The 56,789-nt window shown below is 66.0% G+C and carries 51 protein-coding genes and 1 riboswitch (1 of these 52 running past the window's edge); of the genes, 16 read left to right on the forward strand and 35 right to left on the reverse strand.

All coding sequences use genetic code 11. From position 1 onward, the window contains the following. Window positions 1-3 precede the first annotated feature (3 nt). Entirely contained in the window at window positions 4-1,224 is a 1,221-nt protein-coding gene (locus tag AC3FLX_RS21740) for an ISL3 family transposase (protein WP_488694692.1), read from the reverse strand. Window positions 1,225-1,348: 124 nt separating this feature from the next. After that, on the reverse strand, window positions 1,349-1,831 hold the full coding sequence (locus AC3FLX_RS21745; RefSeq protein ID WP_488699390.1) for a CBS domain-containing protein: 483 nt from the start codon (window positions 1,829-1,831) through the stop codon (window positions 1,349-1,351). 223 nt (window positions 1,832-2,054) lie between these two features. Between AC3FLX_RS21745 and AC3FLX_RS21750 the strand changes: the two genes are divergently transcribed. The 3 genes from AC3FLX_RS21750 to AC3FLX_RS21760 are packed head-to-tail and all read left to right on the forward strand — an operon-like array spanning window position 2,055 to window position 4,532. Continuing rightward, window positions 2,055-3,374 (forward strand): O-acetylhomoserine aminocarboxypropyltransferase, encoded by a 1,320-nt coding sequence (locus tag AC3FLX_RS21750; RefSeq protein WP_488699391.1) that lies wholly within the window; start codon window positions 2,055-2,057, stop codon window positions 3,372-3,374. Then, entirely contained in the window at window positions 3,374-4,189 is an 816-nt protein-coding gene (locus AC3FLX_RS21755) for an alpha/beta fold hydrolase (protein WP_488699392.1), read from the forward strand. The genes AC3FLX_RS21750 and AC3FLX_RS21755 overlap by 1 nt, the downstream gene beginning before the upstream one ends. Window positions 4,190-4,214: 25 nt before the next feature. Further along, the gene (locus tag AC3FLX_RS21760) at window positions 4,215-4,532 is read left to right on the forward strand and encodes an Mpo1-like protein (RefSeq protein WP_488699393.1); all 318 of its coding nucleotides are present in this window, start codon (window positions 4,215-4,217) and stop codon (window positions 4,530-4,532) included. A gap of 26 nt (window positions 4,533-4,558) precedes the next feature. Here the strand turns inward: AC3FLX_RS21760 and AC3FLX_RS21765 are convergent, their stop codons facing one another. After that, entirely contained in the window at window positions 4,559-5,905 is a 1,347-nt protein-coding gene (locus tag AC3FLX_RS21765; protein ID WP_488699394.1) for a YihY family inner membrane protein, read from the reverse strand. A gap of 141 nt (window positions 5,906-6,046) precedes the next feature. On the opposite strand from AC3FLX_RS21765, the gene wrbA reads away from it, so the two are divergent. From wrbA to AC3FLX_RS21780, 3 genes are read left to right on the forward strand one after another with little or no spacing between them, the layout of a single operon-like run. Next, window positions 6,047-6,640, forward strand: coding sequence for an NAD(P)H:quinone oxidoreductase (wrbA, locus tag AC3FLX_RS21770; protein ID WP_488699395.1), 594 nt, complete (start codon window positions 6,047-6,049; stop codon window positions 6,638-6,640). After that, window positions 6,637-7,038, forward strand: a complete 402-nt coding sequence (locus AC3FLX_RS21775) for a DUF2069 domain-containing protein (protein WP_488699396.1) — start codon at window positions 6,637-6,639, stop codon at window positions 7,036-7,038. Before wrbA ends, AC3FLX_RS21775 begins: the two co-directional genes overlap by 4 nt. Before the next feature lie 5 nt (window positions 7,039-7,043). After that, window positions 7,044-8,477: an FAD-binding oxidoreductase gene (locus AC3FLX_RS21780; RefSeq protein WP_488699397.1), complete on the forward strand. Its 1,434-nt coding sequence runs from the start codon at window positions 7,044-7,046 to the stop codon at window positions 8,475-8,477. A gap of 33 nt (window positions 8,478-8,510) precedes the next feature. Here AC3FLX_RS21780 and AC3FLX_RS21785 read toward each other — a convergent pair whose 3' ends face one another. The 6 genes from AC3FLX_RS21785 to AC3FLX_RS21810 all read right to left on the reverse strand — a co-directional run bounded on the left by AC3FLX_RS21785 (window position 8,511) and on the right by AC3FLX_RS21810 (window position 16,010). Further along, window positions 8,511-8,855, reverse strand: coding sequence for an ArsR family transcriptional regulator (locus AC3FLX_RS21785; RefSeq protein ID WP_488699398.1), 345 nt, complete (start codon window positions 8,853-8,855; stop codon window positions 8,511-8,513). Further along, on the reverse strand, window positions 8,852-10,282 hold the full coding sequence (locus AC3FLX_RS21790; RefSeq protein ID WP_488699399.1) for an aminotransferase-like domain-containing protein: 1,431 nt from the start codon (window positions 10,280-10,282) through the stop codon (window positions 8,852-8,854). The genes AC3FLX_RS21785 and AC3FLX_RS21790 overlap by 4 nt, the downstream gene beginning before the upstream one ends. Before the next feature lie 55 nt (window positions 10,283-10,337). After that, window positions 10,338-11,165, reverse strand: a complete 828-nt coding sequence (fdhD, locus tag AC3FLX_RS21795) for a formate dehydrogenase accessory sulfurtransferase FdhD (RefSeq protein ID WP_488699400.1) — start codon at window positions 11,163-11,165, stop codon at window positions 10,338-10,340. A 28-nt stretch (window positions 11,166-11,193) separates the two neighbouring features. After that, window positions 11,194-13,500 carry an FdhF/YdeP family oxidoreductase gene (locus AC3FLX_RS21800; RefSeq protein WP_488699401.1) on the reverse strand — a complete coding sequence of 769 codons (2,307 nt, stop codon included), beginning with the start codon at window positions 13,498-13,500 and terminating at the stop codon, window positions 11,194-11,196. Between the two features lie 268 nt (window positions 13,501-13,768). Then, a complete protein-coding gene (locus tag AC3FLX_RS21805) occupies window positions 13,769-14,644 on the reverse strand; it encodes an amino acid ABC transporter substrate-binding protein (RefSeq protein WP_488699560.1) in 876 nt (291 codons plus the stop codon). Between the two features lie 70 nt (window positions 14,645-14,714). Next, complete coding sequence (locus AC3FLX_RS21810) at window positions 14,715-16,010, reverse strand: dicarboxylate/amino acid:cation symporter (RefSeq protein WP_488699402.1); 1,296 nt, start codon at window positions 16,008-16,010, stop codon at window positions 14,715-14,717. 397 nt (window positions 16,011-16,407) lie between these two features. Here AC3FLX_RS21810 and AC3FLX_RS21815 point away from each other — a divergent pair, with 397 nt between their 5' ends. Together AC3FLX_RS21815 and AC3FLX_RS21820 are read left to right on the forward strand one after the other, a co-directional pair. Further along, complete coding sequence (locus AC3FLX_RS21815; protein ID WP_488699561.1) at window positions 16,408-19,536, forward strand: efflux RND transporter permease subunit; 3,129 nt, start codon at window positions 16,408-16,410, stop codon at window positions 19,534-19,536. A 134-nt stretch (window positions 19,537-19,670) separates the two neighbouring features. Further along, window positions 19,671-20,411, forward strand: a complete 741-nt coding sequence (locus tag AC3FLX_RS21820) for an SDR family oxidoreductase (RefSeq protein ID WP_488699403.1) — start codon at window positions 19,671-19,673, stop codon at window positions 20,409-20,411. On the opposite strand, the gene AC3FLX_RS21825 is transcribed toward AC3FLX_RS21820, so the two are convergent. Beyond that, a complete protein-coding gene (locus AC3FLX_RS21825) occupies window positions 20,412-21,329 on the reverse strand; it encodes a LysR family transcriptional regulator (protein ID WP_488699404.1) in 918 nt (305 codons plus the stop codon). It lies immediately after the preceding gene. 165 nt (window positions 21,330-21,494) lie between these two features. Between AC3FLX_RS21825 and AC3FLX_RS21830 the strand changes: the two genes are divergently transcribed. Next, window positions 21,495-22,790: an MFS transporter gene (locus AC3FLX_RS21830; RefSeq protein WP_488699405.1), complete on the forward strand. Its 1,296-nt coding sequence runs from the start codon at window positions 21,495-21,497 to the stop codon at window positions 22,788-22,790. 35 nt (window positions 22,791-22,825) lie between these two features. After that, complete coding sequence (locus AC3FLX_RS21835; RefSeq protein ID WP_488699406.1) at window positions 22,826-23,572, forward strand: creatininase family protein; 747 nt, start codon at window positions 22,826-22,828, stop codon at window positions 23,570-23,572. 81 nt (window positions 23,573-23,653) lie between these two features. On the opposite strand, the gene AC3FLX_RS21840 is transcribed toward AC3FLX_RS21835, so the two are convergent. The 4 genes from AC3FLX_RS21840 to AC3FLX_RS21855 all read right to left on the reverse strand — a co-directional run bounded on the left by AC3FLX_RS21840 (window position 23,654) and on the right by AC3FLX_RS21855 (window position 27,190). Continuing rightward, window positions 23,654-24,202 (reverse strand): cytochrome b, encoded by a 549-nt coding sequence (locus AC3FLX_RS21840; RefSeq protein WP_488699407.1) that lies wholly within the window; start codon window positions 24,200-24,202, stop codon window positions 23,654-23,656. Between the two features lie 11 nt (window positions 24,203-24,213). Next, the gene (locus AC3FLX_RS21845; RefSeq protein ID WP_488699408.1) at window positions 24,214-25,293 is read right to left on the reverse strand and encodes a catalase family peroxidase; all 1,080 of its coding nucleotides are present in this window, start codon (window positions 25,291-25,293) and stop codon (window positions 24,214-24,216) included. Between the two features lie 97 nt (window positions 25,294-25,390). Continuing rightward, window positions 25,391-26,146, reverse strand: coding sequence for a bifunctional NADP-dependent 3-hydroxy acid dehydrogenase/3-hydroxypropionate dehydrogenase YdfG (gene ydfG / locus AC3FLX_RS21850; RefSeq protein ID WP_488699409.1), 756 nt, complete (start codon window positions 26,144-26,146; stop codon window positions 25,391-25,393). An 81-nt stretch (window positions 26,147-26,227) separates the two neighbouring features. Beyond that, window positions 26,228-27,190: a restriction endonuclease gene (locus AC3FLX_RS21855; protein WP_488699410.1), complete on the reverse strand. Its 963-nt coding sequence runs from the start codon at window positions 27,188-27,190 to the stop codon at window positions 26,228-26,230. 355 nt (window positions 27,191-27,545) lie between these two features. Between AC3FLX_RS21855 and AC3FLX_RS21860 the strand changes: the two genes are divergently transcribed. Next, window positions 27,546-27,905 (forward strand): CzcE family metal-binding protein, encoded by a 360-nt coding sequence (locus tag AC3FLX_RS21860; protein ID WP_488699411.1) that lies wholly within the window; start codon window positions 27,546-27,548, stop codon window positions 27,903-27,905. 10 nt (window positions 27,906-27,915) lie between these two features. On the opposite strand, the gene AC3FLX_RS21865 is transcribed toward AC3FLX_RS21860, so the two are convergent. The 3 genes from AC3FLX_RS21865 to AC3FLX_RS21875 form a co-directional block, all read right to left on the reverse strand. Beyond that, the gene (locus AC3FLX_RS21865) at window positions 27,916-28,557 is read right to left on the reverse strand and encodes a hypothetical protein (RefSeq protein WP_488699412.1); all 642 of its coding nucleotides are present in this window, start codon (window positions 28,555-28,557) and stop codon (window positions 27,916-27,918) included. Further along, window positions 28,554-29,954 carry a cytochrome-c peroxidase gene (locus AC3FLX_RS21870; protein ID WP_488699413.1) on the reverse strand — a complete coding sequence of 467 codons (1,401 nt, stop codon included), beginning with the start codon at window positions 29,952-29,954 and terminating at the stop codon, window positions 28,554-28,556. The genes AC3FLX_RS21865 and AC3FLX_RS21870 overlap by 4 nt, the downstream gene beginning before the upstream one ends. Before the next feature lie 113 nt (window positions 29,955-30,067). Beyond that, entirely contained in the window at window positions 30,068-32,266 is a 2,199-nt protein-coding gene (locus AC3FLX_RS21875; protein ID WP_488699414.1) for an alkaline phosphatase family protein, read from the reverse strand. A gap of 342 nt (window positions 32,267-32,608) precedes the next feature. On the opposite strand from AC3FLX_RS21875, the gene AC3FLX_RS21880 reads away from it, so the two are divergent. After that, window positions 32,609-33,559: a 2OG-Fe(II) oxygenase gene (locus tag AC3FLX_RS21880; RefSeq protein WP_488699415.1), complete on the forward strand. Its 951-nt coding sequence runs from the start codon at window positions 32,609-32,611 to the stop codon at window positions 33,557-33,559. Between the two features lie 7 nt (window positions 33,560-33,566). On the opposite strand, the gene AC3FLX_RS21885 is transcribed toward AC3FLX_RS21880, so the two are convergent. Further along, window positions 33,567-34,295 carry a CbtA family protein gene (locus AC3FLX_RS21885; protein ID WP_488699416.1) on the reverse strand — a complete coding sequence of 243 codons (729 nt, stop codon included), beginning with the start codon at window positions 34,293-34,295 and terminating at the stop codon, window positions 33,567-33,569. Window positions 34,296-34,307: 12 nt separating this feature from the next. Continuing rightward, window positions 34,308-34,523: a CbtB domain-containing protein gene (locus AC3FLX_RS21890; protein WP_488699417.1), complete on the reverse strand. Its 216-nt coding sequence runs from the start codon at window positions 34,521-34,523 to the stop codon at window positions 34,308-34,310. Between the two features lie 42 nt (window positions 34,524-34,565). After that, a riboswitch (adenosylcobalamin-variant (AdoCbl-variant) riboswitch) is annotated at window positions 34,566-34,644 on the reverse strand. 27 nt (window positions 34,645-34,671) lie between these two features. On the opposite strand from AC3FLX_RS21890, the gene AC3FLX_RS21895 reads away from it, so the two are divergent. Continuing rightward, window positions 34,672-35,247 carry a histidine phosphatase family protein gene (locus AC3FLX_RS21895; protein ID WP_488699418.1) on the forward strand — a complete coding sequence of 192 codons (576 nt, stop codon included), beginning with the start codon at window positions 34,672-34,674 and terminating at the stop codon, window positions 35,245-35,247. Here the strand turns inward: AC3FLX_RS21895 and AC3FLX_RS21900 are convergent. After that, window positions 35,241-35,660, reverse strand: a complete 420-nt coding sequence (locus AC3FLX_RS21900) for a hypothetical protein (RefSeq protein WP_488699419.1) — start codon at window positions 35,658-35,660, stop codon at window positions 35,241-35,243. The genes AC3FLX_RS21895 and AC3FLX_RS21900 overlap by 7 nt on opposite strands. A gap of 252 nt (window positions 35,661-35,912) precedes the next feature. Here AC3FLX_RS21900 and acnA point away from each other — a divergent pair, with 252 nt between their 5' ends. From acnA to AC3FLX_RS21915, 3 genes are read left to right on the forward strand one after another with little or no spacing between them, the layout of a single operon-like run. Beyond that, window positions 35,913-38,540, forward strand: coding sequence for an aconitate hydratase AcnA (gene acnA / locus AC3FLX_RS21905; protein WP_488699420.1), 2,628 nt, complete (start codon window positions 35,913-35,915; stop codon window positions 38,538-38,540). Window positions 38,541-38,568: 28 nt separating this feature from the next. Next, the gene (locus AC3FLX_RS21910) at window positions 38,569-39,465 is read left to right on the forward strand and encodes a GntR family transcriptional regulator (RefSeq protein WP_488699421.1); all 897 of its coding nucleotides are present in this window, start codon (window positions 38,569-38,571) and stop codon (window positions 39,463-39,465) included. Window positions 39,466-39,484: 19 nt separating this feature from the next. Beyond that, a complete protein-coding gene (locus AC3FLX_RS21915) occupies window positions 39,485-40,219 on the forward strand; it encodes an ABC transporter substrate-binding protein (protein WP_488699422.1) in 735 nt (244 codons plus the stop codon). Between the two features lie 48 nt (window positions 40,220-40,267). Here AC3FLX_RS21915 and AC3FLX_RS21920 read toward each other — a convergent pair whose 3' ends face one another. The 15 genes from AC3FLX_RS21920 to AC3FLX_RS21990 form a co-directional block, all read right to left on the reverse strand. After that, a complete protein-coding gene (locus AC3FLX_RS21920; protein ID WP_488699423.1) occupies window positions 40,268-41,533 on the reverse strand; it encodes a TIGR03862 family flavoprotein in 1,266 nt (421 codons plus the stop codon). A gap of 147 nt (window positions 41,534-41,680) precedes the next feature. Continuing rightward, entirely contained in the window at window positions 41,681-43,225 is a 1,545-nt protein-coding gene (locus AC3FLX_RS21925; protein ID WP_488699424.1) for a tripartite tricarboxylate transporter permease, read from the reverse strand. Window positions 43,226-43,230: 5 nt separating this feature from the next. Next, window positions 43,231-43,719, reverse strand: a complete 489-nt coding sequence (locus AC3FLX_RS21930; protein ID WP_488699425.1) for a tripartite tricarboxylate transporter TctB family protein — start codon at window positions 43,717-43,719, stop codon at window positions 43,231-43,233. A gap of 306 nt (window positions 43,720-44,025) precedes the next feature. Then, window positions 44,026-45,585, reverse strand: coding sequence for an HAL/PAL/TAL family ammonia-lyase (locus AC3FLX_RS21935; protein ID WP_488699426.1), 1,560 nt, complete (start codon window positions 45,583-45,585; stop codon window positions 44,026-44,028). Between the two features lie 91 nt (window positions 45,586-45,676). Next, window positions 45,677-46,906, reverse strand: coding sequence for a beta-ketoacyl-ACP synthase (locus tag AC3FLX_RS21940; RefSeq protein WP_488699427.1), 1,230 nt, complete (start codon window positions 46,904-46,906; stop codon window positions 45,677-45,679). Continuing rightward, window positions 46,903-47,634, reverse strand: a complete 732-nt coding sequence (gene fabG, locus AC3FLX_RS21945) for a 3-oxoacyl-ACP reductase FabG (RefSeq protein WP_488699428.1) — start codon at window positions 47,632-47,634, stop codon at window positions 46,903-46,905. The genes AC3FLX_RS21940 and fabG overlap by 4 nt, the downstream gene beginning before the upstream one ends. Continuing rightward, window positions 47,631-48,092 carry a hotdog family protein gene (locus tag AC3FLX_RS21950; RefSeq protein WP_488699429.1) on the reverse strand — a complete coding sequence of 154 codons (462 nt, stop codon included), beginning with the start codon at window positions 48,090-48,092 and terminating at the stop codon, window positions 47,631-47,633. Before AC3FLX_RS21950 ends, fabG begins: the two co-directional genes overlap by 4 nt. A 2-nt stretch (window positions 48,093-48,094) precedes the next feature. Then, window positions 48,095-49,294, reverse strand: coding sequence for a beta-ketoacyl-ACP synthase (locus AC3FLX_RS21955; RefSeq protein WP_488699430.1), 1,200 nt, complete (start codon window positions 49,292-49,294; stop codon window positions 48,095-48,097). Continuing rightward, entirely contained in the window at window positions 49,291-49,881 is a 591-nt protein-coding gene (locus tag AC3FLX_RS21960) for a DUF3261 domain-containing protein (RefSeq protein WP_488699431.1), read from the reverse strand. Before AC3FLX_RS21960 ends, AC3FLX_RS21955 begins: the two co-directional genes overlap by 4 nt. Beyond that, window positions 49,869-51,098, reverse strand: a complete 1,230-nt coding sequence (locus AC3FLX_RS21965) for an NAD(P)/FAD-dependent oxidoreductase (RefSeq protein ID WP_488699432.1) — start codon at window positions 51,096-51,098, stop codon at window positions 49,869-49,871. Before AC3FLX_RS21965 ends, AC3FLX_RS21960 begins: the two co-directional genes overlap by 13 nt. Window positions 51,099-51,159: 61 nt before the next feature. Continuing rightward, the gene (locus tag AC3FLX_RS21970; RefSeq protein ID WP_488699433.1) at window positions 51,160-53,505 is read right to left on the reverse strand and encodes an MMPL family transporter; all 2,346 of its coding nucleotides are present in this window, start codon (window positions 53,503-53,505) and stop codon (window positions 51,160-51,162) included. Next, on the reverse strand, window positions 53,498-54,145 hold the full coding sequence (locus AC3FLX_RS21975) for a LolA family protein (protein ID WP_488699434.1): 648 nt from the start codon (window positions 54,143-54,145) through the stop codon (window positions 53,498-53,500). The genes AC3FLX_RS21970 and AC3FLX_RS21975 overlap by 8 nt, the downstream gene beginning before the upstream one ends. Before the next feature lie 79 nt (window positions 54,146-54,224). Next, window positions 54,225-55,220: a lysophospholipid acyltransferase family protein gene (locus AC3FLX_RS21980; protein WP_488699435.1), complete on the reverse strand. Its 996-nt coding sequence runs from the start codon at window positions 55,218-55,220 to the stop codon at window positions 54,225-54,227. Continuing rightward, on the reverse strand, window positions 55,217-55,960 hold the full coding sequence (locus AC3FLX_RS21985) for a glycosyltransferase family 2 protein (RefSeq protein WP_488699436.1): 744 nt from the start codon (window positions 55,958-55,960) through the stop codon (window positions 55,217-55,219). The genes AC3FLX_RS21980 and AC3FLX_RS21985 overlap by 4 nt, the downstream gene beginning before the upstream one ends. Continuing rightward, window positions 55,953-56,789, reverse strand: partial view of an ApeI family dehydratase gene (locus AC3FLX_RS21990; RefSeq protein WP_488699437.1) — the final stretch only. It continues 969 nt past the right edge of the window; only the last 837 of its 1,806 coding nucleotides appear in the window; the start codon falls outside the window, past its right edge — the gene reads right to left on this strand; its stop codon occupies window positions 55,953-55,955. Before AC3FLX_RS21990 ends, AC3FLX_RS21985 begins: the two co-directional genes overlap by 8 nt.

Genomic DNA, 56,789 nt, shown 5'->3' on the forward strand with positions numbered 1-56,789 from the left:
GGTTCAACGAGGAATTCCGGGGAAGGCAGCCTTGATCTTCAGGAAGAAGTATTCCTCGTCGCGGTAGCCGTAGGCCCTACGCTTGATGACCTTGATGGTGTTGTTGATGCCCTCTACGACGCTCGTGTTCAGCGGGTGCCGGCATCGGGCGATGATGCCGTGCCAATAGGCTTTCAGGCGCTGGGCGAACAGTTCGAGAGCCGGAATCCGGCTCTGGCTTGCCTGTTCACACCAATGCTCCCACGCCTTTTGCGCCCATCCCGGGCGGCGGTAGAACCACAGCCGCTTGAGCTCGTCTCTCAGGATGTAGACCGTCAGCAACGGCTGATTGGCCTGCAGCACCTCGTTCAGATGCACGGCTTGAGGGTCGCTCAGGTTCTCCTTGTTGCGCAGCAGTAGCCAGCGCGTGGACTTGAGTACCCGTCTGGCCGGACGGTCGTGCCGCAGGCGGTTGGCCTGATCTACACGGACCCGGTCGATCACCTCGCGCCCGTACTTGGCCACGACGTGGAAGAGGTCGAAGACCACCTCAGCCTGCGGGCAATGCTCGCGGATCTCCAGTTCATAGGCGGTCGTCATGTCGATGGCAACGGCCTCGATGCGCTCTGCCGCGCCTGCCGGGAGTTGCGCAAAGAAGGCGCGCGCCGTCTCGCGCGAGCGGCCCTGACCGATCCAGAGCACTTGCCGCCCAATCGGATCGACCACCACCGTCGCATAGCGATGGCCCTTGTGCAGCGCGAATTCGTCCATGGCCAGGTAGCGGATGCTGGACCAGTCCGGCTCGACGACTGCCTCGCGCAGGCGCGCCTTGTCGATCGTCTTGACGGTATGCCAGCCCAGGTCATAGAAAGCCGCCACGGCCTGCACCGTGCAGTGACGCAGCAACTGCCCGCAGGCCTGCGCCAGCCTGGCTGTGACACGCTGGTAGCGCCCAAGCCATTCGAGCCGCTCGAGTCGCGGCCCCCCGCATTGATCGCACCAGACGCGCCTGCGGGGGACATGCAGCACCACCCGGTACTCGAACAGCGGAAGATCGCGCACGCGCCGCACCACCGTTTCATGGACCTGCCGGCACTTCGATCCGCATTCCTCGCAGTACATGACCTTGCTGACTGGCTTCAAGTACAGCGCCAGCGTACGGCTCTCCCCTTCAGGCCATACCACCCGATCCAGCCTGTAGCCATCCCAGCAGCCCAAGGCCTGCAGCGTCTTCCGATCCAGCATCCCGTTCCTCAACAGCCGTCTTAACGGCCATTAGGATACGGAATGTGGCAATTCAGTCCCCGGAATTCTCCGAAGAACCAAAAAAAAGGAGGGTTGGCCGGCCCGGATTGACAGCTACCCCGGCTCAGCGAGCCGGCTGTTCCGACTGTTCCGGTTGTTCCGGTTGTCCCTTCTCTTCGGGCCAGTCGCGGATGTACGCCTTGAGCATCTTGTTCTCGAAGCTCTGTTCTTCCACCACGGCCTTGGCCACGTCGTAGAACGAGATCACTCCCATCAGCGTACGGCTTTCCAGCACCGGCAGATAGCGCGTGTGGCGCTCCAGCATCATGCGGCGCACCTCGTTGACATCGGTCTCGGGGGTGCAGGTCAGCGGCGCGTCGTCCATGACCCGGCGGATGCCGTTCGGCCCCAGCGTGCCCTGGTTGGCGGCCAGGATCTCGATGACTTCGCGGAAGGTCAGCATGCCAACCAGATCGCCGTATTCCATGACTACGAGCGAGCCGATGTCGTGCGCGGCCATCGTTTCGATCGCCTGCTGCAGCGGAGTATCCGGCGTGACGGTATAGAGCGTGTTGCCCTTGATCTGCAGGATGTCGCTGACTTTCATGATGGTGTCTCCGGGGCTGCCTCGTAGTGCAGGGTCTGTGGCTCAGGTTCGATGGCCGATGCTAGCCCAAACCGCCGTCTCAAGTAAAGCGAGGGCGGCCTCCAGCCGGCCTGCCAGGCGGGCGCGCGGCGGGAAACTCCCGGTGTCCCCGGTGTGGCGCATGGTGCTAGGATGCCGGACGGAGACAACCACACACGGCCCGGCCGACCGGGCCCTTCCCGCCATGTCCACATCGTCTGGCAGCCGTTTCGACACGCTGGCCCTGCACGCCGGCGCCGCGCCGGACCCCACCACCGGGGCCCGCGCCACACCGATCCACCTGACCACCTCTTTCGTATTCCGGGACAGCGAGCACGCCGCGTCGCTGTTCAACATGGAACGCGCCGGCCACGTCTACTCGCGCATCAGCAATCCCACGGTGGCCGTGTTCGAGGAACGCGTGGCCGCACTGGAAAACGGCGCGGGGGCCATCGGCACGGCCTCAGGCCAGGCCGCGCTGCACCTGGCCGTGGCCACGCTGATGGGGGCCGGCTCCCATATCGTGGCATCCACGGCGCTCTATGGCGGCTCGCACAACCTGCTGCACTACACGCTGCGCCGGTTCGGCATCGAGACCACCTTCGTCAATCCGCGTGACATCGATGCGTGGCGCGCGGCCATCCGCCCCGAGACCAAACTCCTGTTCGGCGAGACGCTCGGCAACCCCGGACTGGACGTGCTCGATATCGAAACGGTCGCCCAGATCGGCCAGGAGCACCGCATTCCGCTGCTGGTGGATTCCACGTTCACCACGCCGTACCTGCTGCGCCCGTTCGACCTCGGCGCCGGCCTGCTCTACCACTCGGCCACCAAATTCCTGGGCGGCCACGGCACCACCATCGGTGGCGTGCTCGTGGAAGGCGGCACGTTCGACTTCGAGGCTTCCGGCCGCTTTCCCGAACTGTCGGAGCCGTACGAAGGCTTCCACAACATGGTGTTCACCGAGGAAAGCACCGTGGCGCCCTTCCTGCTGCGCGCGCGCCGCGAGGGCCTGCGCGACTTTGGCGCCTGCATGAATCCGATGGCTGCCTGGCAACTGCTGCAGGGCATCGAGACACTGCCGCTGCGCATGGCGCGCCACGTCGACAACACGCGCCGCGTGGTGCAATGCCTGGCCGCGCATCCGATGGTGGAGTCCGTGGCCTACCCCGAACTCGAATCGCACCCCGACTACGAGCTGGCAAAGCGCCTGCTGCCGCGCGGCTGCGGCGCCGTGTTCAGCTTCAACCTGAAGGCCGACCGCCAGGCCGGGCAGCGTTTTATCGAAAGCCTTTCCCTGTTCTCGCACCTGGCCAATGTGGGCGACGCACGCTCGCTGGTCATCCATCCGGCATCGACCACGCACTTCCGCATGGACGCGGCAGCGCTGAAGGCCGCCGGCATCAGCGAAGGCACGATCCGGCTGTCGGTCGGACTGGAAGACCCCGACGACCTGATCGAGGATCTGAAGCGTGGCCTCAAGGCGGCGGAAAAAGCGATGAGCGCGAAGGGAGGCAAGCCGTAATGGAGCTGACCGTTTCCGGCCGCAAGGCCTACGCCTACACAGGCGGCAAGGCATTCAACCCGGCCCTGCCCTGTGCCATCTTCGTTCATGGCGCGCAGAACGACCACAGCGTCTGGGCGCTGCAGACACGCTGGTTCGCCAATCATGGGTTTTCGGTGCTGGCCGTGGACCTGCCGGGCCACAACCGCAGCGAGGGCGCGCCGCTCCAGACCGTCGAAGAGATGGCTGACTGGGTCATGGGGCTTGCCACGGCGGCCGGGGTCACGGGGCCAGCCCTGGTGTTCGGCCACAGCATGGGGTCGCTGATCGCGCTCGAATGCGCGGCGCGGCATCCGGCGGCCGTGCGCGGCATCGGCCTGCTGGCCACGGCCTATCCGATGAAGGTATCCGAGGCGCTGCTCGATGCAGCGCTGAACCGCGAGCCGGAAGCCATCGCGATGGTCAACCAGTGGTCGATTTCCAGCCTGGCCAGCAAGCCATCGTCGCCCGGTCCCGGCGCATGGATGCACGGCGGCAGTCAACGCCTGATGGAACGCGTCAGTGCGCGCAACCCCGGTGCGCATGTGTTCCACAACGATTTCTCGGCCTGCAATGCCTACGCGCACGGCGATGAAGCGGCCGCGGCCATCGCCTGCCCGGCGCTGTTCGTGGTCGGCACCAAGGACATGATGACCTCGCCCAAGGCCGCGCAGGCGCTGGCAGCCAGGATGCCGAAGGCCAGGATCGTCACGGTGCCGGCCGGCCACGCGCTGATGGGCGAAAAGCCCGACGAAGTGCTCGACGCACTGGCCGCTTTTGCCAGATCCACGCTTTAGAAAGACAACGAATCAGGAGACTGCGATGGCCCAGGCCCACGCGAAGGAATTCGCCAGTTTTGCCGATTTCTATCCGTTCTATCTGAACGAGCACCGCAACCGCGCCTGCCGGCGGCTGCATTTCGCCGGGTCCACGCTGGCCCTGCTATGCCTGGTAGCCCTGCTGGTCACCGGCAACGCCTGGTGGTTGCTGGGCGCGGTGGTATCAGGCTATGCGTTTGCCTGGGTCGGGCATTTTGGCTTCGAGAAAAACCGCCCGGCCACGTTCCGGCACCCGTTCTATAGCCTGATGGGGGACTGGGTGATGTACGCGGACATCCTGCGCGGCAAGATCCCGTTCTGACGTCTTACTGACGTCCTGCTGCCGAATCAGGACGCGATGGTCGCGCGGCGGGCCTCAGCGCCCTCTCCCCTTTCCCACTTCATGGCGGAGGGGAGCGCAAAATCTCCGGCCTCGCCCGGTTGCTGCCTGAACACCGCCTCCAGCGGCTGATCGAGCTGCGGATTATCGAGGATGCCGCGCAACACCTCCACGCCCCGCATCTGCTGCGCCAGCGCCGTGCGCGGCAGGCGTGCCAGGTTCAGCACCAGCCGGTCATGCAACATGCGAAGCGTGACCTGCGACGGATCGCACAGCAATGCCCAGTGCGCCTGCCCGCTATCCTGCTGCAGCTTGCCCACCAGATGCATAGCCTTGAGCTTTGCCAGCAGGCCGGCCAGATAGTCGGCCTCCACCCGCAGCCTGCGTCCGATGTCCAGCTCGCCCATGCTGCGCGGCACTTCGTCGCGCGCGCGATAGAGCACGTAAAGCACACCGAGGGCGTCGAAAAACTCGCTGCCCGCGAACGTGCGGCGGCGCCAGTGCCCTTCGCGGATCACTGGCAGGTTGGCCGCGATCGTCGCCCCCAGCAGCGTCACCAGCCAGCTCACGTACATCCAGAGCAGGAACAGCGGCAACACCGCGAAGGTGCCATAGACCGCCGTGTACGTTGGGATATGGGTAATGAAATAACCGAACGCGCGCTTGGCCACTTCGAACGCCACGGCGGCCACGATGCCCGCGAAAATCGCGTCGCGCCAATCCACGTACGCATAGGGCACGGCCATGTACAGGAAGGCGAAGGCCAGCGCGGTCAACGCGACCGGAATCAGGCTGACCAGCAGCCCAAGCCCGAACGGCAGGTTGCCGACGTAGCCCATCGAAATCGAGATCAGATACGAACTCACCGAAAGACTGCCGCCGATCAGCACCGGCCCCAGCGTCAACACCGCCCAGAACACGAGCACCCGCTGCGCGAACGGGCGCCGCCGCTTGACGCGCCAGATCGCGTTGAGCGCGTCTTCCACGGTCAGCATCGTCAGCACCGATGTCACCATCAGACCGCCCAGGCCCAACGCGGTCAGTCCGCGGGCGCTCTTCGAAAACTGGCCGAGGTAGCGCGAAACGGAATCGCTGATGTTGCCGCCCGGGATCAGGTTCTGGAACAGGAAACCCTCGATCTGGCCGCGGAATTCGCGGAACACCGGAAATGCCGCCAGCAGCGCGAAGGCCACAGTCAGCACGGGCACCACGGACAGGAACGTCGTGAAGGTCAGGCTGGCGGCCACCTGGGGCAGGCGGTTTTCTCCAGCGCGACGCAGTGCGTAGCGGGCCAGTGCGCGCACCTTTTGCAGATTCCATTCCCTGCGCAGGCGGGCAATGCGGACAGCGGACATGCGGGGGCTTTCTCCTTCGAATTCGATGAATGCAGCCGAGAGGCTGGCGGCGCGGCACTTCGGGCGGCGCCCCAACTATAATACGCGGATCGTTTTGCGGCGCTCTTTTCGGGACCATCCGCCGACCGCGCCAGCCCATCCATGACCGACATCCTCGTCCTTTACTACAGCCGCCACGGCGCCACCCGCAGACTCGCCGAACTGATCGCCACCGGCATCGAAAGCGTCCCTGGCGCGCAGGCCCGCCTGCGTACCGTGCCGCCGGTGTCCACGGTATGCGAGGCCACCGCGTCCGACATCCCGCCCGAGGGCGCCCCCTACGCCGAGTTACGCGACCTTGAGGAATGTGCCGGGCTCGCCCTGGGCAGCCCCACCCGCTTCGGCAATATGGCCGCGCCGATGAAGTACTTCCTCGATGGCACCGTCGCCCAGTGGCTGTCCGGCGCGCTGACCGGCAAGCCCGCATGCGTGTTCACGTCGACGGGCAGCCTGCACGGCGGCCAGGAAACCACGCTGCTCTCGATGATGCTGCCGCTGCTGCACCACGGCATGCTGATCGTGGGACTGCCCTATTCCGAAGCCGGCCTGATGACGACCACCGCTGGCGGCACGCCGTACGGCCCAAGCCACCACGCGCACGTGGACAACCACGGTCCGGTCACCGACCAGGAAGCCGCGCTGGCCACGGCGATGGGCCGCCGCCTTGCGCTGACGGCACTGAAGCTCGCCGCATGATGAAGCCTGCCGACGACGTGACGCTGCATAGCCCGGCGCTCTGGCGCCTGAGCCTGGCCAGCCTGCTGGCACTGATCGCGCTATGCATCGCGTGGGAATGGTTCCTGGCGCCGCTGCGCCCTGGCGGATCGTGGCTGGTCTTGAAGTTCGTATTGCTGTTGCCGGTGTTGCGCGGCGTTTGGAAGCGCAATCGCTACACCATGCAATGGTCGTCGATGCTGATCCTGCTCTACTTCACCGAGGGCATCGTGCGCGCGACCAGCGACCGCGCGCCGTCGTCCTGGCTGGCGTGGGGAGAAGTTGCGCTGACGCTGCTGTTCTTCGTCGCCACGATCCTCTATCTGCGGCCCTACAAGCGCCGCGCCAAGGCGATCGCCAAATCGTCCCAACCTTCCTGACCGTCATGACCGCCGCGCATTCCGACTCGTTCCTCGATCTCTGCCGTGCCGCCATTGGTTCGCACAACGTGCTGACCGAACCGGCCGACAAGGCGCCCTATCTGACCGACTGGCGTCAGCGCTACACCGGTGACGCGCTGGCGGTACTGCGGCCCGGCTCGACCGAGGAAGTGGCCGCGGTCATGCATGCGTGTCACGCACACAAGCTTGCCGTGGTGCCGCAGGGCGGCAACACCGGCCTGTGCGGCGGCGCCACGCCCCACGCGGGCGACGCTGCCGCGCGCGGCGTGGTGGTGCTGTCGCTGCAGCGCATGAACCGCATCCGTCAGGTGGACCCGCTCAACAACACCATCACGGTCGAGGCGGGCGTGATCCTGCAGCAGTTGCAGGACGTCGCCAACGAACATGGCCGACTGTTCCCGCTGTCCCTTGCGGCCGAGGGCAGCTGCACGATCGGCGGCAACCTCTCGACCAACGCCGGTGGCACCGCCGTGCTGCGTTACGGCAATACGCGCGAACTGTGCCTGGGCCTGGAAGTGGTGAACGCCAGGGGCGAAGTCTGGGACGGCCTGCGCGGGCTGCGCAAGGACAACACCGGCTACGACCTGCGTGACCTCTTCATCGGGGCGGAAGGTACGCTCGGCATCATCACGGCAGCCGTCATGAAGCTGTTCCCGGCGCCGCGTGCGCGCGTGACGGCACTGGCCGCCGTGCAAAGTCCGCGCGCCGCGCTGGCGCTGCTGGCCATCGCGCAGTCCCACGCCAGCGCCATGCTCACCGGTTTCGAGCTGATGTCGGCGATGTGCATGACGCTGGTGACCAAGCACTTCCCGCAGCTGCGCTATCCGTTCACCGAGCACCATCCGCAACTGGTGCTGCTGGAGCTTTCCGATAGCGAAGGCGAGCAGCACGCGCGCGGCATCTTCGAGAAGATGATGGAGGCCGCGTTTGAAGCCGGCGTGGTCGTCGATGCCGTGGTCGCCGAATCGGTACAGCAATCGCGCGACTTCTGGAATCTGCGCGAACATATCCCGATGGCTCAGGTGGAAGAAGGCAAGAACATCAAGCACGACATCGCGGTACCGATTTCGCGCGTGGCTGATTTCATCGAAACCACCGACACGCTGCTGCAGGATGCCTTCCCCGGCGCGCGCATGGTCACGTTCGGCCATCTCGGCGACGGCAACCTGCATTACAACGTGTCGCCGCCTGTCGGCGTGGATAACGACCAGTTCCTGAAGCACCAGGACGCCATCAACCTGATCGTCCATAACAGCGTACAGGCGCACAACGGGTCCATCTCGGCCGAACACGGGCTGGGCCAGCTCAAGGTCGAGGAAAACCGCCGCTACAAGAGCGAAGTGGAACTGGCCATGATGCGCGCCATCAAGCACGCGCTGGACCCGCAGGGCCTGATGAACCCGGGCAAGGTGGTCTGACCGCGAACCGATGGTCCGTGACGGCCGGCGCGATCAATGCACCGTCGGCGCGTCGCCCCCGCCCTCGTTCCCGCCCGAATCTTCACGGAATAGCTGCCCGCACAGCGTCTCGCCCTCTTCCGTCAGGCGCGCCGTGCCGCGCCCGTCTTCTTCCATGACCGTGTCGACGAGATCGGCCTCGCCGAGCTGGGTCAGCACGCGCCGCAGCACGCTCATCTGCACGCTGGCGCGTTTGCTCAGCCGCGCCAGGGACAGGTCCTTCTCCGTGCCGGCCTGGCGGTGGTCCCACAACGTCCGCAGGATGGCGCCCACCACGGGGTCCAGACCATCGTCCTCGCCGCCGTCGCCGGGCGTTTCGTCAGCCACATCATCGGTCATGTCGTCTCCCGTTCTTGTAATGTCGCCACGAGCCTGCCCAGCGTGATCACCGCGGCTTCCATGTCTTCCGACCACGGGCCGCTGTAATTGAGCCGGATGCAGTTCGTATAGGTAGGCACCGGCGAAAAGATATGGCCGGGCGCCACCGTGATGCGCCGCTCCAGCGCCGCGTGATACAGCGCCATCGCGTCCACTTCCTCGGGCAATTCCACCCACAGCACGTAGCCGCCCGCCGGGCGCGAGACGCGCGTGCCGGCCGGAAAGAAGCGCCGCACCGCCGCCGCCATGATATTGGCCTGCTGCGCAAAGGTCTTGCGCACGCGGCGCAGGTGATAGTCGTAGCCATCGCGGCGCAGGAACTCGGCGATGGCTAGCTGCGGAATCGTCGACGTGGTCAGCGTGTTCAGAAACTTGAGCCGCTCCACCTGCTCCTTGTAGCGTCCGGGCAGCGCCCAGCCGATGCGGTAGGCATTGGTCAGCGTCTTGGAGAACGACGAGCAATGCAGCACGATGCCGGCCGTGTCGTACGACTTCAGTGACGTCGGATGGACATCGCCGTAGTACAGCTCACCGTAGACGTCGTTTTCGATGACCGGGATGTCGCGCTCGGTCAGCAGCGTCACCAGCGCCTGTTTGCGTTCGTCCGACATCTGAAAGCCCAGCGGATTCTGGAAGTTCGGCATGACCATGCAGGCCGCCACGGGCCGCTCGTCGAGCAGCCTGGCCAGCGCCTGCACGTCGATGCCCTCCACAGGGTCGGTCGCCACTTCCACGGCGCGCATGCCCAGCCGCTCGATGGCGTGCAGCATCGCGTAGTACGTCGGCGATTCCACGGCGATGGTGTCGCCGGGCTTTGCCACGGCCTGCAGGCACAGGTTGATGGCTTCGGTGGCGCCGATCGTGACGATGACTTCGTTGGGATCGACGGTGTAGCCGTTTTCCAGGTAGCGGCGCGTGATCTGCCGGATCAGCTCCGGCGACCCGGGCGGCAGGTCGTCGAGCACGCTCCAGCTGTCATAGCGCTTGCCGATGGTATTGGCGTACTGGATGATGCGCTGCCACGGGTACAGCTTCGGGTCCGGGTATGGCGAACCGAGCGGCACCGCATCGTCGGCGCGGATCGAGCGCAGCGTGGACAAGACCAGCGCGCTGACGTCGACGGCCGAGGGGCGCATCGCCGGACGGGTCGGCTGCAGGTCGATGGCCGGCTCGCCGGGCCGCGCGCGGACGAAATAGCCCGACTGCGGCCGGCTTTCCAGAATGCCGCGCGACTCCAGCAGCAGATAGGCCCGGATCACCGTGGTGATGCTAAGACGATGGTGCTGGGCGGCCTGGCGCACCGAGGGAATTTTCTCGCCGGGCAGCAGCACGCCCTGCTGCACCAGTGCCTCGATATCGGCCGCGAGCTTTTCGTACAGGGTTGCCAACGGGTCTGTCGCCTTTTTATGGGTTATCCGGGGGATGCGCCGGACAACCCAGGCGTCAGCCTGCGGCCACCAGCGGTTCCGATGCTAATACGGTTTCAGGCGAAGTGTATTCGACGAAGCCATCCTGGCGGCAAAAGCTCAGCAGCCGCACGCCGGCCTGCTCCGCAATGCGGATGGCCAGCGAGGTGGGCGCCGAAATCGTTGCCAGCATCGGAATCTGCATCCGGGCGGCCTTGCGCACGAGTTCGTAGCTGGCCCGGCTGGACAGGAACACGAACCCGTCGCCAAGCGATTCTCGCGCACGGGCCAGGTGGCCGATCAGCTTGTCGAGCGCATTGTGGCGCCCCACATCTTCGAACACCGCCTGCAGCCGCCCGTCCGGACCGCACCACGCCGCGGCATGAACCCCGCCGGTGGCAGCCATCAATTGCTGCCGGGCACGCAGCGCATCGGCGGCCTGGCGGACCATCGTCGCGGTGGGCGCGATGCCGCGTGCCGCCAGCGGTTCGGGTATCAGATCCAGCAATGCCAGGCTTTCGATGCCGCACACGCCGCAGCCGGTACGGCCGGCCAGCGTGCGGCGGCGATCCTTCATGGCCATGAAAGCGCGCTGGCTGATCTCCAGGCGCACCTCGATGCCGTCGCAGCCCGGCTCCACTTCGACATCGTAGATTTCCCTTACGGTGTCGACGATGCCCTCGGTCAGCGAGAATCCGACCGCAAAGGCTTCCAGGTCCAGCGGCGTGGCCATCATCACGGCATGCGAGATGCCGTTGTAGACCAGCGCCACCGGCACCTCCTCGGCAACGTTGTCGATTTCCAGCGCGACGGCATCGCCCTGATGGCGTCGAATCTCGCGTGTGATGTAGCCGCGATCTGCCATGTACTACCCCCTGCGGTGGACTTCGGCGTTACCCGGCGCGTTGCAGCAGCACCGGTATCGACTTCGACGTCGGCGTGCCGGACCGGTCGCCAATGCTCTCCAGCGGTACCAGCGGATTGGTTTCCGGATAGTAGGCACCCAGGCAACCGGCGGGAATGTCGTAGTCGACGAGCAGGAAGTCTTGCACATGGCGCGTCACGTCGTCTTCCCAGACGCTCGTGATATTTACGCGTTCGCCCTCTGCAAACCCCAGGCGCTCACGATCCGCCCGGTTGATGAACACCACGCGGCGCAGGCCGAACACACCACGGTAGCGGTCATCCAGGCCATAGATCGTGGTGTTGTACTGGTCATGCGAGCGCGTGGTCATCATGACCAGCAGGTCGTCGCCATACTTGTCGCGGGCGCGTTTGATCGGCGTATCGAGGTCGATAGCATGGACCAGGAATTGCGCCTTGCCCGACGCCGTACGCCATACGCGGTTACGCGAGGCCGGGGTCAGATGGAAGCCGCCCGGCCTGGCCACGCGCTCGTTGTAGCGCTCAAAGCCGGGGATGACTTTTTCGATGGCGTCGCGGATGCGCGCGTAGTCCTGGGCGAACCAGATCCAGTCCACCTTGTTCGAACCCAGCGCCGCATCGGCCATGCGCGCGACGATCATCGTTTCCGACATCAGGTGCGGCGACGCCGGCTTGTTCATGCCGTACGAGATATGGACCATGCAGACCGAGTCTTCGACGGTCACGCCTTGCGGCACGCCGTTCTGCTCGTCCACCTCGGTACGGCCCAGCGTCGGCAGCAGCAGCGCATCGCGGCCGATCACCAGATGGCTGCGGTTCAGCTTGGTGGCGATATTGACGGTCAGGTCGCACTGGCGCAGGGCTTGCCAGGTGCGCGGCGTGTCGGGCGTGGCAATCGAGAAATTGCCGCCCAGGCCCACGAACACCTTGACCTTGCCTTCCAGCATCGCATTGATGGCGGCCACCACGTCCTGGCCATGATGGCGCGGCGGCTCGAAGCCGAACGTCGCGCCCAGGCGGTCCAGGAATGCGTCGTCCGGCTGTTCCTCGATACCCATCGTGCGGTCGCCCTGCACGTTCGAGTGGCCGCGCACCGGCATCAGGCCCGCGCCGGGCCGGCCGATATTGCCGCGCATCATCATCACGTTGGACAGCAGCTGGATCGTGCGCACCGACTCCTTGTGCTGCGTCAGGCCCATGCCCCAGCACATGATGGTGCGTTCGCTCGTCGCATAGACGTCGGCCAGGGCATCGATATCCTCGCGCGTCACGCCCGATTCGGCCACGATGTCGGCCCAGCTTTCGGCGCGCAGGTCGGCGGCGAATGCCTCGAAATCGGCCGTATGTTCGTTGATGAAATCGACGTCGACCACACGCTTGCCGCCCGTGGCCACCGCTTCGTCATCGAGTTCGATCACGCGCTTGCCGATACCCTTCAGCAGCGCGAAGTCGCCGGCCAGCTTTGGCCGCACGAACATCGACGCGATCTGGGTGCCGCCGCCGCCCAGCATCTCGGTAACGTGTTGCGGGCTGACAAAGCGCTCCAGGCCGCGCTCCTTGAGCGGGTTGATCGAAATGATCTTCGCGCCGCGCTTCGAGGCATCGCGCAGTTCGTTGAGCATGCGCGGATGGTTGGTCGCCGGATTCTGGCCCCACACCATGATGGTGTCGGCCAGCTGGAAGTCGTCGAGCAGCACCGTGGCCTTGCCCACGCCCACCGTCACCGGCAGGCCACGGCTGGTGGCCTCGTGGCACATGTTCGAACAGTCGGGGAAGTTGTTCGTGCCGTACATGCGCACGAACAACTGGAACAGGAACGCGGCTTCGTTGCTGGCGCGGCCCGACGTGTAGAACGTGGCCGCATCGGGGTTGTCCAGGCGGCCCAGGTGATCGGCGATCATACGGAACGCCGCATCCCACTCCAGCGGCACGTACTTGTCCGTGGCGGCGTCATATCGGACCGGATGGGTCAGCCGTCCATGCTGCTCAAGCTCGTAGTCCGACTGCTGCATCAGTTCGGTGACCGTGTACTGCGCAAAAAACTCATTGGTCACGCGCTTGCTGGTGGCTTCGGCGGCCACGGCCTTGACACCGTTCTCGCAAAACTCGAACGTCGACGCATGCTGGCGATCCGGCCAGGCGCAGCCCGGACAGTCAAAGCCGTCGGGCTGGTTCTGCTTGAACAGCGTCTTGTATTTGCCGCCGCCAACCTTTTCCTTCACCAGGTTGATGGCAACTTGCTTGAGCGCCCCCCAGCCAGCGGCTGGATGCGTATAGGGCGCGATATGACCCTTTTCGGGCGTGGGAGTACTCATGGGGGCGACTTCCAGAACAATTGCCCGAGTGCCCGGCCCGGTTTTCCGTGTGATATCCGGACGCTCGCTGCGATGGAAGCAGACTAGGCCCGGAATGTGATCCGATGGACGTACAGAACAGGTACAGCCGGAAGAGTACAGTTTACACCATCGCAGCGCACAAATATGGATCTGTACTTATCGGATTTGCATGAATCAGGTGCATTGGCGCCGAATTCTCACGAATCCGGCTGTCCACCACACACTGCGGGCACTGCCGCGCCGTTGGCTATTCCGGCTGCTGCGGCGTCGCCTGGATGATGTCTTCGAGCTGCGCGCTCATCGGAATGCCAAGCCGCTCGCCGGTTGGCAGCCTGTTGAGGAACCACTGCTTGTAGAGCCGCTCCAGCTCTCCCGACGTAATCAGCCCACGCACAGCCTTGTCGACCACGGCGGCAAACTGCGGATCGCCACGGCGCAGCATGATGCCGTAGGGGTCGTACGACAGGAACTCGTTGGTCACGATGAACTGCTTGGCCGCGTTGTAGTGCGCCAGGAACCCGTAGAGCAGCACGTCGTCGCCCGCGTACGCATCGGCGCCGCCGTGACGCAGCACTTCGAAGGCATCGGCGTGATCGCGCGCACGGATCAGTTTCACGTTGAGATTGAACCGCGTGGAAAGATCGTCGATGGCACTGGCGTTGGTGGTGCCGGCCGTGGCCACCACGGTCTTGCCCTTGAGATCGCGGAACGTCCTGATCGGTGAATTACGCGGCACCATCAGCTTGGTACCCGCCACGAAGATGACCGGTGAAAACGCCACGGTGCGCATGCGCTCCGCATTGCGCGTGGTCGATCCGCATTCCAGGTCGGCCTTGCCCGACGTGATGGCATCGAAACGGTTTTCGGAGGTCACCGGCACCCACTGCACGGTCAGGTCGCGGCTGATTTCCGCCGCCGCGGCATCGACGATGGCCTGGCAGACATCGATCGAATACCCGATCGGGCGCTTGGCCTGATTCAGATACGAAAACGGCAGCGACGATTCCCGATAGCCGATGATCAGCACACCGGTATCCCTGGCCTTTTTCAGCGTGCCGCTCAGCACCACGGCATCCTGCGATTGCGCGCGCGCCGCCGGGGCATGGGCCAGCACCAGCGTCATGAGCGCCACAAATGCCACCAGCGCGATCCGCTCGATGGCGGCGATCCTCAAGGCAGCTCCGCGCATGGCATCAGGCCCCCGCAGCGGTGCGAGGCTCCTCGCCCGGTATGTCTTTCTCGGTCTCGGGAACCGGCCCGGTGGCCAGTTGCCCTTCCCACTTGGCCACCACGGCGGCGGCGATGGAATTGCCCACGGCATTGGTCGCCGAGCGGCCCATATCGAGGAACTGGTCCACGCCCATGATCAGCAACAGGCCCGCCTCGGGAATCCCGAACTGGTTCAGCGTGGCCGCGATCACCACCAGCGACGCGCGCGGCACGCCCGCCATCCCCTTCGACGTCAGCATCAGCAACAGCAGCATCGTGATCTGCGTGCCCATTGGCAGGTGGATGTCGTAGGCCTGGGCGATGAACAGCACCGCGAACGTGCAGTACATCATCGAGCCGTCCAGGTTGAACGAATACCCGAGCGGCAGCACGAAACTTGAGATCTTCCGGTTCACGCCGAAGCGGTCGAGCGAATCGAGCAGCTTCGGATAAGCGGCCTCGGAGCTGGCCGTGGAAAACGACAGCAGGAACGGCTCCCGGATCAACCGGATCAACTCGAACACGCGCCGGCCCAGGAACACGAAACCGGCCAGTGTCAGCAAGCCCCAGAGCACGAACAGCGCCAGGTAGAAGCTGCCCATGAATTTGGCGAATGTGATCAGGATGCCCAGCCCCTGCGTGGTCACCGTCGACGCAATCGCCGCGAACACCGCGATCGGCGCCAGCCACATCACGGCACCGGTGATCTTGAGCATGATCTGCGCCAGATCCTCGATCACGCCGGCCATGCGGGCACCGCGCTCGCCCAGTGTGGCGATGGCCGTGCCGAAGAAGATCGAGAACACCACGATCTGCAGAATCTCGTTGTTGGCCATCGACTCCGCCACCGATTTGGGTACCAGGTGCGATATGAAGTCCTTGAGCGTGAATGCGTTGGTCTTCAGGTTGGTGGCGGCGCCGACGTCTGGCAGCGGCAGGCCGATGTTCACGCCGGGATGCAGCAGCGTGGCCATGATCAACCCCAGCGTCAGCGATACCAGCGACGCGGTGATGAACCACGCCAGCGCCTTGACGCCCACGCGCCCCACCGTGCTGGCATCGCCCATGTGCGCGATACCGATCACCAGCGTGGAGAACACCAGTGGCGCAATGATCATCTTGATCAGCCGCAGGAACACGTCCGTGATGATCGAGATATACCCCGCGATGTCCTTGGCGACCTTCGGATCGGGAAACGCCGTGTTGCATCCGTAGCCGACCACGGCACCCAGAATCATCGCGATCAGGATCCAGGTCGTGATATTTGACTTCTTGCTCATGACGTCTCCTTGGGGGGCGGCCGTACGGAAGTCCTGCGCCGAGGTCTGCACCTGTAACGATAGGATGCGGGAATGCGCGGGGCAAACTCGGAAACGCTATCGGACATCGCAATTCCTTTGATTGCACCAACAATGGGCGATGTTTATAATCCGCCACAATCGCTCCCAAGCCTTGCGCTTTCCGGGGCGTCTACGACCGAGCGCGCGCCGCGCCACCCGATTGAGCCATCGGGCCGCGCCGACCGTGCCACAGGGCCTCACCGGCCTGCGGACTGCCCGACATCCCACACGTCCAGCGGCGGCCGACCTTGCATACCGATCCAACCCCACGCCGAGCTTCGGCGCGCCGCCGCATGAGCGGGCGCGATGCATGGCGTCTAGCAGTCGTTCGTCACATATGGCGCATTTCTTCCTTCGCCGCCCCGCGTTTGCGTGGGTGCTGGCTATCCTGACCACGGTCGCGGGCCTGGTCGCGCTGAACCGTATCCCGGTGGCGCAATATCCGGCCGTGGCCCCGCCGATGGTGATCCTGTACGCGGACTATCCGGGTGCCACCGCGCGCACCGTCGAAGACCGTGTCACCGCCGTGCTGGAGCAGCAGATGCACGGCATTCCGGGCCTGCTCTACATCGACTCGAATAGCGAAGCGGGCACGGCCACCGTGACCATCGGCTTCAAACAGGGCACCGATCCGCAACTGGCGCAGGTCAACGTGCGCAACCGCGTGGCACAGGCCGAGCCGCTGCTGCCCGAGGTGGTGCGCCGTGGCGGCGTCTACGTCGACCAGGCCAGTGCCAGCCCTTTCATGTACGTGTCGCTGATTTCGAAAACCGGCACGATGTCTGAAACGGCGCTGGCCGACTATGCGGCGGGCACGGTGCTACCGATGTTGCGGCGCCTGCCCGGCATCGGCAAGGTGGAACCGTACAGCGCCGAATACGCGCTGCGCGTCTGGTTCAATCCGGACCAGCTCCATGCCTATGGCCTGACCACGGCGGACGTGGAAGCCGCTATCCGCGCGCGCAACGGCAGTGTCACGCCGGGCCAGCTCGGCGGCGCGCCAGCCGCGCCGGGCCAGCCGCTTCAGGCCATCGTCCGGCCGCCCGCGCCGCTTGCCAATGCCGAAGCGTTCGAACGTATCGTGCTGCGTCCGGGCAAGGACGGTTCCGCCGTGCTGCTGCGCGACGTGGCACGCGTGGAAATGGCCGCCGCGGACTTCCGCTACAGCTCGTCCCTCAACGGGCGCGAGGCCGCGTCGATGGGCCTGAAACTGGCCGATGGCGCCAACGTGCTGGCCACCTCGCGCACGGTGCGCGCGGCGCTGGACGAAGCCGCCAAGGGCTTTCCGGCCGGCGTGGCTTACGAAATTTCCTACGACACCGCGCACTTCGTAAAGAACTCGATCACGCGCGTGCTGGTGACGCTGGGCGAGGCCACGGTGCTGGTGTTCCTGATCCTCTGGCTGTTCCTGGGCAACCTGCGCGCCACGCTGATTCCGTGCATCGTGGTGCCCGTGTCGCTGCTGGGCACGGTGGCCTGCCTGTATGCGTTCGGGCTGTCGCTGAACGTGATCACGCTGTTCGGCGTGGTGCTGGCCATCGGCATCCTGGTGGACGACGCCATCGTGGTGGTGGAAAACGTCGAGCGCATCATGCGCGAGGAACGGGTCGATGCGTTTACCGCCGCGTCGCGCTCGATGCGCGAGGTGTCGGGCGCGCTGCTGGCCGTGACGCTGGTGCTGTGTGCGGTGTTCGTGCCGATGACCTTCATGGACAGCGCCGTGGGTGTGATCTACCGCCACTTCGCGATGACGCTGGCGATCTCGATCGCGTTCTCGCTGTTCTTTGCGCTGACGCTGGCCCCGGCCATGTGTGCCACGCTGCTGCGGCATGGCGCCGCGCCCGCGCGCGGGCCGCTTGCCTGGTTCGAAGCTCGCTTTGCCGCATTCACCACGCGCTACGCCGGCTGGATTCACCGGCTGCAGCAACGCCGGCTGCGCTGGCTGGCCGTCTACCTTGCCATGACCGCCGCCTGCATGCTGATGCTCTGGCAATTGCCGGGCGGCTTCCTGCCCGAGGAAGACACCGGCGAACTGGTGATCGACGTGGAGCTGCCGCCGGGCAGCACCCAGGCACAGACGCGCGACACCATCGCCCAGATGGAACAGTGGATGACGTCGGAGAAATTCCCGATCAAGACCACGTTCTCGCTGCTGGGCTGGAACAACGGTGGCTCCGGAGAACAGCGCGCCAGCGTGTTCCTGTCACTCGACGACTGGAAGCAGCGCGGCCGCGCCAATGCGGCCGACGTGGTGCTGGCGCGCCTGAGCAAGGGCCTTGAAGCGTGGCCCGGCAAAGGTGAAGCCCAGCTCTACCCCTACAACGGCACCGCCCTGCCCGAGCTTGGCAGCACCAGCGGACTGGACATGCGCCTGGTCACACGCCGCGAAGGCGGCCGGCAGGACCTGTACGCCGCGCGCGACAAGCTGATCGAACTTGCCAAAGCCGATCCGCTCTTTGCCGAAGTGCGCGCCACGGCGGGCCAGCCCGCGCCCGCACTGGACCTGGTCATCGACTACCGCAAGGCCGAGAGCTTCGGCGTGGACCCCGAGGCGATCCACCATGCGCTGTCGGCCACCATCGGCTCGCGCTATATCGACGAACTGGCGCGCGAAGGCCGCGTCCGTCGCGTGATTCTGCAGGCCGACGCGCCGTATCGCATGCAGGCCAGCCACCTGGCCCGCGTTCACGTGCGCAATGCCAGCGGCCAGATGGTGTCCCTGGGCGCATTCGCCACGCTGGAATGGGGCAACAGCGAATCGACGCTGGAGCGCTACAACGGTCTGACCTCGGTGCGTGTCAATGCCGATACGGCACCCGGCATCAGCACTGGCGCGGCGATGACCCGGCTCGAAGCACTGGTGCGCGAGCTGGGGCCCGACTACGAAGTACGCTGGAACGGCCGCGCGTTCGAACAGCAGCAAAGCGGCACGCAGGCGCCGTGGCTGTTCGCGCTATCGATGCTGTTCATCTTCCTGTGCCTCGTGGCGCTCTATGAAAGCTGGACGCTGCCGCTGGCGGTGCTGGCCATCGTCCCCACCGGGCTGATGGGCGCGGCGGCCGCCGTCTGGCTGCGCGACCTGCCCAACGACGTGTACTTCAAGGTGGGCGTGGTCGTCATCATGGGCCTGGCGGCCAAGAACGCGATTCTGGTCGTCGAATATGCGGAGCAATTGCGGCGCGACGGCCTGGAGCGCGTGCAGGCGGCCACGCAGGCGGCACGGCAGCGGCTGCGGCCCGTGGTGATGACATCGCTGGCGTTCATCCTGGGCGTGGTGCCGCTGGCCATCAGCACCGGGCCAGGTGCCGGCGCGCAACGCGCGGTAGGTACCGGCGTGCTGGGCGGCATGCTGGGCGCCACGGTGCTGGGCACGCTCGTCATTCCGCTGCTGTATGCGTGGATTGCGCGATGGTCCGCCGCACGCCAGGCCGGTGACGCGCCGACGCCGGGCACGACTGACACCTGACACCTGACGCACCGCTGCGGACTGGCAACCGCAGCGCTACATGCGAATACAAAATCCCTGCTGCCGGCACACAAGCCGGATACGCGCCAATCGCACTATCGTCTCGTCAAAACAAATTTCGAGAGGGTGCAAGGATGGCAAACAATCAGGCAACGGCAGCCCGGACTGCCCTGGTATTCGGTGGATCGCGCGGCATCGGTGCCGCCATTGCGCGGCGCCTGGCGCAGGACGGCTTCCGCGTGGCACTGACCTATGCCTCACGGCCCGACAAGGCCGCCGAAGTCGTGGCGGCCATCGAGGCTGGCGGCGGCCAGGCACTGGCGATTGCGGCCGACAGCGCCGACCCGGCCGCGATCCGCGCGGCCGTGCAGCAGGCCGTGACCCACTTCGGCACGCTCGACGCTACCGTGGTGAACGCTGGCGTGCTGCGCCTGGGCACGATCGATACGTTCAGCGACAGCGATCTCGACGTGATGCTCAACGTCAATATCCGCGGTGTGTTTGTGGCCATCCAGGCGGCTGCCGCGCAGACGCGCGACGGCGGCCGCATCATCACCATCGGCAGCAACACCGCCATCCGCACCGGCTCGGTGGGGGGCGCGGTCTATGCCACGACCAAGGCGGCCGTGGCGGCATTGGTGAAGAACGTCGCGCTGGAACTGGCGCCGCGCCGTATCACGGTCAATAACATCCAGCCGGGTCCGACCGAAACCGACATGACGTCGGCCATGATCGAACATCTGATTGCCAGGATTCCGCTCGGCCGTGTGGGACAGCCCGAGGAAATCGCCGGCCTGGCCGCGTGGCTGGCGAGTCCCGCATCGGCCTACATGACAGGCACCAGCCTGACGATCGACGGCGGCTACGTGCTCTGATTACCGGCCATCGGCAAAGATGCCCATGCGATGCTGAATAAAGGCCAGCACTTCCAGCGCGGCAGCCGGCAACGGGCGCCCCGCCTTGACCAGCAGCCTGGCCTGCGTGCCACGGAACAGCGGATGGTCGATCGGAACCGTGGCCAGGCTGCCGGCGGCCACCTCGCGGTACGCGGCGAACTGGCCGATCAGCGTGACAAAGTTGTCGTACGCCACGAACTGCTTGAGCGCCGACAGCGAGTTGGTGACCAGCGTGGGCCGGATGCGGATGTTCTCGGCGAATTCCAGCATCTTGGCCGCATGGCCGATGCCATAGGATTCGGGCATCAGCGCCAGCGGGTAGTCCATCACGTCGTGAATCGTCGCCTCGCCGCCACGGCGCGCCAGCGGATGATCGTGGCGCGTCAGCAGCACGATGGGCTGCGCCGAGCTGGCCCGGTACTCGATGCGCGGATGCATCGGCGGGTTGTAGGCCAGCCCGATATGCGCACGGCTCTCGGCCACCTCGTTGAGCACGTCGTCCACGGGCAGGATCTCCATGCGGATGTCGACCATCGGGTATTGCGCGCAGAACGGCGCCACCACCTCGTTGATCAGCGCATCCACGTAACCCTCGCTCAGCACGATCTGCACCATGCCCTGCTGCAGCCCCTTGAGCGCATGGAGCTGGTCTTCGAGTTTTTCCTGGTGCGAGCGGTAGCCGCGCCAGAACTCCAGCAGATGAGCCGCCGCCTCGGTGGGCCGCACGCCACGGGCCTGCCGTTCGAACAGCGTGGTGCCGAGTTCGTCCTCCAGCAGCCGGATCTGGCGCGTGATCACCGATGGCGACGTATTGAGGCTTTCCGCCGCGCCCCGGATCGTGCCGTGCGCCAGCACTTCCCGGAAATAGCGCAGCCGCTGCTGATTGATTTCCCGCATATCCCTGCCTTTTTGTTACGCAAAAGACACTCAAAAGCCCAGCAAACGACTTGCGTTGCTCTGGGAAGAACGAAGTGTGGACTTTGTTGCTGTTGGTGCAAGTCTACGCGGCTGCCACTATCGAAGCCAATCCCATAACCATCACAACGCTCTGGAGACTGGCAAATGTTAGTGATGTCGAACCCCGCCGCCGTCGATGGCACCGCCGCGCTGTATCAGAAGATCAACCTGCGGCTGCTGCCCTTTCTGCTGGTCTGTTACCTGTTCGCCTACCTTGACCGCGTCAACGTCGGCTTTGCCAAGCTGCAGATGCAGGGCGACCTCGGCTTTTCCGACGCGGCCTACGGCGTTGGCGCCGGTATCTTCTTCATCGGCTATGTGCTGTTCGAAATCCCGAGCAACCTGATGCTGCCGCGCATCGGCGCGCGCAAGACCTTCAGCCGCATTCTGGTGCTGTGGGGCATCACCTCGGCCTGCATGCTGTTCGTGCGCGACGTGCCGACGTTCTACGCCATGCGCTTCCTGCTGGGCGTGTTCGAGGCTGGCTTTGCGCCGGGCATGATCTACTACCTGTCGTGCTGGTACGGCCCGCAGCGGATGGCACGCGCGATTGCCATCGTGTTCCTGGCCGGACCGATCGGCGGCATCATCGGCGGCCCCGCTTCGGCCTGGCTGATGACGACGCTGGCGGGCCACGGTGGCCTGGCCGGCTGGCAATGGATGTTCCTGGTCGAAGGGCTGCCCTGCCTGCTGCTGGGCGTGCTGGCCTGGAAGCTCGTGCCCGATCGTCCCGCCGATGCGGCGTGGCTGACGGCCGACGAAAAACGCCTGCTCGAACAGGAGCTGGCCGTGCCCGCCGCGCACAAGCACTCGTTCGGCGCCGTGGCACGCGACCCCAAGGTCTACGTGCTCGCGATCGCCTACTTCTGCGTGATCGCCGCCATCTACGCGCTGAGCTTCTGGCTGCCGACGCTCATCAAGGCCCAGGGCGTGAACGACATGGTGCAACTGGGCTGGTACACGGCCCTGCCCTACCTGGGCGGCGCCATTGGCATGGTCTATATGGGCCGCCGGTCGGACCGCAAGCGCGAGCGGCGCTACCACGCCGCCATTCCCGCGCTGGCCGGGGCGGCGCTGCTGGCCGGCTCGACACTCGCCGATGGCAATCTGACCGCAACGCTCGTGCTGCTGACGCTCGGCACCACCACGCTGTGGATGACCTACACGGTGTTCTGGGCCATGCCGTCCGAATACATCAAGGGACCCGCTGCCGCAGGCGGCATCGCCCTGATCAACACGATCGGGCTGTCCGGCGGCTTCTGGGGTCCGGCCATCATCGGCTGGGCCAAGACCGCAACCGGCAGCCTGCATCCGGGCGTGCTGGTCATGGCCGCCATGCCGCTTGCCGCCGCGCTGATCATCCTGGCGACGCGACTCCCGAGCCGCGCCGCACACCACTGAACCCCGATATCCCCACGCAAGACAAGGAGTCAATCATGCTGCTGTACCTGTCCACCTGGTCTGAAATCGAACAGTTCCTGAAGCGCAGCCGGACCATCGTGATTCCGATCGGTTCGAACGAGCAACACGGGCCCACGGGCCTGCTCGGCACCGACTGGATGTGCCCGGAAATCATCTGCCGCCATGCGGAACAGCAGGGCGACATCCTGGTGGCCCCCACCTTCAATATCGGCATGGCCCAGCATCACCTGGGGTTCGCCGGCACCATCTCGCTGCGGCCGTCGACGTTCATCGCGGCCATCGTCGACTGGACGCGCTCGATGGCGCGCCACGGCTTCGAGAAGATCCTGTTCCTGAACGGCCACGGTGGGAACATTGCCTCGATCGAAGCCGCGTTCTCCGAGATTTACGCGGAAGCGAGCTTTGCGGGACGCCGCTCGGGCTTTGCGATGAAACTCACCAACTGGTGGGACCTCGAAGGCGTGAACGACCTGGCGAAAGAAATGTTCCCGACCGGCCACGGCGCCCATGCCACGCCGTCCGAGATCGCCGTCACGCAGTACGCGTACGAGCATTCGATCAAGCACGCCGACTATTCGCCACGCATTGCACCGTCCGGCCCGATCCGGGAAGCGCTCGACTTCCGCGCCCGCTTCCCGGACGGCCGCATGGGTTCGGACCCGAACCAGGCCACTCCCGAAAAAGGCCGCGCGCTCGTGGAGCTGGCAGCCCGCAGCCTGGTCAAGGAACTCGCCGCGTTTGGCGACGAGAAAGCGGTGTGATGCCGCGGATCTTCTCCCCGCTCCGTACCTCGTATGGTGTGGAGCGGGGAGAATCCAACGCGCACGGCGAGTAGCGTACCGCTACCGGCGATGACCGCCGCCAGGCGCCATTGCGGCAAACACGCCGTCACGCAGCACCAGCGCATGGAACAGCGCGGCGGCCAGATGCAGCAGCACTACCGCGAACAGCGTCAGTCCCAGCCACGTATGCAGCCCGCGCAGCAGCGCGAACCACTGCACGTTGGCGGGCAGGATCGGCGGCAAGTGAAAACTGCCCGCCATCGTCACCGGATAACCGCCGGCCGACAACATGCCCCAGCCGACCAGCGGCATCGCCAGCATCAGCGCATAGAGCACGACGTGCGATGCCTTGGCGACAACGCGCTGCGCGGCCGGCATGCTGTCCGGCAGCGGCGGAGCGCCGCGCCGCAGTCGCACCGCGAGCCGGACGATCACCAGCAGCAGCAAGGCAATGCCGAGCGGCCGGTGCAGATCGACCAGCGTGTCATGCGCGCGCGAAACCGTGAACACCATCCCCACGCCGACGAACAGCATCGACAGGATCAGCACGGCCATCAGCCAGTGCAGCAGCTTCTGCAAGCCGCTGAATTGTGTGTGCGTAGCCTTCATGCCTGCTTCCTTTATTGGGGGGCTTTCTGTTCGTGCGCGTCGAGTGCCACCTCGCGCGTGCGGCGCTGGTAGGACAGCGCATAGGCAGCCGAGCGCGCGGCCAGCAGGGGATCGCCCGACGTGGCAATGCCCGATGGCAACACCGTCGGATCGAAATTTACATCGCGGCAAGCGCCGTCATCCTGCGAGCTGGCGCGTTCGATCACAAGCGTGCCCGCATCGACCTGCTTGCGGTCGTCGGGCCACGCCTGCGTGGCATCGTCGGTGGGGTCGCCAGGCGCGCCAAGCGTCAGCATCAGGCGCCAGCGCAGTGGGCCGGCGTCGAGCTTCTGCGTGAGATCGGCCGCCAGGAACGATGCCTTGCCACGCTCTGCGTCGCCGACCGGCGCATAGGGCAACTCGGGCTGCACCGCCCATCGAACCGCTTGCCGCTTGCCGCCGGCATCGACCAGGTAGAACGCATTGACGCTGTAGTACGCGCCGTTGGCGTAGCTCGACGATGGCGGATGACTCTTGATCCAGCCCTGGAAGGCGCCCAGTGCCGGATTGCCCTCGGCAAACGCCTTCAGTTTCGCGGGATCGGGCTTGTGCGTGGCGGGATCGGGCTGGCTGGCCTGCAGCAACTGGTAGAACTGCTCCGGCGTATGCACCGGAAACAGCGGCACGGAATTCATGCCCGTGCGCCATTGCTGGCCGTCCGCCTGCTTGAACATCAGCGCGAAACTGCGGATCGGCACGCTGCCGTCCGGCGCCTGCGGATTGCCGCCCGGCAATGCGAATCGCCCGGTCACCGGCGTGCGCCCCGCCGCGAACACACCGGCCTTCGACAAAGACGCCGCCGCGCCGTTGCTTTCGAAATAGCCCTCGACGCAGACGCCCTTGGCGTGATTGCGCCGGAAGCCTTCGTGCAGGCCGTCGTTACGCTGGAACTGGTTGATGATGGTCTGGGTGGAAAGCCGGTGCGGCGCGATCCACCCGCCCGTGTAGGCAAAGCCGCCGGCCAGCACGAGCACGACGGCTCCGATGGCGCCAAGGCGGCATGGCACGCAGATGCGCGTGCCCGGGTGTGATGTTGGGGTGTTGTCAGTCAATGGGAACTCCCGATGAGTGAGGACTCATCAGGTATACGCACTGCTACACCCAACTATTCCGTCATCGCCGAAAAAAAAACGGCGAATCGGTAATGGCTTACGGTTTTTCGCGGTGAATCGACAACGCGCTGAACGACTGTGTCACCGGCATCACTTCAACGTAGTTGATGTTGACGCGCGCCGGCAGCGTGGCCGCCCAGAACACGGTGTCGGCGATGTCGTCGGGCGTCAGCGCATCGGCGCCTTCGTAGACCTTCTCCACCCGCGACTGGTCGCCGCTGAAGCGCACCGCCGAAAATTCCGTGCCGCCCACCAGGCCCGGCGCCACATCGGTCACACGTACGCGCGTGCCGGTCAGGTCGGCACGCAGGTTCAGCGAGAACTGATGCACGAATGCCTTGGTGGCGCCGTAGACGTTGCCGCCCGGGTATGCATAGGCGCCGGCTACCGAGCCGATGTTCACGACATGGCCGCGATTGCGCGCCACCATGCCGGGCAGCACCGCGCGCGTCATGTAGGTCAGGCCCTTGATGTTGGTGTCGACCATCGTGTCCCACTGATCGACGTCGGCCCGGTGAGCCGGCTCCAGACCCAGCGCCAGGCCGGCATTGTTCACGAGCACGTCGATATCGGCGTAGTCGGCGGGCAGCGCTGCCACCGCGGCATTCACGGCGGCGCGGTCGCGCACGTCCAGCACCAGCGGCAGCACGTTGTCGCGGCCCAATTCATCCACCAACGCTTGCAGGCGGTCTTCACGGCGGCCGGTGGCGATAACGCGGTGGCCCGCGCCAACAAAGCGGCGGGCGATGGCAGCGCCAAATCCAGCGGTGGCACCGGTGACGAATACGATCATGATTTGCTCTCCAGCTTCAGACAGGTTCGGCCACGGATACTACACCGTCGGCCGCATTCCCGTGTCATGCCGCTGGGCAGCTCAGGCGATGCGCGGCAGGATCATCCGGCAGCGCGGAAAGTTCATACAGCCCCAGAACGGACCGGCCTTGCTCCGGCGCGCCACGAGCTTGACGCCGCAGGCCGCGCAACTGGGCGTGCGGTAGTCGCCCGCGAACGCCAGCGCGCGCAGTGCCGCCTGCTTGTCGGCCGGCAACGCGCGAATACGGGCAATAATTTCGTCGCCGTCGAGCAGCTGGATGCCCGCACGCTCCGCCGATTCCTGCACGGGCTTGCCAACGTAACCGGACAAGGACCAGAACACGCCGCGCCGTACCTGGTGTTCGAGCATGACACCGCCCAGCGCCCTGACCTGTTCGACCTTCACGGGACGACTCCACGCCTTGCACTGGACCACCGCCAGCGGCGTGGGCATGCCGCGTTTGTAGAGCGTGGCATCGATGCCGCCGTCAGCGCCATGCGGCACGGTCTTGACCTTGAAACCCATCGCCTCGTAGTACGCCACGCACAGTTGCTCGAAACGCTTCCATTCGAGCTGCTTCAACGCATCGAGCGACCATTCACTGGCTGGAGCTGGAGCTGGAGCCGAAGCCGAAGCCGAAGCTGGAGCTGGTGCCGAAGCCGAAGCCTGAGCCCGAGCCGGCCGGGACAGCGGCACGGCGGTGGGCTGCCTTGGCTTGCCCCCCGCGGAGGGTGGCACGGTTGCGATCGTCGCGGCAAACGGCGGAGGGGCGGCGGGCCGGCGGCGCAGGCCGGCAAGCTTGCTCAGTTGTTCTTCCCGCTGGCGTTGTTCCTTCCCGCGCCGGTACGACACCGTCGCCATGCCGGCAGTGATCGCCGCCACCATCGACGACATCGAGCGAACACCCCTGCCCAGCGCCAAAGCATCTCCAGGCAGTATCCCCAGCGCGACCAGAAAGCCGATCACACCCGGAATGATCACGTAGACCATGAAGTAGCAGGCGACGCCCAGCAGCACTGTCATCCACCACGGCGCCTCGGCCAACGTGGCGAAAACCGAGTGCCGGCCCATTCCTGCGCCCATCCCTGGGCCCATTCCTCGAACCATTGACCCACCTCTATTCTGTTTTTGATGGTGCCCAGTGACGCCCGACCGGTCCCGTCCGGTCTCGCGTGCACGCCCTGGGAAGTGCCAAATGTATCGAAGATGTCCTATGCCCGGGTTGTATCGAACCCACACCCGCCTTTAGCGGGGATGCGGCGGCGCATCATGCAAAACATGACTGGATATAGTGAATTCAAGTCATTTTGGGAATTTAAACGAGGGGCGTAGGCTTTGTTCACGGCCCCAGGTCCGGGGCTGCACACAACAACACATCATGACCTCGAAGACTCTGATTCCCGCCCTGCTCCTGCTCGCCCCCGCCCTTGCCTGGAGCGCCCCCGCCCCTGCCTCCGCGCCCGCCTCTGCCCCCACGTCGGCCGCCGCATTGTTCGGCGACGCCGCGCGTGCCGACACCGTCAGCCGCACCATCACCATCGACCCAGGCACGCGGTATGTCACCGTTGCGTCGGGCGAATCGGTGGCCATCCGCGCCGGTGATCAAACCGTGAACTGGACCTTTCTGCAGGCCCTGAACGGCGCCACGATGCCGCTCCGCGTGCTGATGCCCGGCGTGCAGCAGGCCCGCGATGTCTATATCCACGTCGCGCCCAGCGACGTGTATAGCGCGGGCTGATCCGCCCGCGTCAGAGTGGCTGCCAGCCGCCGCCGGCAGCCACCATCTGCTGCTTCAGTTCCAGCGATCCACTACCGCGCATGACGCGGGCCAGCACCGGGAACGCCCCCTGCACCATCGCGTCCTTCGCCCACGGCGCGGGCTCCAGCGTATAGGTGTAACGCACGGTCGTCGTCAGCCGCGCGGGCTTGTCATCGGTGTTGTGCGGCTTGTCCCAGCCGATGACCTTGGCCAGCCGCACGTGCCCGTAGCAAAGATCGGGCTGGCTGGCCTCCGCCATGCGGGCCGCCGTCCGCGGATTTGCGTTGACGAACTGACGCCCCTTCTCCGTCAGGTCGTAACGCAGCGCCTTCACCAATTCGTCGGAACCGTTCTGGTGATGCAGCGTCATTTCCGCCTGCACATGCGATACCAGCCCGGCATGTTCCAGCGCCGGCATCTGAATGCCATCCCGCAGTTGCGCGGAAACCGGCAGGTCGGGCACATCGACGGGCCACTTGTGGCGGCCGATGCAAAGATCGCCGTGGGATTGCAGGTGCTTGTCCAGCGCGGCGCGGAAATTGGCCTCGTTAGCCGCGTCGGGCGTGTTGCAGCCGGCCAGCAGCAGCGTTGCCGTGGCGGCCAGCATGATGGATGTCAGGATCGGTTTCATTGAGCTTGGGTGTTCGGGTTTCCGGCGGGCTTGCGCGCGGCGGCATCGGCGATGGCATTCGCCACCGTATGCGCATGCGGGCTGCTGGCGTCGGCGTTGGCCGGCGGCACGTAACCATCGGTCAGGGTGTTCAGGAACGCGATCAGGTCTTTCATCTCCTGGTCGGTCATCGGCGTCTGGCTGCCGGCACGGCGCTGATCCAGCGGCATCTGGTCATCGATATTGGCGCGGTACTTCGCCGGCAGGTCGTTGAACTTGTTCACCTTGCCCTTTGCATCGCGCGGATACCATTTCTCCGGCGCGGTGTCGCGCGTGTTGTAGAAGCGCACCACGTCTTCGAGCGATCTGAATACGCCGTTATGCATGAACACGTGGCGCGTGGCCACGTTACGCAGCACGGGCGTCTTGAACATGCCGCACGTCGCGCTCGCGCCCTTGTCCTTGCCCGGCCGATGGTCGGTACGCAGCGGGCCGCACAGACCCAGGTCGAAGTACTTGGGGTCCGCGTTGGCCGGGATATCCATATTGCGCGGCACGCCGATGGCCGAAAACGAATAGTCGCTGGTCATGTCCTGGCTGCCGTCGTTGCCGCCGCCAATCAAATGGCAAGCCATGCAGTTGCCTTTGTTCGGGTCCAGGAATACGCGCAGGCCACGGATCTCGGCATCGTTCAGCGCACCGCCCACCTTGTTGTTGCGATAACGGTCGAACTTGCTGCTGTACGGGTGAAAGCTGCGGTCCTCCACCTGAAACGCCTGCAGCGCGGCCCCCACCAGTGCAAACGCCTTGTCGGTATCGTCGAACACGGCCGCACCATAGGCACTGCGAAATGCCTCCGCGGAGGCGCCATTGCGGACGGCATCCACCACGGCGGCCTTGCTGGCGGCCGCCATCTCGTTCGGCGCAAGCAGCGGGATGGCAGCCTGCTCGGCGATGGTGTTGGCGCGTCCGTCCCAGGTCATGCCGCCACCCGGGCCGGGCGCGCTGATCATGTCCGGATTCTCGAAGGTATCCGAGTACGCGTTGGTGTACTCCTTGTACATCAGCGTCGGCACGGCGCGCGTGCCGGGCTGCTTGCCATCCGCGCCGCCGAGCTGCACCGACAGGTCATTGGCCGGCGCATAGGCATGCTGGGGGTCATGGCACGTGGCGCACGACATCTTGCCCGACCCGGACAGCGACGGATCGAAGAACAGTCTTGCACCGGCCTGCGCGGCGGGCGAAAGCGGCGATGCGGGAACCGCTGGCGCCGCTTTCGCCGTCGATACGCGCTGGACGTTGCCGTTCGATGGCGCGGCGGCCGTGGGGTGGGAGGCTTCTGTCGCTGGCTTGCAGGCGGCCAGCGCAATGGAAATCAAAGCCGCGATACAGCACGCGGCGAATCTGGAATGGCGCATGATCTGGATGGGCCGATGGCAGCCGGCCATCTGCTGGCGGAATGGAAACAGCGTGGGGTGGACCTGCGCCGGAACCCCACCGCATGCGAGGGGTTCCGGCTGTCCGCTTTGCTTTACGACTTGATTGCCCAGATGTTGGTCTGCGAGGCATCCGGCCCCGTGGCCGTGTTGTTGCCCGTGCCGACCGAACCGCTGCCGCTGCCGCCGGCAACACTGCCGCCGGACTGCAGGTCACCGGCCTTCACCACGTACTTGTGGTTCATCGGGCGAACCGAATCGAAGTGGGTATTGGCGCTGCCCGAGTACTCGGCCAGGTTTGCCAGGTTGTCGGCAATGTACTGCTCGGTGTACTTCGAGCGGTTCATGTACGACGTGTTCACCCCCGGATCGGCCAGGCCGAACATATCCTGCATCGTGCGCACGAACGAGAAGTGGCTGTAGGCGTCGGAATCGACAACCTGCTTCGGCGCGTTCGGCTGGTTGGTCAGCAGCGCGAAGATCGTCGGGCCATCGCCCTTGTTGCCGCCGTTGTAGCGCGGCACGGCCGTGGTGATGCCTTCGCCCAGCGGTGCGCCGCTGGTGGCGCCGCCACCGACGTTCCAGCCGCAGCACGACGAGCTGCCGAAGAAGCTGGAGCCTTCATCGAACAGCATGACGATGGCCGAACGGCGGTTGGTGTTCTTCCAGATTGGAGACGCCTGGATCGCGTCGACCATGTACTTGGCATAGGCATCGCCGCGCGCGATGTTCGTGGACAGGCAGGGGCCGACGCCGTGGATGTCATCGCACTGGTCCGGCACGATGTAGTTCAGCGCGCCGATATCGCCGCTCTTCAGGTCATCCTCGAACTGGTGCGTATTCCACTGAATGCCATTGGCCGTGGCGTACGTCGCAATCGACGCATCCCACTCGCCGCCGCCCATCGAGCGCGTCAGGTTCTTGAAGAAGTCCGGACGATTGCGCACTTCGTCAAAGTTGACCGCCGGGTGGTGCTTGGTCTTGTACAGGCCGGCCGGCATCGTCTCGGTGGCGCCCGACGTGGGGTTCACGCCCGAGATGGCGGCGTTGGCCACGCCGTCCTTGCGCGGGTCCTGGCCCGGGTTCATCGACTCGCTGTAGACGCGCGTGCTCATGCCCGCGTTGTACATCGCGGTGAACATGTTGCGGCGACTCTTGAGGTTGTGCACCTTGGTATCGGCGTTGCACGCGGCCAGCGGCACGAAGGCATCGGTCGGCTGGTTCGCCGTATCGCCGGCGGGCAGGCAGTTCCAGGCGTTGTCGTCGGCCACGCCCCAGTCGTCGGCGCTGGCCAGCGAGATGTAGTTCGGCTCGCTGGGGTTGCCGGTCGAGAAGTAGTTGGTAGCCTGGTTGCCTTCCGTGTGCAGGTACTTGTAGAAGTTCGGATAGGTCGGGCTGTCGATGGTCTGGTTGCTGTGGTTTTCGAAGATCACCACGAACAGATGGTCGTAGCGCGGGATACCTTCGGGGTTGAAGGCGGCTTCCTGCGCGGACTTCAGCGAAGTCACCGGATCGGCGGCGCTATCGCTGATAAAGCCGCGATCAAGGATCTTCGATGCCAGCGTGTAGCGGCCGGCCAGCGTGTTGTCCTCCACCAGCAGCGCGCGTGCGGCGGCGGTGTCGGCAAGGCTGCCGGGCTGGCCCACCACATCGTCAGCCTTGACGCTCACGTCGGCGGTGCCGCCGCTCAGGCTCAGGCGGCCCGCGATGGCGGCCTTGGCATCGGCAAAGCTCAGCGATTCGGATTCCGTCAGGCGCACGACTTCCGTGGACAGCGGGCTGATCACCACGTTCGCGCCACCGGTGGCCTGCGCGGCGGCGCTGCGCAGGATCATCTTGCTGGCCACCTTGGTCGGGCCGGCAACCGGATCGTTGAACGACGCATCGGTATCGACCACGGCCACCAGGCTTGCGTCCGGCGTCGCCAGCGTGAAGCGGCCATTGGCGTCCGTGCGCGTGGCGGCCTCGCCGTTGTCGCAGACGCCGTTGCTGTTGGTGTCGGCGCAGACGGTGGCATTGGCGTAGGTCACCGGCACGAAGGCCTGGTCGACATCGGCGCCCGTGGTGCTCTTGGCATAGTCGACGCCCGTGGCGGACGAGCTGGCAAAACCGGTGGGATTCTTGACGGCCGCGCCGCCCACGACGCCGCTGACGGTCTGCGTCGTGCCGTTGTTACCGTTGGTGCCGGTGTTGCCGGACGTGGTGGTGGCGTCATCGCCGCCGCATGCCGCAAGCAGCGCGGCTGCGGCAAGGGCTGTGAGCAAGGGGACGTAGGAGGTATTTTTAGGGTGCATGGTTATGGCTCGCCGGGACATGCGCGATCGTTATGAGTGGGTCTCGTTGGGTCTCGTACTGACGCCGCACCGAAGCCCGTTCCGGCGCATGGTTCCGGCGGGTGGGACCGCCTGCGCAAGACACCTTCGGGGCCGGCGAAAGCCCGTATGCCCTCTCCGACCAATGCAGCGGCCACGATGCTAGAAATTCAATGTGACGATTTCATAAACCCGCCGCGCGAATTCATTACGGGAGATTTCGGAGGTACCAATCCCGATACAAAGCAGAAACGCGGTTGCCATGCGGGATGCACGGCGTAATACTTGCGCCGCGCAACACCCCGCGCCCGTCGAATTCCGCCCATGCACGCATCTCCGACCTCCGGCTCATCCGGCTCCGCCGCTCCCCGGCAACTGGCCCGGCTCCACTTCTCCAACGAACTGCGCGACTGGATCGTGAATGCCCTGCGGCGCGGTGGCACACCCGATGACATCGCCGGCGCGCTGGTGTCACAGCGCTTTGATCCGACCGTGGCGCGAGACCTCGTGCACGCGTTTGCACGGGTATTGCGCGAAGGCCTGCCAATGCCCGAGGGCCAGATCACGATCGAAAAGGCTGGCCCGGCGGCGGGTGGTTCGCGGTTGCCGCGCGGATCGGTACTGGATGGCGGCGACCGCGCGGTGCACGTCATCACGCGCACCGAAAAGCCGGTGGTAGCCGTGCTGGAAGCGGTATTGAGTCACGCCGAATGCGATGCGCTGATGGCGGCGGCGCGCCCACGACTTGCCGCATCGACCATCGTCGATCCACGCACCGGCGAGCACGTGGTCAGTCGGGACCGCAGCAGCCAGGGCATGTTCTTCCGTCTTGCGGAAACGCCGCTACTGGCGACGATCGACGCGCGTGTATCGGCGCTGATGCGGATGCCGGTGGAAAACGGCGAAGGCCTGCAGGTACTGCACTACACACGCGGCGCGCAGAGCCGCCCGCATTTCGATTTCCTGATGCCGGACAACGCCGCCAACCGGGCATCGATCGCGCGCAGCGGCCAGCGCGTCAGCACGATGGTGATCTACCTGAACGACGTGGCCGAGGGCGGCGAGACGGTCTTCCCCGAAATCGGCCTGTCGGTCGTGCCGCGCAAGGGCAATGCGCTGTACTTCGAGTATTGCGACGACGGCGGCCAGCTTGACGGACGCACATTGCATGCCGCCGCCGAAGTGCTGCGCGGAGAGAAATGGGTGGCGACGAAGTGGATGCGGCAGCGGCGCTTCGTGTCCGCTGCCGAAGATGCGCGGAGCGCAATGATGTGACGGACGCCTAGCGCGCCGAGCGCGGCACCATCAGCGGTTGAACCAGCCGCGCAAAGATCAGCCCGAGCGCGGCCCACAGCACCGCCTGCATGCCGAACGCCGCCACACGATACTGCCAGAGCAGCGTGGCGGGAAAATGGTCGGGCACCTCGTTGATCTCGGGCAGCAGCGCATGCACGATCACGGTCAGCACAACAAAGATCGCACCGGTACCGACCCACATCGTCCACGCATCGCGGCTGGCGAAAACCCTGCGCGCCGCCACGACGGCCACTGCCATCGCCGCCAGCGACACACCGATCATCGTGAAGAACAGCGCGGTACGAAGCCCGATCGTCGATGGGTCGCCCACCGCCGGCGGATTGGGCGGATATTTGAGAAACGGCACCAGCACGATTGCCACATAGCCGAGCAGCGCCAGCAGCACGGAGGTCGTCCGCGCGCCCAACGCACCAATGCGGCCGTAGACAAAGGCAAAGACCAGCGAGAACAGCCCGCCCAGCGCGCTGCCAAATACGGCGACGCCGACGAACAGCCCAGCCCCGGCCTGTACATCGCGGCTGACCAGTTCAGGCATTTCGTGCGCATGGCTGCCGCCCATCGCATGGGCCGCCTGCTCTTCGAATGCAATGGCGCCTTCCACCTGCGGCTCACCGACCACGCGCGCAAAACCAAAGGCCAGCAAGCTGGCCAGAAAGCCCGTGAGCATGCCGCGGACCAGCAGACTTCTTACCATTGACGGATTTCCTCAGTGGCAGGGAAAACCAAGCAGGTGGCGGCCGTCGTGCACGAACTCATGCACGTACATGGTATTGAAGATGGCGGCGGCGCCTTCTTCCACACCAACGAAGTAGATGGCCAGAAGCAGCAGCATGCCGCCAAAAATAGCCCAGGGCAGCAGTTCGCGGACGGGGATCGAAACCGGCGCGATGGCGGCCGGCGAGGCAATGGCACTTGCGTGCATGAGATTTCTCCTTGAGGATGACGCGTCCTGTCATGGATCGTGGCTCGAAGAGAAGGTCTGACTTTCACAGTGGCGCGACCGTGCCGGAATCTCACCGGCTTCCCCTCCTCGGAATCCGTGCATTCTAGACGACTCCAAGGCCAACCGCATGACAACCCGCATCTCCCTGCTCTGCGTACCCGCGACCGCCGCCATCCGCGCCGGCCGGTTTCCGGCCGATGATCCGCTGGAAGCCGCCGACGCCGCGCAACTGGCCGCGCTCGATATCGCACGTCCGCTCGGCAAATGGGACCACGTGTTGACAAGTCCGATGGCCTGCGCACGCGCCACCGCACAGGCGCTGGGTTTTGACGCGGCCATCGACGATGCCTTGCGCGAGGTCGATTACGGCCGGTGGTCGGGGCTATCGCTGAAGGCGCTCGCCGCGACGGAGCCAGACGGGATTGCCGCCTGGCTCGCCGATCCCGGCATGGACGCGCACGGCGGCGAATCGCAGCAGGCCGTCATCGGGCGGGCCGGGCAATGGCTGGCGCGCCGCGCGCCAGGGCATGCACTGGCCGTGACCCATGCCAGCGTGATCCGGGCCATCGTCGTGCACGTCCTGGGCGCCCCGGCTCAGGCGGCGATGCAGCTGGACATTGCGCCGCTGACGCTGACGATGCTGTCAAGCCAGTCCGGCAAGTGGCGCGTGTCGGCCGTCGCGGTGCCGCTCTCGCGCTACTGAGGCGGCGCGGACGGCGGAGCCAGTGGCGCCGCTGGCGGCGGCGGACACTGGGTTGCACCGCCCTGCCCGGTATTCCGGAAAGTGACAACCAGCCGGCTGTCCTTGGCCATCATCAGCGTATTGCCGTAGGTGACCGTCGGCATGAATGCGATATCGGGCGCGACCGACACCGGCGGCTGCTTTGCCGCATCGACGGTCAACACCAGCTCGACGGTATAGGCGTCCACGCCCACGGCCTTGCCCTGCGGCGACTGCGCGAACCGCTGCTGGAATGCGCACATGTCACTGGTAATCGAGTCGAGCGCCGCCTGGATCGGCACGGTCTTGCCCGGTGGAATCGGCGCCGTATTGCAGGCGGTCAGCAATACGGCGGCAAGGCACAACGGGGTGACAAGGCGCATGGACTGGGTCATGGCGTCTCCTGTGCGGAAGATACAGTCGATCCGATGCTAGCTTCCGCTCCCTCCCCGCTCCATTGGCCAAAAGGGCAAGGTGACCGGCATTCCGAGGCTGGGGCTTGGCTGCGCTCCAAACGGGGCGGACCGGTCGGGCCATCGCGCCAGGGCATCCGGGAGCAAGACTCACGGCAGGTTTCACGCTTCTTTTGCATTTTTACAGATACATATGCAAAATGCAGGTCACCACAAATCGCTCCCGCCTGCGACATGACTCCATCGGAAGGCCAGTTCTGCGCTGGCGACATCACTTATCGCTATTTGGATCTACCCGGAATGCTTGGCGCGTCACTGGCGCGATTGCCGGTCGTGCTGCGCCTGCTGCTGGAAAACGCCGCACGCAACCTGGAAGGCGACGAGCGCGCGCAAGCCATCGCGGCCGTCGTGGCATGGCTCGATACCGGCACGAGCGAATCGGAAATTGCGTTCCAACCTGGCCGCGTGCTGATGCACGACACCACGAGCACCCCGGCGCTGGTCGATATCGCGGCCATGCGCGATGCCCTGGCCGAAGCGGGCGCGGACCCCGACGCGCTCAATCCGGTGCTTCCCGTCGACTCGTCGGTCGATCACTCGCTGGCCGTCGAGGCATTCGCACAGCCCGACGCAGCCTCGCAGAACCTTCGCATCGAAGCCCAGCGCAATGCCGAGCGCTACAGCTTTCTGCGCTGGGCATCGAAGGCGCTCAAAGGCGTGCGCATCCACCCGCCGGGCACCGGCATCATGCATACGATCAACCTGGAGCAACTGGCCACGGTCGTCACCACGCAGCAGCGCGACGGCGCGCCGTGGGCCGTGCCCGACACGTTGATCGGCACCGACAGCCATACGCCGATGATCAACGGCATTGGCGTGCTCGGCTGGGGTGTGGGCGGACTCGAAGCGCAGACCGTGATGTTCGGCATGCCGGTGATGCAGCGGATTCCCGATGTCGTCGGCGTGCATCTGACCGGTGCGCTGCGGCCGGGCGTGCTGGCCACGGACCTGGCGCTGACCGTCACGCAGCGGCTGCGCGCCATCGGCGTGTCGGGCGAATTCGTCGAGTTCTTCGGCCCTGGCGTGGCCACACTGACGGCGGGCGACCGTTGCGTCGTGGCCAACATGGCACCGGAGTACGGCGCGACCACCGGCTTCTTTCCCATCGACGAACAGACACTCGCCTACCTGCGCGCCACGGGGCGCAGCGCGGACCACGTTGCGCGCGCCGGTGCCTACGCGCGCCTTGCGGGCCTCTGGTTCGATCCCGACAATACGCCGCGCTACACGCGCACGATCGAGATCGATCTGCCCACCATCGGCATGCACGTGGCCGGCCCGCGCCGCCCACAGGATCTGCTGCCCTATAGCGATACGGCCGCCGCGCTCGCAAGCTTCCCGTTCGCGGTGCAAGCCCGGCGCGATGGCATGCCACGCTATCCGGTGGCGATTGCCGCCATCACCAGTTGCACGAACACGTCCGACCCTGCGCTGCTGATGGCCGCCGGCATCGTCGCCCGCAAGGCCCGCGCGCGGGGCCTGACCGTGGCGCCGTGGATCAAGACGTCACTGGCACCGGGATCTCCGGCGGCCGCGAGCTATCTACGGCGCAGCGGCCTGATCGATGACCTGTCGGCCGTGGGCTTCGATATCGTCGGCTTTGGTTGCACCACCTGCATCGGCAACTCCGGGCCGCTCACACCGGCGATACGCGATGCCGCCGCCGCAGGGGCCGTCTGGCCGGTGGCCATGCTGTCGGGCAACCGCAATTTCCCGGGCCGCATCCACCCCGACCTGAATCTCGGCTTCATCATGTCGCCGCCGCTGGTGGTGGCCTTCGCGTTGGCCGGCGACGCCGAGCGCGATCTGAGCCGCGAACCGGTGCAAGTCGCGCCCGACGGTACACCGGTCTTCCTCCAGGATCTCTGGCCTACGCCCGATGAACTGGCAGCCGTACTCGCCGCCGGCACCGACCCCACCGACTACCCCCGCGCTTTCGCCGTGGCTTCGCAAAATCCGGTTTGGGCCGCCCTTCCCTCCGCGGATTCGGCGCGCTACCCCTGGAACGACCGCTCGACGGCCTTGCGGCGCCCGCCGTTTGCCGCGCTCGATCAGGATTCGCAACTTGGCGAATACGACGCATGGCCGCTGCTGGTGCTTGGCGACGACATCACGACCGACCACATTTCACCGGCCAGCGCGATTCCGAAAGACAGTTTCGTTGCCGACTTCCTGGTCAGCCGTGGCGACGACCGCGACGACCTCAATGTGTTTGCCTCGCGGCGCGGCAACTGGGAAGTGATGCTGCGCGCCGCGTTCTACAACAAGACACTGGTCAACCTGCTGCAACCCGATGCGCCCACCGCGCATACGGTGCATGTGCCCAGCGGCGATGTCGCACCGATCTTCGAAGTGGCGCGGCGCTACCACGACGATGGCCAATCGGTAGTCCTGATCGCGGGCGAACGCTATGGCACCGGCTCCTCACGCGACTGGGCCGCCAAGGGGCAGCGCCTGCTGGGAATCCGTGCCGTGATTGCGGTAAGCTTCGAGCGCATCCACCGTTCCAACCTGATCGGCATGGGCATCCTGCCGCTGCGCATGCCAGCGGGTGTGAGTCCGCGAACACTGGCGATCCAGCCCGGCGACGCGATCCACATTGGTGCCGACGCGCAATCGCTGGCGCCGCGCTGCAAGGTGCCGGTGCGCATCAAGCGCAAGGACGGATCGGTGGACGCATTCGATGCCACCGCAGCCGTGGAAACCCGGCTCGAAGTCGAGCTGCTGCGACGCGGGGGCGTGATTCCATCCATCTTGCACAAGACGCTGGCACGGCACAGGGCAGGCATCGCGGATGCGTGACTGCCGTACTGCCAGCGGGCCCGACACCATGAGCCACGACCGGTCCATCGCGACGCAGATCGTCGAATTGATCCAGCACGAGCAATTGCCGGCGGGCGCGCATCTGCGCGCCCAGATGCTGGCCGACAAGCTCCGGGTATCGCGCACGCCCGTCAATGAAGCGCTGGCGCTGCTGCATGAGAAAGGCATCGTCACGCGCGAGAAAAACCGTGGATTCTTCCTGGCGCAGCCCGTGACCGCGTCCGCCACCGATCTCGCATCGCAACTCGGGCTGTCCGCGCCGGACGTGGTGAGCGCCGCCTACTTCCAGATTGCCGACGATCTGCTCAAGGGAACGCTGCCGGCCGAAGTCTCCGAACAGGCCATCCGCACCCGCTATCGGCTGACCGCCACGCAGCTCAACGCCGTGCTCACGCGCATTGCGCAGGAAGGCTGGGGCGAGCGCAAGCCCGGCTATGGCTGGCAATTTTCGGCGATGCTGACCACGCCCGAATCTCTGCTGCAGTCGTATCGCATGCGGCTGGCGCTGGAACCGGCCGCATTGCTGGAGCCGGGCTACCGGCTCGATCCGCGCACCCTCGCGCAACTGCGCGCGGCGGAAGTCCACTTGCTGGAAGGCGGCATCGAGACCGATACGGCGGATCAACTGCACGATCGTGGCGTGCGTTTTCACGAATCGCTGGTCGAGGCGTCCGGCAATCCGTTTTTTATCGACGCGATCCGCCGCGTCAACCGCGTGCGCCGCCTGCTGTCGTACCGGTCGATGCGCGACCGCGCGCGCTACGAAGAACACGCCAGGCAACACCTGCACGTGCTGGACCTGCTGGAGCGCGGCCGTAACCAGGACGCATCGGAAGCCATGCGCGAACACCTGGGCCACACGCTGACCGTGCTGGCCAGGATCACTGAAATTCTGGAACCGTAGTGAAACTGAGAGGAACGACATGACTGTTGACAAGGCGATACTCGACGCCTTCGCCCCGACCGGCGTGCTGCGTGCATCGATCAACCTCGGCAACCCGGTGCTGGCCCATCGCAAGGACGGTGGCGGCGCGGGCGGTGTTTCGGTGGAACTGGCTACCGCACTGGCCGAGCGGCTTGGTGTCGGACTTGAGCTTGTGGTGGTGGAAACGGCCGGCAAGTCCGTCGACGTGGTGTCGAACGAGGAAGCCGATATCGGCTTCTTTGCGATCGATCCCAAACGCGGCACCACGATTGCATTCACGGCACCGTATGTGCTGATCGAAGGCTACTACATGGTGCGCGATGCATCGGCGGTGCGCACCAATGCCGATGTCGACCGTGCCGGCACGCGAGTCGTGGTTGGCAAGGGCAGCGCCTACGACCTGTTCCTGACGCGCGAACTGCAGCAGGCGGAGATCGTGCGCGCACCCTCGTCCCAGACCGTGGTCAAGACCTTCCTCGAAGAGAATCTCGACGTTGCCGCTGGCGTGAAGCAGCAACTGGAAGCCGACACGGCCGGCATGAGCGGGCTGCGCCTGCTCGGCGAGCGCTTCATGGTGATCCGCCAGGCAATGGGCGTGAACAGGTCGCGGGGCGAGGCGGCCGCGGCCTACCTGGCGGCATTCGTCGAAGACATGAAGGCATCGGGCAAGGTGGCTGGGGCACTGCGCAAGCACAACATCCAGGGCGCCAACGTGGCGCCGGCGGAAGGCTGAACATCGGGGCTGGCGGCGGCGCCCTGCCCGTCGTCGCTCGCGCCCAGGTCAGCCCTGCAGATACCCGGCCGCGCCCAGCCCGGCCGCCCGGCCGCTGGCGAAGCAGGCCGTCAGCAAATAGCCGCCGGTCGGCGCTTCCCAGTCGAGCATCTCTCCCGCGCAGAACACGCCCGGCAACGCGCTCAGCATCAGACGGTCATCCATCGCCTCGAAGCGGATGCCGCCGGCGGTGCTGATGACCTCGTCGATCGGCCGCGCACGAACGAGCCGCAACGGCAGCGCCTTGATGGCCGTCGCCAGTGCCACGGGGTCGTGCATCGCCTCCTTCGTCAGCACCTCGCGCAGCAGGCGCGCCTTGACGCCGGTAATGCCCAGCCGGCTCTGCAGGTGGCTGGACACCGAGCGCGATCCGCGTGGCCGCCCGACTTCGGCAGCAACGTCCTCGGCCGTGCGCCCCGGCGCGAGGTCCAGCGTAATGGTTGCGAATCCTTGCGCGGCAATGAGATCCCGGATCGGCGCGGACAGCGCATAGACCAGGCTGCCCTCGATGCCCGTCTCGCTGATCACGAATTCGCCTTGCCGATGCAGCGTGGTGCCATCGACCGTGGTGACGCCGATGGCCGCCGGCTTCACAGGCTCGCCCGCGTGCTGGGCACGGAACAGCTCGCTCCATTCGATATCGAAACCGCAGTTGGCGGGCTGTAGCGGCGCCATGTCGACGCCGCGCGCGGCCAGCATCGGCACCCATGCCCCATCGGACCCGAGGCGCGCCCAGCTACCGCCGCCGAGCGCAAGCACGACGGCGCGCGCGGCCACTTCGATCTCGCCTTCCCTGGTGGAAAAGCGCAGCACATGCCAGCCTTCGATGGGCGTTCCGAAACCGGTCCAGCGGTGCCGCACATGAACGCGCACCCCCGACTCGCGCAAGCGGTGAAGCCACGCGCGCAGCAGCGGCGCGGCTTTCATGTCGGTGGGAAAGACCCGTCCCGAGCTGCCAACGAAGGTATCGATACCCAGCGCATGCACCCAGGCACGCAGCTCTCCCGCGTTGAAGGTGTCGAGTAACGGAGCGATCCGGTCCGCGCGCGCGCCATAGCGGCCCAAAAAGGCATCCGGCGGCTCCGAGTGGGTGATATTCATGCCACCCTTGCCCGCCATGAGGAACTTGCGCCCGACCGATGGCATGGCGTCGTAGACATTGACCGGTATGCCCTGCGCGGCAAGCATCTCCGCGGCCATCAGACCGGCCGGGCCACCGCCGACAACAATGGCGCCGGGAAGGCGGACGGGTTCGGCGGACGGGACAGCGGGCATGAGCGGAGCGATGAAGGAATTCGATCACGCATTATCCTCCAGGCCCCCGCCCGTTGCGCATTCGCGCGCAACTGTTCGCGCAAATAGAGAGTGCCGCGAGCATCGCCTGGTACCGGCGATGCTCGCGCGATCCACAAGCGCCCTACCCTACTCGTTCACCGCCAGCCCAGAATCGGGCACCTCCACGGTCGTCGCCTTCTTGCCGCTGCGCGAGCGCCATGCCGACCACGTGACCGCACTCACCAGCAGCGCGGAGATCACCACGAACGTGCAGCTGATAGGCCGCTCGATGAACACCGACATATCGCCACGCGACAGCAGCAACGCCCGGCGGAAGTTCTCCTCCACCATCGGCCCGAGCACGAAGCCCAGCAGGATCGGCGCCACCGAGAACTCCAGATACATCAGCAAGGCACCGATCAGGCCGAAAGCCAGCACTTCCCAGATCTGGAACAGGCTGCTTTGCGTACTGAACACGCCCACGGCGATAAAGAACATCGCCGACGGGAACAGGTAGCGATACGGCACCTGCAGCAGCTTTACCCATACGCCGATCATCGGCACGTTCAGGATCATCAGAATGACGTTGCCGATCCAGAAGCTGGCGATCAAGCCCCAGAAAATGTCCGGGTGATCGCTGATCAGTTGCGGGCCCGGAGCGATGCCCTGGATCATCAGCGCGCCCAGGATCAGCGCCATGACCGCATCACCGGGAATACCCAGGCTCATCGTCGGTATGAAGTCGACCTGCGTCTTCGAGTGCGACGATGCCTCCGGCGCTGCCACACCGGCGATCATGCCCGTGCCGAATTTCTCGGGCGTCTTCGAGATCTTGCGCTCCAGCGCATAGGCGACGAACGTGGTGATCGTCGGGCCGGTACCGGGCATTGCGCCGAACAGCGTACCGACGCCCGTGCCGCGCACCATCGGCCAGAATGCCTGCTTCAGCTCCGCCATGCTGGGGCGCATGTCCCGAATCCGCAGTTTGGCGTTGCTGGTCACCGCCGTCATACGGTTCACGTTCAGGATGAAGTCCGCCACGCCGAACAGTCCCATCGCGATGGCCACCAGTTCCAGTCCGTCGCTCAATTCGGGAATGCCCAGCGCAAAGCGGAACGTGCCCGTATTGACATCGGTGCCAACCACGCCGCACAGCAGACCGAACAGCGTCATGGCCACGCCCTTGAGCGGGGACCCGCGCGACATCGTCGAACCCGCCAGCAGGCCGAGCAGCATGATCGAGAAAATCTCCGCGGGGCCGAACTTGAACGCGATGGCGGTCAGCAACGGCGATGCGAAGATCATCACCAGAATGCCCACCGACGCGGCAAAGAACGAGCAGATCATCGTGATGCCAAGCGCCGTTCCGCCCTTGCCGGCGCGCGTCATCGGATAGCCGTCCAGGCACGTTACGGCGTGCGGTGGATGCGACGGAAGATTGAGCAGGATCGCGCCGATCGCGCCACCGTACTGCGATCCGTAGAAGATGCCGGCCAGCATCAGGATGGCCGGCACGGGATGCATCACGTAGGTCAGCGGCAACAGGATCGAGATGGCCGACAGCGCGCCCATGCCGGGCAACACGCCAATCAGGTTCCCGACCAGCACGCCGAAGAACGACCACATCAGGTTACTGCCCTGGAAGGCCACACCGAAGCCGAACCAGAGATCATGCAAGGAGTTCGATACCATGACGTTCAGCCTCCCCAGGTGAACAGCGGCAGCTGAATCTGCAGCAGCCAGGAAAACACCACGGCCGCGATCACGCACATCGCCACGGCAAGCGCTGCCGCCTGCTTGATGCTGTTGCTGCGATCACCCAGCGCGGAGATGAAGACGATGGCGAACGTCGCCGGAATCATGCCGCCGTAGACGCCGAACAGCAGGAATGCAAGCGTGCCCAGCACGATGCACACCGTGCCGCGCAAGTCGGGCGCCGCATGGCCATGCCCATGCCCCGACGGCTGCTCAGTCTTGGATGGGGCCGGTTGGTTGCGCGCGGAACTGGCAATCAGCACGCCAACGAACGCGAGCAATGCGCCAACGGCGACCGGGAAGAATCCGGGACCCATGCGGCTCAGCGTGCCGGTGTGGTACTGCAGTCCGGCGGTCACGGCCGCCAGCCCGGTCAGCACCATCAGCGCCCCGCCGTAGTAGCCCTTCTTGAAGCGATGGGGCTGGCTCATTGGTCAGCCCCCAGGCAATCAGGCAGCGGGCGCTGCGTCTCGCGTTCGAACATCGTTTGTCTCCTTCAATGCCCGCGCATGCGGGTGAAGGGAATCTACAAACGATGTCTTCCAAGGGCCTTTCATGCGGCTTGCGGCAACCTTACAATTTAGATCACGTTGTGATGTATCTTGCCCGCAAGGCAACGATGTTGGTGTAATCCCTGTATTGAGAGACAGGAAGCCTCCCGGATGGTTGTATTGGCGCTCAGGTAACCAGACACAGGGAAGTTGCCAGCGCGCCGAGGAGCGCTGGCGCGGACCATGCTAGCGCCATTCGCCCTGGCGGATTTCGCCGACAAGCGCCACCAGCTCGGTATCGAGCGCCCGGTCGGCCTCGATAAACGGGATACGCTCGTTCAGCCGATGTACCAGCGGCGTCATCGGCGCGGGAATGGTGCCGCCAAGCCGCTCGCGCAACGCAAGCGCCTGCCGCACCGCGATCAGCATCGCGGCGCCTACCTGCTCGCTCAGCTCGATCACCCGGATGCAGTCCCGGGCGGCGATGGTTCCCATGCTGACCTTGTCCTGGTTATGGCACTCCGTCGAGCGCGAGAACGATGCCGCCGGCATGGTGTTCTTCAGCGCCTCCGCGGTCCACGCCGACACGCCGATCTGCACTGCCTTGAGGCCGTGGTGCAGGCAGGCCGTGGGTCCGGTGGCCCCGGACAGATTGGCCGGCAGGCCGTGATTGAAGCGCGGATCGACCAGTGTGGCGAGCTGGCGATCCAGCAGATCGGCCACGCTGGCCACGGCCGCCTTGAGCCCGTCCATCGCAAACGCGATATGGCCGCCATAGAAATGCCCGCCATGCAGCACGCGCTCTTCGTCCGGCTCCACCAGAGGATTGTCGTTGGCGCTGTTAAGTTCGGTTTCGATCCAGCGGCGCGACCAGTCGAGCGCGTCCTCCAGCACACCGATCACGTGCGGAGCGCAACGCAGCGAATAGCGATCCTGCAACCGGCGCGAGTGGCGCGGCGCCCGTGCACCGCCAAGCCATTCGCGGATTGCCGCCGCGGCGCGCACCTGGCCAGGATGCGGTTTGGCTTCGGAGAGCGCGGCGTCGAAGTGGTAGGGGTTGCCGTCCGTGGCAACCACGCCGCAGGCGGTGATGGTGGCCGCCAGGCGGGCCAGGTCGGCCGCGCGCTGCCATGCCAGGCATGCCAGGCCGGTCATCACCGCCGTGCCATTCATGATGGCGAGCGCTTCCTTGGGACGCAGGCGCAACGGCGCGCGGCCAATCGCCGCCAGCGCCTCGCCGGCGGACATCTGGCGTCCGTCGAACGCTACCTCGCGCTCGCCGCACAGCACGGCGGCCACATACGACAGCGGCGTCAGATCGCCGCTGGCGCCCACCGAGCCTTCAGCGGGGATGCGCGGCAGTACGTCGTTCTGCAGCAGCGCCGTCAGTTGTTCGAGCAGCGCCGGGCTAACCGCCGAATAGCCACGGCAAAGCGAGGCCAGACGCGCTGCCAGCACGGCGCGGGTTTCATCGGGCTCCAGCATCCGGCCCAGGCCGCAGCCATGAAAAGTGTAGAGATGAGTGGGCAGTTCCGCGGCAAGGCTCACGGGAACGTCCACGCCACAGGAGTCGCCATAACCAGTGGTGACGCCATAGATCTTGCCTTCCTGCGCCAGCAGGGTGTCCAGGAAGGCTGCGCCGCGCTGAATGCGCTCGCGGAAATCGGGTGCCGAGGACAGGACCGGCGCAGCGTCACGCCGCGCCAGCGCCACCACGTCCTCGATGGTGAGCATGGCACCGCCGAACTCGACGGTGGCCGCGTCGGCCGGCAAAGCGGCAAGGCCGGGAGCTTGCTTGATATTCATGGGATAGGTCGGGGGCGAATTCAGGGTCTTGAGGCGTTCGTTGGGCAGCGCATGCCACATGGCGGCGGCACACGGCGACACCACCGATGGCTCACTCCTGCCACCGGCGGAAGATCAACGAGGTGTTGATGCCACCGAACGCGAAGTTATTACTCATCACATATTCGGCATCAAGTCTACGCCCCTCGCCCACGATGTAGTCGAGCGCGGCGCAACGCGGGTCCGGCTGCTCCAGATTGATCGTCGGCGCGAACCAGCCGTCACGCATCATCTCGATGCTCATCCATGCTTCCAGCGCGCCGCAGGCACCCAGCGTATGGCCAAGAAAGCTCTTGAGCGAACTGACGGGCACGCCGCCACCCAGAACCGCATGCGTGGCATGCGACTCGGCGATGTCGCCATGCTCGGTCGCCGTGCCATGCGCGTTGACGTAGCCGATCCGGCCGGCATCGAGTTGCGCGGTCTCCAGCGCCAGCCGCATGGCCTCGGCCATCGTCTCGGCCTTCGGGTGGGTGACGTGGGCGCCGTCGCTGTTGGTACCGTAGCCGACGATCTCGGCAAGGATGCGCGCGCCGCGCGCCCGCGCGTGCTCCAGCTCCTCCAGCACGAGCGTGCCCGCGCCCTCGCCCAGCACCAGCCCGTCGCGGCCGGCATCGAACGGGCGCGGCGTCGTTCCGGGCGTGTCATTGCTCGTGCTGGTGGCGAACAGCGTATCGAACACGGCGGCCTCTGTGGCGTCGAGTTCTTCCGCACCGCCCGCCAGCATCGCGGTCTGCAGGCCCGCGCGAATGGTCTCGTAGGCGTAGCCGATCCCCTGGCTACCCGACGTGCAGGCACTCGATGTGGTCAGTATCCGGCCCGTGATACCAAAAAACACACCGATGTTGACTGCCGTCGTGTGCGGCATCATGCGGATGTAGGTCGTTGCGCTGACGTCCTCGGTCGTATTGTTGATCATCATGCGGCCGAAGTCGGCCACCGCCGCGGGCGTGCCGGTCGACGAGCCATAGGAAATGCCGAGCTTGCCGCTGGTCACCAGCGGATGGCCATGCAGGCCCGCGTCGTGCAAGGCGGCCTCGCTTGCCAGCACCGACATCAGCGCGACCCTGCCCATCGCGCGCGTGGCCTTGCGCGTGTAATGCGCGGGCACGTCGAACGGCGGCACGGGCGCGGCCAGGTAGGTGTTGAGTCCCTTGTATTTGCGCCACTCGGGCATGCTCACGACGGCGCTCACGCCCGACTCAAGACGCGCGCGCACGGTCCGCCAATCATTGCCGATGGCGCTGATGGCGCCCACCCCGGTCACTACGACTCGCTTCATCCGATCATCCCTCCATTGACGGAAATCACCTGGCGCGTGATATACCCCGCGTCGGCCGACATCAGGAACGCCACCGCCGCAGCCACTTCGTCCGGCGTGCCCACACGCCGCGCCGGAATCAGCTTCAGTGCTTCCTCACGCACGTGTTCCTCGATCATTTCCGTGTCGATCAGCCCCGGCGCCACGCAATTGACCGTAATCGCGCGCTTGGCCAGTTCGATCGCCAGTGCCTTGGTCGCGCCGATGATGCCCGCCTTGGCCGCGCTGTAATTCGTCTGCCCCCGGTTGCCGACGAGTCCCGACACCGAGGACAGTGTCACGATCCGCCCCGGCTGGCGCCGCTGCACCATCGGCATGACCACCGGGTTCAGCACGTTGTAGAACGCATCGAGATTGGTGTGAACCACCTCGTCCCATTCCTCGCCGGTCATCGCCGGAAACGCTGCATCGCGCGCCAGGCCCGCATTGCAGACCACGCCGTAATACGCACCGTGCGCGTCGATGTCGGCCTGCAGTGCCGCCGCCGTGGCGTCGCGCTGGCTGACATCGAAGCACAGCACGCGCGCGCCACGCCCGATTGCACGCACCGCATCGGCCACCGATTCCGCCTCGCTACGGCGCGAGCGGCAATGCACCACGACGTCGTAGCCATCGCGCGCCAGCCGCAACGCAATGGCGCGGCCAATACCGCGCGATGCGCCCGTCACGAGCACACACTGATTCGTCATGCTTGCTGTCCTTGCAGGAAAGCCTGCGCATCGGCAGGCTGGAAAACCGAAACATTGGCCCGCGCCACCTCGCTGCCGTCCATTGCCAGCGTGCAGCCGAACATTCCCAGACCGTTGTCGCCGATCAGTTCGGGACACACCGTAATCGTCAGCTCGCTGCCCACCGGAAACGCCGCCACGTCGCATTCGTAACGCCGCGAGCCAAGCAGAAAGCCGATACCCGGCTTCTCCCCCGCGCGCCGTGCCCGCACGCCGGCCCATGCGGCGATCGTCTGCGCCATGTACTCGATGCCTACCCATCCGGGCATGCCAGCATCGTCCACAAACAACTGCGTGGCGCGCACCGTCGCCCGCGCGACGCACTTCTCGCCCGCATGCAGCAGTTCGTCGATCAACCGCATGGCGCCAGCGTGAGGAACCACCTCGGCCACCGGCGGCAGCACTTGCATATCGGTCATGTCTAGCCCTCTCCCAGGATCAGCGTGCTGTTACTGCCGCCGAACGCGAACGAATTGCTCATCGCATAGCGCGGCGCGCGGCCGAGCGACTCGCCCGCTTCCACCAGACGCAGCGGCGCCAGCGCGGGGTCGCGCGCGCCGTCCCACCAGTGCGCGGGCAGCCTGCCGCGTGCGTTGTCGGCCAGCGTCAGCCATAGCAGCGCCGCCTCTATCGCGCCCGCTGCGCCAAGCGCATGGCCGGTCATCGGCTTGGTCGAACTGACCGGCACATCGCCGCCCAGTACCGCGGCCACGGCGTGGGACTCCATTGCATCGTTCTGCACGGTCGCGGTGCCATGCAGGTTCAGATAGTCGATCGCCGACGCATCGATCCCCGCACGCGCAAGCGCCTGCTGCATCGCGGAGCGCGCGCCTGTGCCGGCCGGGTCGGGCGCGGAAATATGGTGCGCGTCCGATGTCTCGCCCCACCCCGCCAGGCGAACCTGCCCGGCGCGGCGCGTCATCAGGAACAAGGCCGCGCCCTCGCCAAGGTTGATGCCATTGCGGTTGGCCGAGAACGGATTGCAACGCGCGGCGCTGACGGATTCCAGCGCGGAAAACCCCGCAATCGTGAAGCTGCACAGCGTATCCACGCCCCCGGCGAGCACCACGTCTGCCATGCCGTGCTCCAGCAACCGGGCCGCCGACGCCATCGCCTTCGCACTGGACGAGCAGGCGGTCGACAGCGTATAGGCGGGTCCCGCCGTACCCAGCACCTCCGCCAGATACTGCGCGGGCGAGCCAAGCTCCTGCTGTCCATAATCGAAGCCCGCCGGCCACTGCCCAAGACGGGCGCGCTCGCGCATGGCCTGTTCGCTATCGCCGATCCCGGACGTGCTGGTGCCGAGCACAATGGCCACGCGGGTCGGATCGACACCGGCAAGCGCCTGGTCAACCTCGCCACGGATTTGCGCCAGCGTATGCAGCATCAGCGCGTTGTTGCGGCTACGCCGCGACAGTGCGGCGGAGGCCGGGACATCGCTACCCTGCAACGGCACTGTTACCGTGCCCAGTTGCAGCGGTCGTCCCGGCGTGTAGCGATCGGTGATCTCGCCACTACGGATGGCATCGCCGGGGCCGCTGCTCCACAGCGCCTCGCGTACGGCCTGCGTGCCACTGCCCAGTGCGCAGGCCACGCCCACGTGATTGAGGAAGACGGTCAATTGCGCTCTCCGGTCGGCAATGTGCGGATGGTCAGCCGATAGCCGTCGCGGTACTGGACGAACACCGTCGTTACGTCATCCGGATAGCTGACTTCGGCCACCAGCTCCTGGCCAGTACTCAGGCGCCGCGTTGCTGTTCTTGCCAGCGTCTCCATGCTCCAGCCATCGGGCAACGCCGCACGGATGGCCGTCAGCGGCCACAGCGCGAGTTGCAGGTCGCTCAGGATTCGCTCGGGTGCCACCTCGGCCGGCGCCCACGGCGCGCGGGTCACGCGCAGGTCGTTGCCGTCCCAGTCGAGCCGCGCCAGCACTTGTCCGCCGGCCAGCGCGGCCAGCCGCGTATGCGTGGCATCGGCCTGCAACACCGCCAGCAGCTCGCGCGTCTGCTCTCCGTGCTGCGTGCGGGCCTGCACGGTGATCTGCTGCTGCAGAGACAGTGTCCGGCCAAGCATGGCTGGCGCCAGCCGCAGCTGGGGCACAGGCTGACTGGCGGAGACCGTAGCTTGCCGCGTGGCACAGCCGCTTGCCGAGAACGCGACGGCCGCGGCGGCGGACGCTGCCATCAGGCGCCGGATCAGGCTTCGCAAAGCTGCTCCAGCACGCTGAGCCGCCGCCTGGACTCGACCACGAACGGGTTGTTCTGATCCCACGCATAGCCGGCAAGGATGGCCGAGATCATGCGGCGAATCTCGGCGCTGGCATTCGGGTGGAAGATCAGGGCCTGGAAGCGCCCTTCGTACCAGGCTTCCACGAACGTGCGGAAGCAATCCACGCCCGACTTCAGCGGTCGCGCGTAGTCCGCATCCCAGTCCACGGTCTGCCCGTCGAGCTGACGCGCCAGGCATGCCACCGCGAGACTCGCGGACTTGAAAGCAATCGTGACGCCCGAGGAAAACACCGGGTCCAGGAACTCGCCGGCATTGCCGAGCAACGCATAGCCCTTGCCCCACAGCGACTTGACGTTCGCCGAGTAGCCGACGATCTGGCGCGCCGGGGTATCCCACCTGGCATCGGCAAGCAGCCGCGCCAGGCCCGGTTCTTCGCCCACCAGCTTGCGCAGCCGGGTCATTTCGTCGCCCTCATAGCGCTCGAAGAACGACGCCTCCGCCACCACGCCCTGCGAGCAGCGGCCATCCGAGAACGGAATCGTCCAGTACCAGACGTCCACATGCTCGGGATGCACGCTGATCCGGATCTTGTTGCGGTCGAACGTGCCCAGCGGAATGCGGTCTTCCACGTGCGTGAAGATCGCGCTGCGCACCGGGAAATTCGACGGTGACTCCAGGTCCAGCAGGCGCGGCAGGATACGGGCGAAGCCCGAGGCATCGAGCACGAAGCGCGGGCGCACGGCGTACCGTTCGCCATCGGGATTGCGCACGGTGACCAGCGGCGTATCGCCTTCCACATCGACGGACTCCACCACATGGCAGAACCGCACCTCGGCGCCCTGCTTCTGCGCCTCGCGGATCAGCACGTGGTCGAAGTGGCCGCGCTGCACCTGATACGTGGTGCCCCAGCCTTCCGAGAACTTGTCGCGGAAATCGAAATCGGTATAGCGGTCGCCGCGCGCGAACGCCGCGCCGTTCTTGTACTGGAAGCCTGCTTCCACCACGGCCTGCAGCATGCCGGCCTCCTCGATGTAGGCCATGCTCTGCCGCAGCAAGCTCTCGCCGATGGAAAAGCGCGGGAACGTCTCCTTCTCGATGACCAGCACGTCGATGCCGCGCTTGCGCAGCAATCCCGCCGCCACGGAGCCTGAGGGACCGGCACCGATGATGAGCACATCCACTTGTTCGATATTCATGTCTTCAATCCTGTTGCGATATCTGGTTTTGCGCGTGGTCCGCCGTCGTGCGAGTTCGCGGTCAATTCCGGCTGGCTGGCGGCCGGAAACACGGCGACAGCGCCCACACCGCGCCGACGCCCGAAAGCATCGTCATGCCGAACGCATGCAGCGCCGGGGTCGACGACAGCGCCAGCAGCCCGAATGCCAGCAGCGTGCTGGCCGCGCCGAGCACGATCGCCGACCATGACAGCCCGTCGCCGGGATGCTCCAGCAAGAAGATTCCGTAGTCGACGCCAACGCCGAGCAGCAATGCGAGCGCCAGCACCGAGAACAGTTGCAGCGGCACCTGCAGCCAGCCGAGCAGCGCCACGCTGAAGGCCGCCGCCAGCAGCGTCGGCACGAGTGCGCGCCACCCTGCCCGGCCATATCGCCAGGCCAGCAGCAATGCCACGCCCGCCGCGCCGGCCGCCAGCAACCAGCTCATCAGCACACGGTAGTGGCGCAGCAGTGCCGAGATATCGGCCACGTGATCGATCCATTCCACGTCCCGCATCCCCGCCAGCGTCGATCGGATCGACTGCATCGTCGCGGCACTCTCCACGCCGCGCAGCAGCATCACGCTTGCGTAGCCGTCGCCCTGGCGATCCTGCCAAAGGTGGCGCAACGTGGCCGACACCGGCTGCGCGAGCCATGCGGAAAGCGTCAGCGTGCCGTCCTTCGACGTTTGCGATGCCGTGGGCACGCCGCCACCGAGCGCCCGCGCAACGCGCTCGCGCACGGCGCTTTCCTGCTGGTCGGCCAGCGCCGCGTCGGCGCGTTGCCGCGCAGCCGATGGCACCCAGTCGGAAATCGCAAGAAAGCCCGCCAGCCCGCCACTGGCGATGACGGGTGCGAGTGCCTTCTTCACATCCTCCTCGCGTGACAGCACCTGGTCCGGCGTGGCGCCGCGCACGAGCACGAACTGCGCGGGACTCGGCGTGCCAAGCAGCCTGCCCGTCGCGCGTTGCGCGTCGATCAGCGCCTGTGGCGAACTCTGCAATTGACGCACGTCGTCAACCACGCGCACGCGGGCAACGCCCGCCACGATGAAGACGGCCAGCGCGCCAAGCAGCAGCGCGGTGCGAACGTCCCAGCCCACACGCGGCCAGCGTGCAAGGCTCGCCGCCAGCCATGCGGACAACCGCGTTGGCCGCAACTCGCCTCGGTCCAGCAGCGGAAACCAGAACACCACGGTGAGGAATGCCGCCACAAGCCCAACGGCGGAGAACAACGCCATCTGCCGCAATCCCGGAAACGGCGCGATGCCAAGCGCGAGATACGCAACGACGCTCGTCGACAGCGCGAGCGCCATCCCCGGCAGCAGGAAGCGCATCACGCCCGGCGGCGTCTGCTTGCTGCCCTGGCGCGTGACGAAATAGTGGATGCCGAAGTCCTCGGCCACGCCGACCAGGCTCGCGCCAAACACCAGCGTGATCAAGTGAACGCGGTCGAAGACCAGTGCCGTGACCGAAAGCGCCGCAGCCGTGCCGACCAGCAACGACAGCCCTACCAGCACGATCGGCCGCAGCGACCGGAATGCCAGCCACACGAGCAACAGCACGGCCGCGAGCGAGCCCCAGCCGATCACGTTCATCTCAAAATTCGCTTGCACGGCGGCGGCCTCCACATGCAGCGGGATGCCTGCGGCAATCACTTTCACGCCTGCGTCGCCTTGCTGCGCCGCGTGACGCGCCGCGTCGAGCAGATCGCCGTAGTCGGTGCTGCCCGATGCCGAAAACGCCGGCTTGGTGGACCGGTAGCTCAGCAGCACCCATTCCAACCCGTCGCCGGATACCGTGGCCAGGCCATCGCGTTCGTGCACGCGCGTGACCGCCGCGCGCTCGCGCCACCAGTCCTGCCACAGCCCGAGCGGATCGGTCGCCCAGTCCGTCAGGTGCGGGCCAGTGGAAAGCTGGTAGAGCCTGGCCAGCGCCTCTTGCGCGAGCGCATCGGGATGGACCTCGCGCAGCTTTGCCCGCTGTTCGTCGGTGAGCAGGCGGTCGCGGAACGGCCGATAGAACGCCAATGCCGAATCGAGATCGAAGGCCGTGATGCGATCCACCGGCTGCAGCAGCGTGCCGCCCCGCTGGATGCCGGCACCAAAGCGCGCCGCCGCCGCCCGCGTGCGCTGCCATTCCGGGCTGCCGACCAGCACCACGACCTCCCGCGACACGCCATCGGTCAACCGGCGCAGCACGCGGTCGGCCGTCGCGGTGCGTTCGCTCGTGGGCAATAGCGCCATTACGTCGGTATCGAGCCGCGCGGCGCGCCAGAACTGAAACTGGTGGATCGCCAGCAAGACGACCAGCACCAGCCAGAAAAGCGCGAGCACGCGGTCGATCCGCGTCAGGCTGCCGCCCACCACCATGCCGCTGGCGTTACGCAAAGCGCTGCTCCTCGTCCGCGTTCAGTCCGTCGCCCGCTGCCGGGCCGATCATGCGGACGTCCGTGCTGTCGCCACCGGCGTCTTCGAGCCGTACCTCGCGCACGAAGCGGTCTCCGGCCAGCGAAATCCGGGCGAATGCGCGGCGCACCCCGGCATCGGTCGGCGTCAGCACGAGTTCCCACCGTGTATTGCCGATCAGCTTGCCGCTCACCGCAAAGCGCGCGGATAACGCGCGCAGATCGCCACGCAACACGGCGATCATCGACTCCCCCACCACGCGCATCGCGGGCTGCGTATCGGCCTCCAGCTGCTGCTGGAGTTGCCCGTCCGCGCCGCGCACCACGATCCGTTGAGGCGTGACGAGCAGGCTCGACGAAATCGGCTCACGGGTCGACCACAGTACGCCGCGCGCACGGGCCACCACAAAATCGCCGCGTGAGACGAGTGGATTGGTAAAGCCCGCAAGACGGCGCGACTGTTCGAAACGTCCACGAATGACGGGCGCATCCATGAGCCGGCCGGAAATTCCGCCAGCCACGTCCTGGGCCGGCGCGGCGCCCGATCCAATGGCACCGGCGAATCCCGATGCCGGTATCAGACAGGCGGCGGCCAGCGCGCGCAGCACGTCGCGGCGGCGCATGACTGATCCTTGGTCGTGTAACGCGGGGCTGAAGGAGATTTCGTGGCGCAGATCGGGAGTCATAGGCAATGCGGGCGCCTCAGCGGCCCGTGCGGATCTCGTCGTCCGCCCAGAAGTCGTAGAAGTTGAACCAGTCGTACGGCGAGGTCTGCAGCAGCGCCTCCAGCCACGCGGCATAGGACGTGACCAGCGCGGTCAGTGTCGCTTCACGTTGCGCGCGCGGCAGCCGCACCTCGGCCGCCAGTTCGGTGAAGCGCAGCAGGTACCCGCGTGCGGTGCGGACGCACCCCATCGCGTACAACGGGCAGCCGATCAGCGAGGTCAGTACATACGGCCCCACCGGAAAGCGCGCGGGCGCGCCCAGGAACGGCACGCGGATGGCACGGCCGCCGCGAACGGGAGCACGGTCGCCGGCAATGGCGACAAACTCGCCGGCGCGCACCCTGTCCGCCAGTTCGATTGCGGTGGCCGGAGAGATATCGTCAACCTGGTAGAGCTGCACGACCGATCCGGGATCGAGCCGCGCGAGCACGCGGTTGAAACGCTGCGCGTGCGCCGTGTGCACCAGCACCGTCAGCCGCATGCCGCGCCGCTTGGTGGCAAGCACGCGGCACAGCTCCAGGCAGCCCATGTGGGCCGTCACGATGATGCCGCCCTTGCCTTGCTCGATCTGGCGCAGCAGGACTTCCTCGCCTTCGCGCGCAATGTTGTCGAAGCGCGTGCCGCCGATGGCCAGCAGCTTGTCCAGCAGCGTATCGGCGAACGAAAACAGGTGCCGCAGCGTATGACGCGCGCCTGGCTCTGCGCCGCCCGGCCCGGTCACGGCGCCGGTGGCCGCCTGCATGCGTCGCAGGTAATCGCGCGACGCGCGGCGCGCGAACGGATGGGTGAGCCAGTAATACGTGACGACCGGATACAGCACCATGCGGAACAGCGCCCGCCCGAACAAACGGTAGAGGCCGAACAGAAACCAGATACCCCAAACACAGGTGGCTTCGCCGATCGTGCTCCAGTGGCGCGATGGCGCGCGGGGAGCACCCTGCCGGACGTTCTCCGGGGATTGCGATACGGTCATTTGAATCTCAACTTGCGTGCCATCAGACGCGGCAGGCGCCGCAGCATGCCGAAGAACAGCCGCGTGTGCATGCCCGATATCAGCACGTTGTCACGCCACGCGCGGAAGTGCGAGACGCCGTCGGCCGGGTAGGTCACCGGCGTGGGCAGATTGACAACCCGCACGCCACGCCACACCAGGCGCACCATCACCTCGGGGTCGAACTCCATGCGCCGTCCGAGACGGGCTTCGTGCATCAGCGCCATCACGGCGGGGAGCGGATAGACGCGCAGGCCGCACATCGAGTCGCGCACGGCGAACGACAGCGAGTTGATCCAGACCCAGACATGCGTCAGATGGCGCGCCCAAAGACGCAGGCGCGGCACGCTGTCGTCATAGATCGGATAGCCGCAGACCACGGTCTCGGGCTGCGCCTCCGCCAGCGTCAGGAACTGCGGGATGCACCGGGCGTCGTGCTGGCCATCCGCATCGATCTGCAGCGCATGCGTGTAGCCCAGGCGAGACGCCTCCACAAATCCGGCCATGATGGCGCCGCCCTTGCCCCGGTTCTCGGGAAGCCGCACCAGGCTGATCCGTCCTGCGTTCGCGGCGGCGATGTCGCGCAGCACCGTGGCACACTCGGGCGTGCTGCCATCGTCCACCAGCAGGCACGGCACGGGATGGGCAAGGATGGCATCGACCATCGCACCGATCGCATGCTCGTGGTTGTAGACGGGAACGAGGACGACGGGCTTAAACATTGCTGCTGCTTTCGCTTTCGCTCGCGCCGGCCTCGCGGAACACAATGCGCCCGCTCGCAACCTGGCCTTCGTCCGAACTCAGACGAAACCCGAGCGAGAGCTTCAGCGGCTGCCAGTCCAGCACCATCCGCACCGTGGTGCCAGGACGGATCACGGCCTGGAACTTCAGCGTGTCGAGCCGGTGGAAGCGCTCGCGCGCGGGCACCGGCAGACGTTCGTGCGCAAGCGCCATGATCCAGTCGACCTGCGCCACGCCGGGCACGATCGGCGTGTCCGGAAAGTGGCCGTCGAACACCGCCAGGTCCTTGCTCACGTGGAGGTCCGCGCTGGCCGATTGCCCATCGCTGTCGAGCCACGCGGCCCTTGGCACGGTGCGGCGGAACAGGTCGCGCAACATCGCCTCGGTTGTCTTGCCCTGCGCATTGCATGGCAGCGCATCGGGAAAGCTCCAGCGGCGCGGCAGCGCCACCGGGTCCGTCGTGTCGGCCAGGGTGCCACGCAGCGCGGCGATCAGCGGCGCGCGGCCACCGTCCGCAAGCATGGCGCGGCCTTCATCCGCAAGAACCACGGCAGCGGCCATGCGCGTGCCGACGTCAAGCTCCACCAGCACCACGCGCGCCTCGCGCACCAGCGGCGACGCCGCCAGCGTCTGCTCGATCTGCGTCAACGACACGCGCTTTTCCTCGATCTTGACGATGCGGTCGGCCCGGCCGCCAAGCACGAAACTGTCCGCGCCCGCGGACTGCGCGCGGTCCGCGCACAGGTACCAGTCGTCGGTCGCCAGATGCGCCGAGCGCACGGCGAGGCAGCCATCCTGCAGGCGCCATGC

It is taken from the genome of Cupriavidus sp. 291-E7 (assembly GCF_057798835.1).

Excerpts from the sequence above, each read along its gene's own strand:
- AC3FLX_RS21740 (WP_488694692.1), bottom strand. The coding sequence starts at position 1,224 with ATGCTGGATCGGAAGACGCTGCAGGCCTTGGGCTGCTGGGATGGCTAC.
- AC3FLX_RS21745 (WP_488699390.1), bottom strand. The coding sequence starts at position 1,831 with ATGAAAGTCAGCGACATCCTGCAGATCAAGGGCAACACGCTCTATACC.
- AC3FLX_RS21750 (WP_488699391.1), top strand. The coding sequence starts at position 2,055 with ATGTCCACATCGTCTGGCAGCCGTTTCGACACGCTGGCCCTGCACGCC.
- AC3FLX_RS21755 (WP_488699392.1), top strand. The coding sequence starts at position 3,374 with ATGGAGCTGACCGTTTCCGGCCGCAAGGCCTACGCCTACACAGGCGGC.
- AC3FLX_RS21760 (WP_488699393.1), top strand. The coding sequence starts at position 4,215 with ATGGCCCAGGCCCACGCGAAGGAATTCGCCAGTTTTGCCGATTTCTAT.
- AC3FLX_RS21765 (WP_488699394.1), bottom strand. The coding sequence starts at position 5,905 with ATGTCCGCTGTCCGCATTGCCCGCCTGCGCAGGGAATGGAATCTGCAA.
- wrbA (WP_488699395.1), top strand. The coding sequence starts at position 6,047 with ATGACCGACATCCTCGTCCTTTACTACAGCCGCCACGGCGCCACCCGC.
- AC3FLX_RS21775 (WP_488699396.1), top strand. The coding sequence starts at position 6,637 with ATGATGAAGCCTGCCGACGACGTGACGCTGCATAGCCCGGCGCTCTGG.
- AC3FLX_RS21780 (WP_488699397.1), top strand. The coding sequence starts at position 7,044 with ATGACCGCCGCGCATTCCGACTCGTTCCTCGATCTCTGCCGTGCCGCC.
- AC3FLX_RS21785 (WP_488699398.1), bottom strand. The coding sequence starts at position 8,855 with ATGACCGATGATGTGGCTGACGAAACGCCCGGCGACGGCGGCGAGGAC.
- fdhD (WP_488699400.1), bottom strand. The coding sequence starts at position 11,165 with ATGGCAGATCGCGGCTACATCACACGCGAGATTCGACGCCATCAGGGC.
- AC3FLX_RS21800 (WP_488699401.1), bottom strand. The coding sequence starts at position 13,500 with ATGAGTACTCCCACGCCCGAAAAGGGTCATATCGCGCCCTATACGCAT.
- AC3FLX_RS21805 (WP_488699560.1), bottom strand. The coding sequence starts at position 14,644 with ATGACGCTGGTGCTGGCCCATGCCCCGGCGGCGCGCGCGCAATCGCAG.
- AC3FLX_RS21810 (WP_488699402.1), bottom strand. The coding sequence starts at position 16,010 with ATGAGCAAGAAGTCAAATATCACGACCTGGATCCTGATCGCGATGATT.
- AC3FLX_RS21815 (WP_488699561.1), top strand. The coding sequence starts at position 16,408 with ATGGCGCATTTCTTCCTTCGCCGCCCCGCGTTTGCGTGGGTGCTGGCT.
- AC3FLX_RS21820 (WP_488699403.1), top strand. The coding sequence starts at position 19,671 with ATGGCAAACAATCAGGCAACGGCAGCCCGGACTGCCCTGGTATTCGGT.
- AC3FLX_RS21825 (WP_488699404.1), bottom strand. The coding sequence starts at position 21,329 with ATGCGGGAAATCAATCAGCAGCGGCTGCGCTATTTCCGGGAAGTGCTG.
- AC3FLX_RS21830 (WP_488699405.1), top strand. The coding sequence starts at position 21,495 with ATGTTAGTGATGTCGAACCCCGCCGCCGTCGATGGCACCGCCGCGCTG.
- AC3FLX_RS21835 (WP_488699406.1), top strand. The coding sequence starts at position 22,826 with ATGCTGCTGTACCTGTCCACCTGGTCTGAAATCGAACAGTTCCTGAAG.
- AC3FLX_RS21840 (WP_488699407.1), bottom strand. The coding sequence starts at position 24,202 with ATGAAGGCTACGCACACACAATTCAGCGGCTTGCAGAAGCTGCTGCAC.
- ydfG (WP_488699409.1), bottom strand. The coding sequence starts at position 26,146 with ATGATCGTATTCGTCACCGGTGCCACCGCTGGATTTGGCGCTGCCATC.
- AC3FLX_RS21855 (WP_488699410.1), bottom strand. The coding sequence starts at position 27,190 with ATGACAGTGCTGCTGGGCGTCGCCTGCTACTTCATGGTCTACGTGATC.
- AC3FLX_RS21860 (WP_488699411.1), top strand. The coding sequence starts at position 27,546 with ATGACCTCGAAGACTCTGATTCCCGCCCTGCTCCTGCTCGCCCCCGCC.
- AC3FLX_RS21865 (WP_488699412.1), bottom strand. The coding sequence starts at position 28,557 with ATGAAACCGATCCTGACATCCATCATGCTGGCCGCCACGGCAACGCTG.
- AC3FLX_RS21870 (WP_488699413.1), bottom strand. The coding sequence starts at position 29,954 with ATGCGCCATTCCAGATTCGCCGCGTGCTGTATCGCGGCTTTGATTTCC.
- AC3FLX_RS21875 (WP_488699414.1), bottom strand. The coding sequence starts at position 32,266 with ATGCACCCTAAAAATACCTCCTACGTCCCCTTGCTCACAGCCCTTGCC.
- AC3FLX_RS21880 (WP_488699415.1), top strand. The coding sequence starts at position 32,609 with ATGCACGCATCTCCGACCTCCGGCTCATCCGGCTCCGCCGCTCCCCGG.
- AC3FLX_RS21885 (WP_488699416.1), bottom strand. The coding sequence starts at position 34,295 with ATGGTAAGAAGTCTGCTGGTCCGCGGCATGCTCACGGGCTTTCTGGCC.
- AC3FLX_RS21890 (WP_488699417.1), bottom strand. The coding sequence starts at position 34,523 with ATGCACGCAAGTGCCATTGCCTCGCCGGCCGCCATCGCGCCGGTTTCG.
- AC3FLX_RS21895 (WP_488699418.1), top strand. The coding sequence starts at position 34,672 with ATGACAACCCGCATCTCCCTGCTCTGCGTACCCGCGACCGCCGCCATC.
- AC3FLX_RS21900 (WP_488699419.1), bottom strand. The coding sequence starts at position 35,660 with ATGACCCAGTCCATGCGCCTTGTCACCCCGTTGTGCCTTGCCGCCGTA.
- acnA (WP_488699420.1), top strand. The coding sequence starts at position 35,913 with ATGACTCCATCGGAAGGCCAGTTCTGCGCTGGCGACATCACTTATCGC.
- AC3FLX_RS21910 (WP_488699421.1), top strand. The coding sequence starts at position 38,569 with ATGAGCCACGACCGGTCCATCGCGACGCAGATCGTCGAATTGATCCAG.
- AC3FLX_RS21915 (WP_488699422.1), top strand. The coding sequence starts at position 39,485 with ATGACTGTTGACAAGGCGATACTCGACGCCTTCGCCCCGACCGGCGTG.
- AC3FLX_RS21920 (WP_488699423.1), bottom strand. The coding sequence starts at position 41,533 with ATGCCCGCTGTCCCGTCCGCCGAACCCGTCCGCCTTCCCGGCGCCATT.
- AC3FLX_RS21925 (WP_488699424.1), bottom strand. The coding sequence starts at position 43,225 with ATGGTATCGAACTCCTTGCATGATCTCTGGTTCGGCTTCGGTGTGGCC.
- AC3FLX_RS21930 (WP_488699425.1), bottom strand. The coding sequence starts at position 43,719 with ATGAGCCAGCCCCATCGCTTCAAGAAGGGCTACTACGGCGGGGCGCTG.
- AC3FLX_RS21935 (WP_488699426.1), bottom strand. The coding sequence starts at position 45,585 with ATGAATATCAAGCAAGCTCCCGGCCTTGCCGCTTTGCCGGCCGACGCG.
- AC3FLX_RS21940 (WP_488699427.1), bottom strand. The coding sequence starts at position 46,906 with ATGAAGCGAGTCGTAGTGACCGGGGTGGGCGCCATCAGCGCCATCGGC.
- fabG (WP_488699428.1), bottom strand. The coding sequence starts at position 47,634 with ATGACGAATCAGTGTGTGCTCGTGACGGGCGCATCGCGCGGTATTGGC.
- AC3FLX_RS21950 (WP_488699429.1), bottom strand. The coding sequence starts at position 48,092 with ATGACCGATATGCAAGTGCTGCCGCCGGTGGCCGAGGTGGTTCCTCAC.
- AC3FLX_RS21965 (WP_488699432.1), bottom strand. The coding sequence starts at position 51,098 with ATGAATATCGAACAAGTGGATGTGCTCATCATCGGTGCCGGTCCCTCA.
- AC3FLX_RS21975 (WP_488699434.1), bottom strand. The coding sequence starts at position 54,145 with ATGCGCCGCCGCGACGTGCTGCGCGCGCTGGCCGCCGCCTGTCTGATA.
- AC3FLX_RS21980 (WP_488699435.1), bottom strand. The coding sequence starts at position 55,220 with ATGACCGTATCGCAATCCCCGGAGAACGTCCGGCAGGGTGCTCCCCGC.
- AC3FLX_RS21985 (WP_488699436.1), bottom strand. The coding sequence starts at position 55,960 with ATGTTTAAGCCCGTCGTCCTCGTTCCCGTCTACAACCACGAGCATGCG.